Below are 56,565 nucleotides of genomic sequence, written 5' to 3'. Positions count from 1 at the left end.
GTGCGCGGCGCCGTCGCGGCCCCGGCCGCCCTGGTCGCCGTAGTAGCCGCCCTGGTCGTAGCCGCCGCGGTCGTCGTAGCCGCCCCGCTGGGTGGGCGGCTCCTGGCCGTACGCGCCGGGCTGGCCGTACCCGCCCTGGTCGTAACCGCCACGGTCGTCGTAGCCACCGCGCTGCGTCGGCGGCTCCTGGCCGTAGCCGCCGCGCTGCGTCGGGGGCTCCTGGCCGTACGCGCCGGGCTGGCCGTAGCCGCCCTGGTCGTAACCGCCGCGGTCGTCGTAGCCTCCCCGCCGGTCGTATCCGCCGGTCGGCTCCGCGTCCCTCCCGTACGGCGCCGGCTCGGCGTGGCCGTAGCCCTGCCCCTGGTCCTGCTCGTACAGCCCGGTGGCGTACGGGTCGGCCGGGGCGGGGTACTGGGTGCTCTCCCCGGTGTACCGGCCGGTCGGCTCGTCGTAGCGCTCTCCGTAGCCCGGGCCGTCCGGGGCCGGCGGGTATCCGGCCGCACCGGCCGGGCCGCCGTAGTCGCGGCTGCCGTATCCGCTGCCGGAGGAGGGAGCGGTGCCGTATCCGCCATCCGAGGACGGCGTGTTGCCGTACCCGCCGCCGGACGACGGGGCGTTGCCGTAGCCGCCGGCGGGCCCGCCGTAGCCACCGCCCGCACCCGGGGCGCCGCCATATCCGTCACCACCGGCTCCGTACCCGCCGCCGGAGGACGGGGCACCGCCGTAGCCGCCCGCGCCGTAGCCGTTGGGCTCGTCGCCGTAGCCGCCACCGGACCAGCCCGCCCCGCCGGCGCCGCCGCCGTACGGCTGCGTGGGCGGAACGCCGTACGGGTCCGGCGGCACGTCGTCGACCACCGGGCGGTGCATCATCGTCGGTGCGTCGCTCAGCGCCGTGCCACCGACCATCGTCGGGTCCGAGCCGACACCGGCGCGGTTCACCACCCGGGTCTGGTCGTCGGCACCGCGGAACGCGCCCCGGGCGGCCGGCACCGCGCCCGCAGCCCCGGCCGCGACCGGCGCGTCGTCGCCCGCGTCGTCCGGGTTCTCCTTGCGCTTCATCCAGAGCAGCACGATGGTGCCGACACCCGCGGCGACGAGCAGGCCGCCGAGCAGGATGATCAGGATCGAGCCGAAGCCGCCGCCCGAGTCCTCGTTCGAGGCGTTGGCCGCCGGGGCGTCCGTCGCCTCCTCGGCCTCGCCGGTCACTTCCTCGGTGGGCTCCTCCGACGGCTCCTCGGTCGGCTCGACGCTGGCCGACGGCGTGGGGCTCGGCGTCTTCTCCACCTTGATCGGCAGGCTGATCCGCTTGCCCGTGATGGCCTGGCCGGCGCTGGCGTTGAAGCTCGCGATCTCGCGTACGTCGTCGAAACTCGCGCCCACGTCGATCCGCCCGGGCGTGATCGGCTTGGAGCTGCTGCCGGTGAAGCGCCAGTTGCCGCTGCCGTCGGTGGTCGTGTCGTAGCGGTGGCCGCCCGAGTCCTGGAGGATCACGAAGGCGTTCGGCACCGGGTCACCGGAGTCCTTGACGACCACCTTCCCCGAGACCGACCGCACGGTCTGCGCCTGTTGCTCCGGGCCACGGACGGTGACATCTCGTTCCGCGCTCCCGGAGTCACCGTCGATGCTGGCGCTGACCTGCACCTTGCCGGACTTCGTCTCGCCGGCGGCCACGTTCCCCGCCACCAGCGTCACGGTGTACGACTTCGACTCGCCTCGGTTGATCTCTTCGGTGAAGTCACAGCGGCCATCGCAACTGAGTTCGCCGAAGGAGCTGGTGACCTTGACGGTCACCGAGTCGGAGTTCTGAGGCGGCAGCTTGACGTTGTTGTTCGTCACACGGAACGACAACGTCGCGCGCTGCCCGGACGTGAGGGTGCCGGACGAGAGGCCGGTGATCTGGACCGCAGGCTCGTCGGCAAGTGCCGGTGTGGCGGGGAGGGCGAGCAGGGCGCCGGCAACCAGCGCTACGACCACACCGGCCCGCTGCTTCCAGGCACGTCGGTGTGTTGACACGTCCACCGCCTTCCGGACTGACTTCCCGCACCGGCGGCCGCCGGGTCGGGGATCATCACGGTACGAATACACCGTCGGCAACTATGCCTTGTCGGGCTGCCCCGGCGCGACCCAGGGCCGGCGTCGGAAGCGGCCGGCACGGGTCGTATCGTCCCGTCGTGTCCTCTCCGCACATTAAGTCCGCCGCGGTCGCGACGGCGTTGTCGGCGCTCGACGAGGGGCGTGTCCCCGAACGGCCGGTCCTCCGGGAGGCGGTCCGGACGCTGCTGGCCGCCCTCGCGGAGCGCGCCCCCGGCCGATCGGTGGAGGTGCGTGTCCCACCATACGGCGCGATCCAGTGCCTACCCGGTCCCCGACACACCCGTGGCACGCCGCCGAACGTGGTGGAGATGGATCCGGAGACGTGGCTCCGGGTGGCCACCGGGCGGCTGGAGTGGGCGGACGCGGTCACCGAGGGTCGCGTACAGGTGAGTGGGGTCCGTGCGGACCTCTCCGCCCATCTGCCGCTCTAGCTGCGCGTCCGTCCGGATCGAAGGTAACTGCCCGGAGGCGAATCGTGACTTTCAGTATCGATGGCGATTCGCGTACACTGTCAGGCGAACCAGTGGTCCCGGCCGAGGAGCGGATCCGACACCCGTGATCCCGCGAGGCCCGTTACAGACCCATGCATGAGGGAGCGGCAGGTGCCCCGAGGCGACGGCCGGCTGAGCCACGACCTTGATCCCCAGCGACCAGGCCCCCAGGACGCGTGCGGCGTCTTCGGGGTGTGGGCCCCGGGGGAGGAGGTCGCCAACCTGACCTACTTCGGTCTCTACGCGCTGCAGCACCGGGGCCAGGAGGCCGCCGGTATCGCGGTGAGCGACGGCTCGGGTGTCGTCGTCTACAAGGATCTCGGCCTGGTCGCGCAGGTCTTCGACGAGCCGACGCTGGCGAGCCTGCGCGGGCACGTGGCCATCGGCCACACGCGCTACTCCACCACCGGCGGCTCGACCTGGGAGAACGCCCAGCCGACCCTCCGGTCGACCAGCGCCGGCACGACGATCGCCCTCGCTCACAACGGCAACCTGGTCAACACGGCGGATCTCCAGCGCGAGGTCGCCGACCGGGGGCTGTCGACCGACGGCGCGACCAACGACACGTCCCTCGTGACGATGCTGCTGGCCAGCCGCCCCGACCTCTCCGTCGAGGCGGCCGCGATGGAGGTGCTGCCGCGACTGCGCGGCGCGTTCAGCTTCGTCTTCATGGACGAGTCGACCCTCTACGCGGCCCGCGACGCGCACGGCGTACGCCCGCTGGTGCTCGGCCGGCTGGAGCGCGGCTGGGTGGTGGCCAGCGAGACGGCGGCGCTCGACATCGTCGGCGCGAGCGTGGTCCGCGAGGTCGAGCCGGGCGAGCTGATCGCGATCGACGAGGACGGCCTGCGCTCGTCCCGGTTCGCCGTGCCGGAGCCCAAGGGCTGCCTCTTCGAGTACGTCTACGTGGCCCGCCCGGACGCCACCATCGCCGGCCGGAACGTGCACGCCGCGCGGGTGCAGATCGGCCGCCAGCTGGCCAAGGAGCACCCGGTGGAGGCCGACCTGGTCATCCCGGTGCCCGAGTCCGGCACCCCGGCGGCGATCGGCTACGCCGAGGAGTCCGGCATCACCTACGGCCAGGGCCTCATGAAGAACCCGTACGTCGGGCGCACCTTCATCCAGCCGTCGCAGACCCTGCGCCAGCTCGGCATCCGGCTCAAGCTCAACCCGCTGCGGGAGAACGTGCGGGGCAAGCGGATCGTGGTGGTCGACGACTCGATCGTGCGCGGCAACACGCAGCGGGCGATCGTGCGCATGCTGCGCGAGGCGGGCGCCCTGGAGGTGCACGTACGGATCTCCTCGCCGCCGGTCAAGTGGCCGTGCTTCTACGGCATCGACTTCGCCACCCGTGCGGAGCTGCTGGCCAACGGGCTGGACACCGAGGGCATCCGGCGTTCGATCGGCGCCGACACGCTCGGCTACGTCTCGCTGTCCGGCCTGATCGCGGCGACCGAGCAGCCGAAGACCCGGCTCTGCCGGGCGTGCTTCGATGGGGAGTACCCCATCGAGCTGCCGGCGGGCAACCTGATCGGCAAGCACGTGCTCGAAGGGGTGGGCCGGCGGGTGGCCGCCAGCGCCCCGGAGCACACCACCCCTCCGCTCGTCGCCACTCCGGGCGGCGCGACCGTCCACCGCCCGTAGCACCACCGGGTGCGGCCCGGTCACCACCGGCGTCGTACCCGAGAAACACAAAGGGGAGAACCGTGACGCACGTGTCCGAGCGCAGCGGCGCAGGAACCAGCCCGACCGGAGCCGGCGGCGACCGCCAGCCCTGGACGGCCGGCACCGGCCGCCAGGCGCGCAAACGCTCGGTCTCGTACGCGGACGCCGGCGTGTCCATCGAGGCGGGCGACCGCGCGGTCGAACTGCTCAAGTCGAAGGTGCGGCAGACCCGGCGCCCGGAGGTGCTCGGCGATCTGGGCGGCTTCGCGGGCCTGTTCCGGCTGGACACGAAGAAGTACAAGAACCCGATCCTCGCCTCGTCGACCGACGGCGTGGGCACCAAGCTGGTCATCGCCCAGCAGATGGACATCCACGACACGGTCGGCATCGACCTGGTCGCCATGGTCGTCGACGACCTGGTCGCCTGCGGCGCGGAGCCGCTGTTCCTGCTGGACTACATCGCCACCGGCGAGGTCGTGCCGGACAAGGTCGCGGAGATCGGCGCCGGCATCGCCGACGGCTGCCGGTACGCCGGCTGCGCCCTGCTCGGTGGCGAGACGGCCGAGCACCCGGGCGTGCTGCGCCCGGACGAGTACGACATCTCCGCCACGGGTGTCGGCGTGGTCGAGGAGAGCGAGATCCTCAGCTCGGAGCGGGTCGAGGTGGGCGACGTGGTGATCGCCATGCGCTCCTCGGGCCTGCACTCCAACGGCTACTCGTTGGTCCGGCACGTCCTGCTCGGCGCGGGGCGGATGCGGCTCGACGTGGTGATCGACGACTTCGGCCGGCAGCGGACCCTCGGCGAGGAGCTGCTGACGCCCACGAAGATCTACGCGCAGGACTGCCTCAAGCTGATCGCCGAGGCCGAGGTGCGCGCCCTGGCCCACGTGACGGGCGGCGGGATCCCCGGCAACCTCGTGCGGATCCTGCCGGAGCACGTCGACGCCGTGGTCAACCGCTCCACCTGGCGGCCGCAGCCGGTCTTCGACCTCATCCAGTCGAAGGGCCGGATCGAGGACGCGGAGATGGAGGCGACGTTCAACATGGGCGTCGGCATGTTCGCCATCGTGTCGGCGGAGGACGCGGACCGCGCCCTGGCCACGCTGACCGGTCGGGGCGTCGAGGCGTGGCAGGCCGGCGAGATCATCGAGGGCTCCGGGAACGTTCAGATGGTCGGCCAGCACACTCGCGGCTGATCACTCTGCGCTGATCATACGAGCACCTGATCAGGGGTTCACCCGAGTAGCCATCGCCGCCTAGCCTGAGGGGCACCCTCAGGCGCACAAGGGAGGGCGATGGCTGCTCGGGGACAGTCGGTCGGTGGGATGCGCGGCGTGGCCGCCGTCCCGTCGTACGTCGTCATGCAGCCCACCACCCTCTGCAACCTGGACTGCGCGTACTGCTACCTGCCGCTGCGCGCCGCCGACCGGCGGATGCCGGTGCCGGTGGCCGAGGCGGTGGCGGCCTCGGTGAACCCCTGGGCCTCGGCCGGCCGGTTCTCGGTGGTGTGGCACGGCGGCGAGCCGCTGGCGGCCGGCCGGGAGCACCTGGCGGCCCTGATGGCGCCGTTCGCGCCCGAGGTCGAGCACCACGTGCAGACCAACGCCACGCTCATCGACGACGCCTGGTGCGACTTCTTCCAGGAGCACGGGGTGCGGGTGAGCGTGAGCGTGGACGGGCCACGGGAGCGCAACGACGACCGGGTCACCCGGGCCGGGCAGCCGGCGTACGACCGGATCATGCGCGGAGTGTCGGTGCTGCGTCGGCGCGGCCTGCCGTTCTCGGCGCTCGCCGTCGTCTCCCGGCCGCGGGCCGGGCTCGCCGCCGAGCTGTACGACTACTTCCTCGACCTCGGTTGTGACGTGCTCGGCATCAACATCGAGGAGACCGAGGGGGTCAACACGCGCGGCAACGCGCACGATCAGGCCGACGTGACCGCGTTCTGGGCCGAGCTGGTGGCCGCGTGGCGCCGGGAGCCCCGCATCCACCTGCGCGAGATCGAATGGTCCCTGCGGTACGCCGCGGCGGTCCTGGACGGCGTGGCGGACGACCTGCTGCCCCGCCAACTGGACCCGATCCCCACGATCGGGCACGACGGGTCGGTGACCGTGCTCTCCCCGGAGCTGGCCGGCTTCACCGACCCCCGGTACGGCGACTTCAGCAGCGGCAACGTGCTGGAGAGCCCGCTGGCCGAGATCCTGGCCGGCGCGGAGCGCACGCCGTGGGTCGGCGAGTTCCTCGCCGGCGTCGAGGCGTGCCGGGACACCTGCCCCTACTTCGGGTTCTGCGGCGGCGGTCACGCCGCGAACCGCTACTTCGAGCTGGGGCGCTTCGACGGCACGGAGACCGAGCACTGCCGCAACAGCAAGATCCGCCTACTGGAGGGAGTGTTGGAGCATGCCCGAGACCACCAGTGACCGGCAGCCTGAGCGCACGGCGGGTGCGAGCCCGGCCGGTGTCGCCGAGCGGGTGCGGGACGCCGCCCCGGGGCTCATCGCACTGCTGCGCGAGGCTGAGACCGCACGGCGGCTCCGGGCGGAGGTGGCGGGCGCGAGTGGTGGTGGCGCGGTCTGCGCCTGGAACCACTTCGAGAACATCCCGACGTTCTACAACTGGAACAACCGGCCCCGCTGAGGGTGCGGCACCGGGGTCAGGGGCCCGTCCGGCGCGTGGCGCCTGGCAGGCCCCTGACCGTCGGTCGGTACGCCGCTGCCGGCGAGCACATGCGTGAGCACGCGGGGCTCACCGCGTGCTCAGATGTGACCGGGGGTCAGCGGGTCGGACGGACCCAGGTGTCGGGGTCGTCGTCCGCGTGGTCCTCGTCATCGTCGTCGACATACTCGTTGTAGTCGTCGTCGAAGTCGCGGTTCGACTTGCCGCTGCCGCCGAGTTCTCGCTGCAAGGCGGCGAGGTCGGTGTTCGGGGAGTGGTACTTCAACTCCCGGGCCACCTTTGTCTGCTTGGCCTTAGCACGGCCGCGCCCCATGGCTCGACCCCCTCGCACAGAATGCGGGGCAGCCCGAAGGCGGGCCCCGATGACGTCAGGCATCTCTCGTGGCTCTTACGGTACATGGGGATGCCACCGTTCGGCACCTCGGGTTACCGTCAGCCGGCACTGCGCGTCGCGGTGGTCCGGCCGTCACCCAGTGTACCCGGTAAGGGGTGGAAGCGTGAGCGCCCATGACACCGGGCAAAACGGCACGAACTGATCCCAGAACCAGCTTAACGGCCGCGCCGGCCGCCCGTGGCCCCGGGAGCGAGACGGGCCGCCCGCCCCCGGGGGAAGGTCTTTCAGCGCAGGTGGATCGTGCGCAGTCGTCCCACCTCGGCCATCCGCCGCTCGGCGAGACGGTCCGCGGCGACCGCCGGCGGGACGCCCTCGGCGTCGGCGAGCCGCAGGATCTCCCGGGTGGTGTCGTAGATCCGGGTGGCCCGCAGCTTGGCCCGCTCGAAGTTGAAGCCCTCGATCTCGTCGGCGACCTGGATCACGCCGCCGGCGTTGACCACGTAGTCCGGCGCGTAGAGGATGCCCCGGTCGGCCAGCAGCTTCTCGATGCCGGGGTGGGCGAGCTGGTTGTTCGCGGCGCCGGCGACGACCTTCGCGCGCAGGGCGGGCACGGTCTCGTCGTTCAGCGCGCCGCCGAGGGCGCACGGCGCGTACACGTCGATGTCGGCGCCGACCAGCAGGGCGCTGTCGTCCACGAGGCTGACCTGCGGATGGGTGGTGCGGGCCCACTCCATCGCCCGGGGGTCGACGTCGGTGGCCACGACCTCGGCGCCGTCGTCGAGCAGGTGCCCCACGAGGTACTTGCCGACCTTGCCGAGACCGGCCACGCCGACCCGCCTGCCGTGCAGCGTCGGTACGCCCCAGACGTGCTCGGCCGCGGCGCGCATGCCCTGGAAGACGCCCCACGCGGTGAGGACCGAGGAGTCGCCGGCGCCCCCGTGCTCCACGCTGCGGCCGGTGACGTAGCGGGTCTCCCGGGCGATCACGTCCATGTCGGCGACGTAGGTGCCGACGTCGCAGGCGGTGTAGTAGCGCCCGGCGAGCGACTCCACGAAGCGGCCGTACGCCCGCAGCAGCGCCTCGGTCTTGATCTGCTCCGGGTCACCCCAGATGACCGCCTTGCCGCCGCCCAGGTCCAGGCCGGCCAGCGCGTTCTTGTACGCCATGCCGCGGGACAGGTCGAGCACGTCGGCGAGGGCGGCCTCCTCGCTGTCGTACGGGTAGAAGCGGGTGCCGCCGAGCGCGGGCCCCAGCGCGGTGGAGTAGATCCCGATGATCGCCTTGAGGCCGGTCTGCTTGTCCTGGCAGAACACGACCTGTTCGTGGCCCGTCGATCCCGGGTCGTCGGTGCTGGCGAATACGCCCATGACTGGCTCCTGGTGTCGGTGCGTCCTTGTGGGACGCGGACCTGCTGGACGCCGGCGGGGATGCTGCCGGTGGACCTGAGCCTAATATCGGCCGCCGCGGCCCCGCCGTCCACGGCACGCGTGGTGGGCGCTGGCGGCGTGGGGGCGGTGTTCGTGGGAGGATCGCGCCGTGCCGTCGCTCTTCGCTTCTTACCTGCGCGTGTACGAGCCTCTGACCGCCTTCGACCGGGACCGCCAGTCGTACTGGCGTCGCTACGTGTCGGAGGGGCGGGCGGTGGCCCCCGTGGAGGGGCCGGGCCGGCAACGGACGGCCGTGATCGAGGCGCTGGGGGCCGGCTGGACCCGCCTGCCGGACCTGCCCGAGGAGGCGTACGTCCTGGAGACGGACGACACGCTGCTCGTCTGCCCGTGGAACCTGCGGATCCGGGTGGCCGAGGCGGCGCTCAGCGCCCGCGACGGCGTGCCCTCGGTGCTCGCCGACGCCTTCGTGCCCCCGGTGCTCGCCGGGCAGGCCAAGGCGGTCGTGGACGACTGGCGCAGCGGCGCCCGGGTGCTGGAGCACGGGGTGCCACGGCTGCACGAACAGATCGCCACGTGGGGAGTGCCGCTGCGCTGGTTCGTCCTCTTCGACCCGGAGGAGCGGGACCTGGTCACCCGGCCGGGGCGACGGGCCCTGCGCTACCGCACGGAGATCTCCAAGGCGCGGCGGCGGTCGTCGCGGGCGCTCGCGGTGCTGCGCAAGTCGGTCGGCGAGGCGCCGATCACCGAGGCGGTCGAGGAGGCCGCCCGGTGGCTCGAGGAGTTCCACCCCCGTTCGGTGGTCGAACTCGACTACGGCGGCCTCGTGGACCTGCTGCCCGACGAGACGCTCGCGGCGGACGACTCGCCCGAGCTGGTGGCGGCCGGTCTCGCGGGGCTCTCCCGGGGTGAGGCCGAGGAGGCGTCGGCGGCGTACGACAAGCTGGTCGCGCGCTGGCGCGCGGTCCAACTGCTGGAGCGCTGCAACTAGGACATATGGCTCACGGAGCGCTCCCAAGGCGAGGAGCGCTCGTAGTCGATGCTTCACGAACCGTGATCATGAGTCCGAATAAGGTACTTTCTGCCGTGTAAAAGTCGTATAAATCGGGCATGGTTCATCCGTCCGTCTAGGGACGTTCGGCCGTTCGGCCCATGTCGGACATCGGGGACTAGCCGGACCATGGGAGACGCGTCGGCCGGCGGGACCCCGGCCGATGTCTATACATGTGGAGGAGTGACCGATGGCATCGCGAACGCACGAACCAGAGCCGCTACTCACGCCGGCCGAGGTGGCGTCGATGTTCCGTGTCGACCCGAAGACGGTGACCCGGTGGGCCAAGGCGGGGAAGCTCTCCGCCATCCGCACGCTCGGTGGCCACCGTCGCTACCGCGAGTCGGAGGTCAGGGCCCTGCTGCAGGGGCAGATCCCCCAGCAGCGACAGGGGGACTGAGCCGGCACCACGTCGTCAGGGCGGTGGACCTCGGTCCGCCGCCCTGCTTCATGCCCGCCCCTCGGTGAGCGTGATCCGGATGCCGACGGTGCCTCCCTCGCCCCGGCGCAGCCGGCTGCCGAGCAGGCTGAGCCGCCCCAGCAACCGGTACTTCTGCTTCAGCAGGCCGCGGATCCGGCGGCTGCCCGCCAGGTCGTAGAGCGTCGCGCGCGCCGGCACCGGCGCACCGTGGGGGCGGCCCCGTACGTCGCACGGCGCCACGGTCACCTCGCCGTTGTTGCGGATCCGCTTCACCTTCCCGGAGTCGGCGGCCGTCCACACCGCGAGCCCGTCACCGTCCCGGACCGACCACACCGGCGTCGGCACCGCCCGACCGTCCCGGCGGAAGGTCGTCAGCAGGATGTACTTCTCCGCCGACAGGCGGTCCAGCGTGTCCACGCCGCCAGGATACGACCGCTCGGCTGACTGACCGGCCGGATAGCGAGAACCGCGCCACCGGCGTGCCGCGTCCGGGTGGACGGCCCCTGACCTGCGACGCGGCAACCGGCGGTCGGCCGATGTGGACGCGCCGGGGACCGTCGGCCCGTCCGGCGACTCAGACCTGGACGGTCGGCGGCAGCGGCTCCGGCGGCAGCCCCCCGTCGCCGTCGATCACCTCGTCGGGCGTGCCGTCCTCATCGAGGTCCACCATCGTGACGTCCACCCTGCCGTCGTGGTCGGTGTCGAACTGGAACAGGTCGGCCTTGCCGTCACCGTCGGTGTCCACGACCCACACGTCCGTCCGGCCGTCGTTGTTGGTGTCCGCGCGCAGCAGGTCGACCCGCTCGTCGCCACGGGTCTCGATGGTCCCGGCGCTCTCCGTGCCCGTCACGTCCGGTGCCTCGCTCATCTCGTCCGGTCCTTCCCTCGATCGACGGTGGTCTCGTACCCCGTCCGCCGCGCCCCCACGCGTGGGGCCGCCGCCGGAGCTCTTAGGGTCGCAGCATGAGCGAGTGGAGCGGACCGCCGGTCGCGGGTGATCCCCGCGCCGCCGGACGCAGCGGGGAGGCGTGGTGAGCGAACGGTTCGTGGTGGTCGGAGCCGGCACGATGGGGCTCGGAATCGCGTACGTGGCGGCCGGCGCCGGGTACGCCGTCGAGCTGGTCGAGGTCGACGCACAGCGGGGCGCGGCGGCCGTCGCCCGGCTCGGCGAGCTGTGGGACCGGGCCGTGGAGCGGGGCAAGCTGACCGCCGACCAGGCGGCGGCCAACCGGGCACGCCTGACGCTCCGCGCCGGGCTGGCCGAGGTCGCCGAGGGGCCGGACGTGATCGTGGAGGCCGTGCCGGAGCGGCTCGACCTCAAGCGCACGGTCCTGGCCGAGGCGGAGTCGCTCGGTCCGGCACTGCTGGGCAGCAACACCTCCAGCATCTCCATCGGAGAGCTGGCCGCCGGTCTGGCGCGGCCGGAGCGCTTCCTCGGGCTGCACTTCTTCAACCCGGTCTGGGCCATGGCGCTGCTCGAGGTCGTGGTCGGCCCGGCCACCGCCGAGGAGACCGCCGCCGCGGCGGTCGCGCTCGCCGGCCGGCTGGGCAAGGACCCCGTCGTGGTACGCGACATGCCGGGCTTCGCCACCTCCCGGCTCGGCGTCACGCTCGGCCTCGAGGCGATCCGGATGGTCGCCGACGGGGTGGCCAGCCCCGCCGACATCGACAAGGCCATGGTGCTCGGCTACCGGCACCCCGTGGGGCCGCTGGAGCTGACCGACCTCGTCGGCCTGGACGTGCGCCTCGACATCGCCCGCACCCTCCAGGCCGCGTACGGCGACCGCTTCGCGCCCCCGCCGCTGCTGGAGGAGATGGTGGCCGCCGGCCGGCTGGGCAAGAAGTCTGGCCAGGGCTTCTACACGTGGGAAGACGGGGTGCGCCGGTGAACGCGAGGAGCGAGCTGGCGAGCCCCGCGGACGGAGGGTCGGCGCGATGAGCGGCCTGCGTGTCGAGGAGCAGCCGGACCGGCTGGTGGTCACCCTGGACCGGCCGGAGAAGCGCAACGCCATCGACGCCGACCTGATCGCCGAGCTGCACGCGGTCTGCGCCGAGCTGGAGGCCCGGCCGCGGCTGCTGCTGCTCACGGGCGGGACGGAGGGCATCTTCGCTGGCGGGGCGGACATCGGCCAGCTGCGTGAGCGGGGCCGGTTGGACGCGCTCGCGGCGATCAACTCCGCCGCGTTCGCCCGGATCCGCGCCCTGCCGATGCCCACCGTCGCGGCCGTCGACGGTCCGGCGCTGGGCGGGGGCGCCGAGCTGGCGTACGCCTGTGACCTGCGGGTGTGCACGGAGCGTGCGGTCTTCGGTCAGCCGGAGGTGCGGCTGGGCATCCTGGCCGGCGCCGGCGCCACGCACCGGCTCCCCGCGCTGATCGGTGAGGCCCGGGCCAAGGAGCTGCTGTTCACGGGCCGGCGGGTGGACGCCGCGGAGGCGCTGCGGATCGGGCTCGTCAACCGGGTGGTGGCCGAACCCGACGAGCTGCTCCCGGCGGCGCACGGCCTGCTCGACGAGATGGCCAAGGGGTCCGCGCTGGCCCTGCGACTGACCAAGCTCGCCGTGGACGCCCCGGCGGCCGCCCACCCCCAGCTCGACCTGGTCAGTCAGGCGGTGCTCTTCGAGGACGAGGAGAAGCGCCGCCGGATGACCGAGTTCCTGGAGCGGCGCCGCAGCCGCTGACGGTCGCGGGAACCCGGCGTCGCCGGGAACGCGTCCCTGGGCAGCCCGCCGGCACACGGAAACGGCCGCACCGATCGGTGCGGCCGTTTCGTCGCTGGTGGCGGGCGGTCAGTGCCGGATCTGCACGCCGGCGTCCGCCAGCGCCCGGATCACCTGGGCCGACTCGGCGAAGCCGATCACCAGCACGGCGTCCGCGCCGAAGTCCTTGACCTCCTTGGCGCCGGTGGCGAAGTCGACCGGCGGGGCCGACTCGCCCTCCGGCGGGTTGTAGGTCAGCAGCTTGATCCGGTCGGTCGTGATGCCGGCCTTCTCCAGCTCCGCCCTCACGACGGCCTGGAGGCCCTCGCCGTAGGAGTCCTTGCGGGCGACGATCGCGATCCGCTGCGAGCCGTCCCGGAGGATCACGTCGGCCAGGGCGCGGCCCTGGAGGCTGTCCGGCGGGGCCGTGCGGAAGTAGAGGCCCTTGTCGTCGGCCTTCGTGAGGCCGTCGTCGGTGTTGGACGGCGAGAAGAGGATCTTGCCGGCCTTCACCACGTCCGGCAGCACCGCCAGGCTGATGCCCGAGCCGCCGGCACCGATGATCACGTCGACGCCGGCCTCCACGTGCCGCGCCACGGTCGCCTTCGCCACCGCGGGGCTCGTGCCGTCGTCGCCGTCGATCCAGGTCACATCCTCGCCGAGCACGCCCCCGGCGGCGTTGATCTCCTTGATGGCCAGCTGGGCGGCGGCGGCCATCGGCGGGTACGCGAGGGCCAGCTCGCCGGTCTTGGGCAGCAGGCCACCGATGACCAGCGGGGCGCCGGTCCGGGCACCCTCACGCTGCTTGCGCGGCTTCGGCGGGGTCTTGGTGCTCGCGGCCGACTCGTCACCGGCACCGACGAACTCGGTCTTGGCGTCGTTGAGCTGCTGGCCGTCGAAGTGCAGGGTGGCGTAGCTCGCCGTGGACGGCTCGCCGGCGTCGGTGAAGCCGGCGCGGGTCAGCGAGACGCTGCGGTACTCGATGTCCTGCCCGCTCCGCGCGAGGCTCAGGCAGGTGGCCGCGTCCTCGCAGCGCTGACCGCCGTTGGTGACGCCCACGATCTGCTGGGCGATGGCCTCGGGCTGCGTGCTGCCCGCCAGCTGCGCCGCCAGCGCGCTGATCATGATCGCGTCGTACGTCTCCGCCGAGTAGAGGAAGTCGCTCAACTCTGGATCGACGGACCGTAGCCGGCTCTTGAAGTCCTCGGGCAGGGGCGTGAGGGGGGTCGTGCCCTTCATGCCGTCGACGAGGTCGGCGCGATCCTTCAACTCCGCCGGGAAGGAGTTGAGCATGTTGCCGTCGGTCCCGTAGAGACGCGCCTGTTGGGTCGTCGCCTCCTCGGGCTTGTCAGTCCCGCAGGCGCTGGTGGCGAGCAGGAACGTGGCGCAGGCAACCAGTGTGGCCGCCCGCGAGCCGCGCGATACGAGCATGGTCGTCCTTCCATCGGCGAAGGTCCGCTGCGCACATTAGCGTGCCGGTTCGCGGCGCGGGACCGTGGATGCTGCTCACTCCGCAGGTCGCCCGCGTTCGTCACGCACCGTAGCCATCCATGGACGTGACTCGGTGTCTTGACCGGGCCACCTACTGTGCGGTGCGTGACGGACCTGCCACAGCAGACGCTCGACGATGCGACCGCCGTGCTCCGCTCGGCGCTGGACGGGGACGGCGACGCCGTGGTGGGCACGTTCGACGACGTCGTCGACCGCTCCGGCCTCGCGGGCGCGTACGGGGTGGCCTGGTGCCTCGCCGCCGCCATGGTCGGTGACCCCGGCCCACCCGGGTCGTGCGCCCTGGACTTCCCCGGCATCGACGAGGCCGGCTACGACACGCGATGGGTGGCGCGGTTCGTCAGCGCGTACGCCAACCGCGACGTCGACACCGGGCAGGCCCTCTTCGGCGCGGCGGTCGCCGACGGCCTGCTCCCGGACTGCCTGCTCACCCTCGCGGGATCGACGGTCGCGACGCTGCGCAGCCGCACCCGCTGACGCCGGCGTCGAGCCGCCCGTCCCCGTCGTGTGATAGCTCTGGGGACATGTCGGAGGCCATGCTCAGCAAGGTCCGCAAGCTGCTGGCCCAGGCCGAGGACCCGGCCTGCACGCCCGCGGAGGCGGCGGCGTTCACCGCCAAGGCGACCGAGCTGATCGCCCGCTACGGTGTGGACCGCGCGCTGCTCGCGTCCCGCGACCCGGCCACCGACCCGGTCGGCGACCGGGTGGTCGAGGTGATCGCCCCGTACGCCAGGGACAAGGCCGGCCTGCTCGCCGCCGTCGCGGATCCGCTGCGCTGCCGGTGCGTACGCCGCCGGCACGGCAGCGGTTTCGCCATGCACCTGTTCGGCTTCGCGAGCGACCTGGAACGGGTCGACCTGCTCTTCACCTCGCTCCTCGTCCAGGCGGCGCACGGGCTGGCCGGCACGCCCGTCCCCGCGGGCGAACAGCCCGCCGCGTTCCGGCGTTCCTGGCTGGCCGGATTCGCCCAGTCGATCGGCGCCCGGCTGCGCGCCGCCGAGACGGCGGCCGCGACCGACCCGGGTACGCCGGGAGTGGCCCTCGTCCTGGCCGACCGCTCCGACCGGGTGCAGCGACGGCTCGCCGAGGTGTACCCGCGCCTGCGGACCGCGCCGCCACGGCGCCTCGCCGGCAGCGGCTTCGCCTCGGGCGCCGACGCCGGGCGGCGGGCCGACCTCGGCGGCCCCTCGATGGGCACGGGTCCGCGCGCCGGCCGGGTCCTCGGCCGCTGACCGGTCGGCGCAGCCTCGGGCCCAGGTCGGCCCAGCGGGTCAGCTCAGGGGCGGCAGGTGCCCGTCCACCGTCGCGACGTAACGGGAGAGCAGCTCGTGCCACCCGGCCGTGAGCGCCTGCCGGTAGCCCTCGGCCGATTCACCGTGCCGGTCGAAGTGGCGGTGCTCCAGCTCCACGCGGGTCTGCTCGGGCGCCTCGGCGAGGAAGACCACCTCCACCTCGCTCGCGCGGGCCGGATCCGGCACCGGAACGCGGTCCGGCCCGATCTGCCACGTGAAGACCAGCCGACGGGGTGGATCCCAGGTCAGCACCCGGCCCCAGTCGGCGCGGAAGCCGTAGGGGCCGATCTCGTAGAGCATGCCGCCCGCCCGGGGCTCCATGCCCAGTTCGGCCAGCGTCTCCGGCCCGGACCAGGTGTACTCGGTGACCCACCAGTCGGTCAGCGCCCCCGTGAAGGTGGCGAAGGCGCGCTCGGCCGGCGCGGAGACGAGGAAGCTGCACCGCAGGGAGAACTGGTCCACGTCCTGCCGGATGTCGGCCCGATCCACCATGTCCTGTCCCATAGGCCCGGACCATACCGGCTGATGCTCCGCTATGCAGCGGAGCGTACCTGCCCGGTTCCGGACAGAGATCGTCGGCGGGTCGGTGCGCTCCCGGTCGAACCGGGGGCGGCGGGTCGTATCGGCCGCGTTCCGGCCAGGGATGGGGTGCCACGAAGTGGGTATGCGCGGCCGGTCGGGGCCCGGTGCGCGCCGGGCCCGCCGAGCCGGGAGCGGGGCGGATGGGCAGCGGGAGCGAGTCGGGCGGGCGCGGGCAGGCGAGCCAGGGGCCGGGTGACCGGGGCCAGGGGCAGGCCCAGGGAGCGGAGGGCGCGGCCGCACACGGCGGCCAGGAGCGGCACGTACGCGAGGGCCGGTGGCCGGCCGAGGAGGAGCGGGGCCGCCCGGGGGAGCCGGACGTGCTGCTCGACGTGCCGGACCTGCGGGTCGGTGAACTCCGGCTGGCCGTGGACGGGTTGGACGCCGACCTCTCCCTGCGGGCACGGCTGGCGAACCTGCTCCAGCTGGACGCCGGCGTCCGCGTACGCCTCGACGCGGTCGAGCTGGACATCGACGACGTGAAGGCCGAGGTCCTCCTCAAGGTACGGCTGGAGCGGCTGGTCGAGATCCTCGACCGCGCGCTCACCACCCTCGACCGGAACCCGCAGATGATCGAGTCCCTGGCCAGTTCGGCGCAGGGCGCGATCCAGGACGCCGGCCGGGCGGCCCAGCAGGTGAGCGGCAGCAGCGAGCGCCTCGGCAGCATGGTGGACCGGCTCGGGCGGGAGATCGGCTCGATCAGCGCACGCGCGGAGTGGACCGGGGAGGGCCCGGTCGCCAAGGGCGAGGCGCCGCCGGGCAGGGGCGAGCAGCCGGCGCGGCAGCAGGGCCAGGGCGGGCCGCAGGCTCAGGCCGAGCAGCAGCGGGGCCAGGGCGCGCAGCCGGGTCAGGCCGGGCAGCGGGGCCAGGGTGGGCAGCCGGGCCAGGGTGGGCAGCAGGGCCAGGCCGAGCAGCGGGGTCGGACCGAGCAGCGTCAGGGTGGGCAGCAGGGCCAGCAGCCGGGCCAGCCGGCCCGGCCCGGTGGGACCGGGCAGCCGGGCGGCGGCGAGCAGCGGGGTGCGGGCCGGCCGGTGCCGGGCGCGGCCGACCTCGCCGGGCAGGCCGGGGAAGCGCTCCGGCAGGCCGGCCGGAGCGTGTGGGACGCCATCCGGGCCGGCATGGCCCAACAGGGGCAGCAGGACAAGCGCTGAGTCTGCCCGCACCCGGCGGTACCCGCACGGCCGACCGCACCGTGGGCGGGGGCGACGCGGCTCGATGCCGTACCCCAGCGGGCTTCGCCGGCGGGGTGGTCGCCGGGGTGCGGCGCCGGGTGGGCGGGGATGGGCCGGGAGCGACGTCGCACCGCGCGGCCTCACCGAGGTCGGGCGCGGACGCCGAACCCCAGCGAGGCCGCGTGGGTCAGGACGGTTCGGTGAACCGAACCTCGGGGTAGGCCGGGGACGGCCCGTCGAGCAGGGGCCGGGCCCGGTCGCGCAGGTGCGCGTCGAGGAACGCCACGACGTACTCGCGGGTGATCAGCAGTTGCCGCTCCGCCGGAATGGCACCGGGGTCCATGCCGAGCTGGGCACCGAGGACCGGCCGGTCGGTGAACGACATGTGCCCGCTTCCGCTGACCGTGAGCCAGCGCTTCCAGCCGGCGAGGCCGGGCCAGTCGCGTTGCCAGCTCGCGTCCGCCGGCCGGTCGGAACCGACCAGCAGGAACGGCTTCCGCACCGCACCGGCCGGGACGGGAACGAAGAGGGTGCCATCCAGGTCGGCGCCGGCGTCGAGCCGCCGGTCGGTGCGGAGCGCCTGGGCGGCGCTGGCGCCGCCGATCGAATGCCCCACCATGCCGATCCGGCTCGCGTCGACGAACCGGGCGCCGCGCCACGCGGGACGGGGCCCGGTCAGCCGGTCGAGCACGAACGACACGTCGGCGGCGCGTCCCTCGACCAGCCGCGCGGCCACGTCCGGCCACTCCCGTTCGCAGGCGAGGCAGTCGGCGACCCGGCCGTCCGGGAACTCCACACCCCACGCCTCGTACGGATGGTCGAGGCCGGCCACCACGTACCCCCGGCTGGCGAGTTCCTCGGCGAGCCCGGTCAACGACTCCCGGCTCAGGCTGAACCCGGGGGAGAGCACCACCAGCGGCCAGCCCCGGGCGGCCGGCCGGACCGGCGCGTCGCGGCGGGCGTTCGTGCGTACGGTCGTCAGCACGTCCGGAGGCAGGGGCAGGCCCTCGGCGGCGACGATCCGCGCGGAGACGGCCGCCGCGGTGTAGGGCGCCGGTGCGCCGGCTGCGCCCACCGACGGGTACCAGAGGGAGACCATCAGCTCCCGGCGCGACTCGGGCCGCCACGGGTCGGGCCGTGCCGGGTCGGTGAGGTGCAGCCAGGTGGTGCCGACCGCGTACTGACCGGTCGGGGTCGGCAGGCGCAGGACCGGGGTCGCCGGTGCCGCCGGAGTCCCGGCCGCCGCGGTGCCGCCGGCCAGCAGCGTCGCCAGCAGCGCCAGGGGTACGGCGAGAGCCCACCTGCCCCTGCGCCTCGTGTCGTGGTGTGCGGTCAATGTGCTTCCCTTCCGTAGGTGGGGAACCGACGGTAGGGATCGGGGCGGGGGCGGCGCCCTGCCCGAAGGGCGGCCGACCGTACCCACTTTCGTCAGGGTCCCCTGGCGGGTACGGGCTGGCGGCGGTGCTCGTGATCGGCGCCGGCGGGGCGCGCGCCGCCGTAGCCTGGGCACCGGCCCGGAGGTGGCGTCCGGAGGGGGCGGGCATGTGGAGCGAGTGGAGCGAGCCGGAGCCCGGCCTCGCGCCCGAGCACCCGCGGACGGTCCGGGACGAACCAGTCCTGCTGACCGTCGACGGGCACACCTTCCGCGTGGGCCAGCGCGCCGACCAGCCCGGCACGTACGACTTCGACTGGCTCACCGGGCCACACGACTACGGTTTCACGCTCGGCGGACCCGCCGTGCCCATGAGCCGGCGGGAGATGGAGGACGCCATCCGCGGCTTCCTCGCCGAGATCGACCCCGCCACCGGCTACCTGAGGGAGTAGCGGCGCGCCGGGTGAGGCTCACGCGCCCTCGGGTGCGGGCAGGTCGAGCAGCGCCCCGAGCTGGTGGAACGCCTCGGGCCGGACCCGGTACCAGACCCACGTGCCCCGCCGTTCGGAGTCGACCAGACCGGCCTCGCGCAGCACCTTGAGGTGGTGGGAGATGGTCGGCCCGGACAGGTCAAACGCCGGCGTGAGGTCGCACACGCACATCTCCGGCACCGAGGCGATCATCGACATCAACCGCAGCCGGACCGGGTCGCCGAGGGCCTTGAACATCGGCGCGACCGCCGCCGCCTGCTCGGCGTCCATCGGGCGGACCGCCAGCGGGGCACAGCACGCGACCGCTTGGAGATCCACGACCGGCAGAGACTGCTTCGACATGCGTCTAGCTTGACAGGCGTCAAAACAGGGTGCAACAGTGGGGCTTGCTTCGAAATCCGTCTAGACAGCGGGCGAGGTCGCGTGCTGGCCGCCGCGGTCCTCGTCCGCTGACGTCCACCACCAGGAGGTCCCCATGTCCCGTGTGCAGCTCGCCCTGCGCGTGTCCGACCTCGAAGGCTCGGTCGCCTTCTACTCGACGCTGTTCGGCGTCGAGCCGGCCAAGCGCCGCCCCGGCTACGCCAACTTCGCCGTGCCGAACCCACCCCTGAAGCTCGTGCTCATCGAGGGCGAGGCCGGCCAGCCCACCGTCATGGACCACCTCGGGGTCGAGGTGTTCAGCACCGACGACGTCGACGCCGCCGCGAAGCGGCTCGCCGACGAGGGCTTGATCACCCTGGCGGAGAACGACACCGAGTGCTGCTACGCCCTCCAGGACAAGGTCTGGGTACGCGGCCCCGGCGACGAGCCCTGGGAGGTCTACACCGTCAAGGCGGACGCCGACACCCTCGTCAAGGCGACCGGGGGCGAGTGCCGCTGCGGCGAACCGTCCGGGCAGCAGCCGGCGACCGCGGGAACCGCCACCACCTGCTGCTGACCGTCACGCTGCCGATCGCCACGGCCGCCGAGCGGGTCTGGTGCGACTGCGGCCGAGACGGCAAAAGCAAGATCCCCACCGGCGTCTCCGCTGGTGGGGATCTTGTAAGCCCGGCGAAAGGCTTTGTGGCCAGGGGCGGGGTCGAACCGCCGACCTTCCGATTTTCAGTCGGACGCTCGTACCAACTGAGCTACCTGGCCGGGTCGCTCGGACCATGCTACCCGGAGGGCGAGTGATCCGCCCGGAGGGCATCCGGTCCGATACGCAGAACGCCGCGCATGATGAGCGCGGCGTCAGCGCTGCGGTCCTGACGGGACTTGAACCCGCGACCTCCGCCTTGACAGGGCGGCGAGCACTCCGACTGCTCCACAGGACCTAGCTCTGTTGCTCCGGCTTGCGCCGGTCGTGCCCCCAACGGGATTCGAACCCGTGCTACCGCCTTGAAAGGGCGGCGTCCTGGGCCGCTAGACGATGAGGGCGGCCCCGCCATCATTGCACATCGGCAACGTCAAGCGGACTTGCTCCCATCCGGCCCCGCCGGAGGCTTGGAAAGCATACGTGATGCCCCGGCGGTCGACCAAACCGGTATGGCCTCATCCGTGGCGGCGCGCAAAACCGCAGCTCAGGAGGGCCTAGCGGAGCCGGGTGACGCCGAAGCGCCGTTTCAGCTCGGCGATCACCCCGGGGCAGGCGGCGAACGTGGCGGCCCGGTTTCCGCCCCCGTCGTGCAGCAGCACGATGGCGCCGGGGCGGACGGCGCTCAGGACCCGCTTGGTGATCGTCGCCGCCGGCGGCCTGCTCCAGTCCTGCGGATCGACGCTCCAGTGCAGGGAGCGCATGCCGAGCTGCTTGGCCACCGCCACCACCTCGGGCGTCCACCGTCCGCCGGGCTGCCGGTAGTAGGTGATCCGGGCCTTCGGGACGGCCGCCCGGATGGCCTCGTTCGTGCGCTCCAGGTCGGCCCGGATCTCGGCGACCGGCCGCCGGCCGAGGTCCACGTCGTGCCGCCAGCTGTGGTTGCAGAGCTGGTGCCCCTCGCGGACGATCCGGCGGACCAGCTCGGGGTGGCGCCGGACCTCCCGGCCGACGAGGCAGAACGTGGCCGTCACCTTGGCGGCGCGTAGCCGGTCCAGGATCTTCGGCGTCCACGCCGGGCTCGGCCCGTCGTCGAAGGTCAGCGCCACCGGGCGTACGCCGGTGCCACGGCGCAGCCCCGCCGGGAGGGTGGTCGGCAGGGGGCGGAGAGGCGGCTTGGTGGCCGTACGGGTCGGCTTCGGGGCGGCTGTGGGTGTCGGGCTCGGGGCCGGAGCGGTCGAGGCGGTCGAGGCGGTCGGCGTGGGGCCGTCGGCGGCCGGGGTTCCACCCTCGTTCGCGCAACCGGCGAGGACCAGCACCAGGCCCAGGACGCACGCGAGCACGGCACGGGCTCTCATGTGTTCGCTCCCGGAGGGGATCGGGGTTCGCGGAACACCCGACGCTAGTGGACGCCCTCGCCCGGTGACACCCCCCGGGTCAGGCCGAGGGCGGCTGCTCCAGCGAGTCCCGAGCGGCCACGACCAGCGCGAGCGCCTCGGCGAGGTGGGTGGGGCGTACGACCCCGGAGGGGAGCGCCGCGACGGGCCAGCCGGGGCCTGCGGCCAGCACCAGCAGGGGCCGCCGACGCGCGGCGACCAGCGCCTCCAGTTGCGTGGGGTCGGCGGTCGCCGGGGTGTGCGACCAGAGGACCACGGCGGCGGGCCCGGTCCGGTCGACCGCCCGCAGCAGCGCCGGACTGGGGACGCGGGCCCCGAGCATGCGGTGGCCCACGCCGGCCTCGGCGAGGGCGGCGGCGAGCGCCTCGAGCGGCAGCGTGTGCTGCTCCTCGTCGGCACAGGAGAGGAGGATCCGCGGCGGCCCGGCCGGCCTGGTCGCCCGGCTCAGCGCGGCGAACGCCTCGGAGACGCAACGGGACAGCAGGTGCTCCACCTCGATGAGCGCGTACGTGGCGGCGTGCCGCTCGCCGACGCCGGCCAGCACCGGCCGGATCAGCCGGTCCCAGGTGGCCACCACGCCCTCGTCGGCGAGGGAACGCGCGATCGTCTCGCCGATCGCCGTCGAGTCCAGGCGCATGGCGGCGCGGGCGAGGCCCCGTGCGGCGGGCCCGGCCCGGCCGACGGGGATGGTCGGCCCGCCGCCGTCCCGGACCCCGCGCGGACGCGACCGGGGCAGGTCCTCGACGCGTACGCCTGCGGGCGCCTGGCGGGCCCACCGCGCCGCCTCGGCGGGGCTGACCCCCTCGGCGGTGAGCCTCCGCATGATCTCCAGGCGGGCCAGGTCGTCCGCCGTGTAGCGGCGGTGCTGGCCCGGCTCGTGGCGGCTGGGCCCGAGGCCGTAACGCTGGTGCCAGGTGCGCAGCGTGGTCACGGCGACCCCGAGCCGACGGGCGACCGCGCCCGCGCTCAGCGCCTCATCGACCACCCGACCGCTCCGGCGCCTCGTCGGCGGGCGCGCCCGACGGGACCGCGGCGACGTCGGGGCCGGCCGGCCCAGGGTCGGCCGGCGTGCCGGCCACGGCGCCCACGCCGCCGGCGGGCGGGGTGGCCGGGGGAACGGTGACGGCGGCGGGCCGGGCGTCCGGGCCGCCGGGACGCAGCAGGCGGCCCACCACCCCACGGAGCCACGGTGCGTACGCCCGCGGGTCGGCGTCCAGGTCGGCCTCGAGCGCCGTCGGCTCCACCCAGCGCAGCTCGGCCACCTCGGCTGGATCGGGCCGCAGCGGCGCGCCGGGGAGGAAGTCACCCCGCAGGACGTGGTCGTACTCGAACTCGACCCGGCCGGTGGTCGGGTCCTCGGCGTAGTAGAGGTGGATGCCCATCTCGGTCAGCTCGACCGGGCCCGCACCCAGCTCCTCCCGCAACCGGCGGTTCGCGGCCTCGGCCAGCGACTCGCCGGGCAGGGGGTGACCGCAGCACGAGTTGGCCCAGCGCAGCGGGAAGCGGGTCTTCACGGCGGCCCGGCGCTGGAGCAGCACCTGGCCGTCCGGCGCCACCAGCATGACGGAGAACGCCCGGTGCAACTGGCCCGGTGGCCGGTGGGCGGCCGCCACCGTCGTCTCACCGTGGGCCTGCCCGGCCTCGTCGACGAGCTCGACGAGATGCCCCTCACGGTCACTCATGCCGATCCTCCACTGCTGTCGCTCATCGGTCATCTCCTGTGACGCGGCCGGCGGCGAGCTTGCCGGAGATCAGCACCATCGGCACGCCCACGCCGGGCTGGGTGCCCGAGCCGACGAAGACCACGTTGGAGAGCGCCCGGTGCAGGTTGGTCGGCCGGAACGGCCCGGTCTGGAGGAAGCTGTGCGCGGCCGCGAACGGCGTGCCCGCCGCCATGCCCTGGGCCGCCCAGTCGGCCGGCGTCACCGTCCGCAGCACCTCCACGCCCGCGCCGAAGCCGACGTAGCCGCGGTCCTCCAGCGTGGCGACGAGCCGGTCGGCGTAGCGGTCGGCGAGGCCGCCCCGCCAGTCGAGCGGCGCCCGGTCGAGGTTGGGCGTCGGGGCGAGCACGTAGTAGGTGTGCCGGCCCGGTGGCGCCACCGACGGGTCGGTGCGGCTCGGGTTGGTGACCAGCAGCGATGGGTCGGACATCAGCTCGCCCCGGCGGATGACCTCGTCGAACGTGCCCCGCCAGGACCGACCGAAGTGGATGTTGTGGTGGGCGATCCGCGAGTAGCCCTGGGTCGACCCGACGTGCAGGACCACGCAGGACGGTGAGTGGGTGAGCCGCCGGCGGGGCGCGGCGGGCAGCAGGTCGCGGTAGGCGACCGGCAGGTCGGGGTTGAGCACCACCACGTCGGCCGGCACGACCTCGCCGTCGGCGGTGAGCACCCCGGTGGCCCGGCCGTTCGCCGTCAGCACCCGGGTCACCGTGGTGCCGTACCGGATCTGCACCCCGTGCTTCTCCGCGGCGCCGGCCATGGCCCGGGCCACCGAGTGGACGCCGCCGCGGGGGAACCAGACCCCGGCCACCGCGTCGAGGTACGCGATGACGGCGTAGATGGCCAGCGCGTCGTGCGGGGCGAGCCCGGCGTACATGGCCTGGAACGAGAAGATCCGCTGGGTGCGCGGATCGCGGAAGAACTGCGCGATCTTGGTGTGCAGCCGGCGGAAGGCCCCGCCGGCCAGCAGCCGCAGCAGGTTGCCGGTGAGCAGGTCGACCGGCGTGTCCAGGTTGCGCTCGATGAAGTCGGCCCGTTCGAGCTGCCACAGCCGCCGGGCGTAGTCGACGAAGCGCAGGTAGCCGTCCGCCTCCCGCGGCCCGCAGACCCGGGAGATCTCGGCGGCCATCCGGGCGGTGTCGGTGATGACGTCGAGGGTCGAGCCGTCCGGGTAGTACGCCCGGTAGGCCGGGTCGAGCGGTGTCAGGTCGAGCCAGTCGCCCAGTTCCTCACCGACCGCGCCGAGCGCCTCGGCGATCAGTTCCGGCATGGTGAGCACCGTCGGCCCGGTGTCGAACTCGTAGCCGTCCACGCCGAGCCGACCCGCCCGGCCACCCGGCACCGGCTCGCGTTCGAGCACGGTCACCTGCCGACCGCGCCCGGCGAGGTGCAGCGCGCAGGCCAGGCCGCCCAGGCCGGCGCCGACGACCACCACACGGTCCGTTCGTCCGTCCACCGTCCGCACGCCACCACCTCCTCGCGCGAGCGCCCATCATGCCTGTCGATCCCGGTCGGCGGTGACCGACCGGGCGAAAGCGACGCGAGCGGGCGGGACGATCCCCCGGCCGGGGTGAACGTCGGCCGCGTCCGCATCTGTGGCCGTCCGGCCGAGCGTACCCTAGAGTGACGAGTTGCGTCGATTGATGCGTCGATGAGGAGGGTCGGGTGGAAGCGGAGTTGGCCGCTGCCTATGACCGGTGTCGTGAGCTGCACAGACGGCACGGCCGCACCTACTATCTCGCCACCCGGCTGCTCCCCGCGTGGAAACGGCGACACGTGCACGCCCTCTACGGCTTCACGCGCTACGCGGACGAGATCGTCGACCGCACCGACGCCCTGCCGCCGGCGGAGCGTGCCGCCCGGCTCGACGACTGGGCGGGCCGGTTCCTCGCCGGCCTGCACGGCGAGCCGGTCGACGACCCGCTGCTCCCCGCCGTCCTGCACACCATCGCCGTCTTCGACCTGGACCGGGACGACTTCGCCTCGTTCCTCAAGAGCATGGCGATGGACCTGAGCGTCACCTCGTACCCCAGCTACGCGCACCTGCTCGACTACATGGAGGGTTCGGCGGCGGCCATCGGCACGATGATGCTGCCCGTCCTGGAGAGCAGCGACCCGGCCGCGGCCCGGGAACCCGCCCGGCAGCTCGGCTTCGCCTTCCAGCTCACCAACTTCATCCGCGACGTGGGCGAGGACCTGGCCCGCGGCCGGACCTACCTCCCCGACGAGGACCTGGACCGGTTCGGAGTGAGCAGGGACGACCTTGCCGAGGCGTCCCGCCGTGGCCGCGCCACCCCGGCGATCCGGGCGTTGATCGCGTACGAGGTGCGGCGCGCGCAGGCGCACTACGCGGCGGCGGCGCCGGGGATCACCCTGCTCGCGCCGGCCTCGCAGGCCTGCATGCGCACGGCGTACGCCCTCTACGGCGGCATCCTCGACGAGGTGGCCGCCCAGGACTACGACGTCTTCGCGCGCCGGGCCGTGGTGCCACGGCGGCGCCGGCTCGCGGTGGCCGCCCGTGCGCTGCTCACGCCGACCGGCACGCCCGTCGTGGTGCCCGGGCCGCCGCTGCCCCGCGCCGTGCCGGCCGAACCGACGCTGCCGAGGACGGCGGCGTCCTGAGCCGCCACCCGGTGTGCCCCGCCGTGCCGGTGCGTCCCGCGCTGCTGGTCAGAGGCAGTCGTGCAGGGCGTCCCCCAGCGTCTCGACCCGGTCGAAGTCGGCGAGCCGGGCCGTCACGTACGCGAAGGCGTAGCCCCGGACCGGGTCGGCCCAGGCGCAGCTGCCCCCGAGGCCGCCCATGCCCCAGCTGCCGTCGTCCTCCCACTGCATGCCCAGCGTCCACCGGGTACGCCGCCCGAGCAGCAGGTCGTCGCCGTCGTACTGGACCCGGGTGGCCTCGGCGACCAGGTCGGGGCTGAACAGGCGGACGCCGTCCAGGGTGCCGCCGGCGAGCAGGCCGGCGTAGAGGCGTGCCAACCCGGTCGCGGTGGCGTGCAGGTTGACCGCGGGCACCTCGGCGCCGCGCCAGAGCGGGCTGTTGAGCACGGCCAGGTCCAGGCCGCCCGCGGGGTTGGTAACCGCCCGGTGGCGCAGGGAACCCGGCTCACCCGCCGTCCGGGTCGGCCAGCCCGGGTCGCCGTACGTCAGGTCGGCGCACCGGCGCTGGTCCGCCTCACCCAGGCCGAAGCCCAGGTCCAGCCCCCAGGGTCCGGCGATCTCCTCGGCCAGGAAGCGGCCCACCGGGCGGCCGTCGACGCGCCGGACCAGCTCACCCACCAGGTGCCCGTACGTCCAGGCGTGCTCGCCGGCGACGGTGCCCGGCTCCCACTCGGGCTCGGCGCCGGCCAGGTCTCCGCAGAGCAGGTCCCAGTCCCCGACGGCGGCAGCCGGCCTGGGCACCGGGAAGGCGGGCAGGCCGGCGGTGTGGTCGAGCACCTGCCGGACGGTGGCCGGGGCGCGGAAGCCGGGCCAGTGCGCGGCGACCGGGTCGTCCAGGCCCAGCCGACCGCGGTCGACGAGCAGCAGCAGGCAGAGCGCGGCCAGCGGCTTGCCGACCGAGTAGACGTTCACGAGGGTGTCGGCCCGCCACGGGTGTCCCGGGGTCCGCTCGCCGCCGACGATGTCGACCACGGGCTCGCCGTCGTACCAGATGGCGAGCCCGGCACCGGTCTCCCGTCCCTCGGCGAGCAGGTCGTGGAAGCGATCGCGGACAGCGGCGAACCGAGCGTGATGCACCCCGCCACGGTAGGCCCCGTGCCCGCCCCCGCGCCCGCCCTCGGGTCCAGGCGCGTCGATCATGGAGTTGTCGCCGCGACACGCCGTGCCGGACGGCGACAACTCCATGATCACCGGGGCCACGGGCGGGGGCGCGGGTGGGGGTGGGGGGTGGTGGTGGGGGGTTGGGATCTGGGGGATGCTGTGCGGGTGGCTGAGCCGGAGCAGGTGGACGTGGTCGTTGTCGGGCTGGGCGTCGGGGGCGAGGAGGTGGCCGGGCGGCTCGCCGAGGCCGGCCTGAGCGTCGTCGGCATCGAGCGGAACCTGGTGGGCGGCGAGTGCCCGTACTGGGGCTGCATCCCGAGCAAGATGATGATCCGGGCGGCGAACGCGCTCGCCGAGGCGCGCCGGGTCGACGGGCTGGCGGGCACCGCGCAGGTGCGGCCGGACTGGGCACCCGTGGCGAAGCGGATCCGCGAGGAGGCGACCGACACCTGGAACGACCGGGTGGCCGTCGAACGGTTCACGGGCCGGGGCGGCCGGTTCGTCCGGGGCAGCGGCCGGCTGGAGGGGCCCGGTCGGGTCCGCGTCGGTGACCAGTTCTTCCAGGCCCGGTACGGCGTAGTCCTGGGCACCGGTACGCGTCCAGCGGTGCCGCCGATCGACGGTCTGGCCGGCACGCCGTACTGGACGAACCGCGAGGCGATCGAGGTCGAGGAACTGCCGGAGTCGCTGCTCGTGCTCGGCGGCGGCGCGATCGGCCTGGAGTTGTCCCAGGTCTTCGCCCGGTTCGGCGTCCGGGTCACCGTCGTCGAGGCGATGGACCGGGTGCTCGCCGTGGAGGAGCCCGAGGCGTCCGAGGTGGCCGCCGCCGCGCTGCGCGCGGACGGCGTGGAGATCCACACCGGCGTACGCGCGGAGCGGGTCGACCACGACGGCGAGCGGTTCACCCTGCGCGGCGCCGGCGGGGTGGAGTTCACCGGGGAGCGGCTGCTGGTGGTCACCGGCCGCCGCGCGCACCTGGACGAGCTGGGGCTGGACACCGTCGGGGTGGACGCGAGCCAGCGGTATCTGCCGGTCGACGACCGCATGCAGGTCACCGACGGGCTCTGGGCGGTCGGTGACGTGACCGGCGAGGGCGCGTTCACCCACGTCGCCATGTACCAGGCGGCGATCGTCATCGCCGACCTGCTGGACCGGGCCCGGCACGCCCGGGCGGGAGCGGACCCGAGCGGCACGGCGAGCGTGGTCGGCGGCGCGATGGGTGCGGCGAGCGCGCTCAGCGCCAGCGGGTCGAGCGGGTCGGCGGGCACGGTGCCGCGTGCCGACTACCGGGCCCTGCCGCGGGTGACCTTCACCGACCCCGAGGTGGGCGCCGTGGGTCTGACCGAGGAGCAGGCGCGCGCCCGGGGGATCAACGTCCAGGTGGGCTTCAGCAAGCTCGCCGACTCGACCCGGGGCTGGATCCACCGGGTGGGCGACGAGGGTTTCATCAAGGTGGTGGCGGACGCCGACCAGGGCGTGCTGATCGGGGCGACCTCGGTCGGGCCGGCGGGCGGGGAGGTCCTGTCCGGGCTGGTGGTGGCCGTGCACGGGGCGGTGCCGGTCAGCCAGCTCCGGCACATGATCTACGCGTACCCGACCTTCCACCGGGCGATCGAGGCGGCGCTCGGAAACCTGCACTGACTGCCGGGATCTGACGAGCGAGGGCATGCGGCTGTTCGGTTCTTGCAGCGCTGTGACATAGGATTGCGGCCGTGACGAAGCGGTTGACCGAGGTGGCCCGGAAGGCGGGCGTCAGCGAGGCCACCGTGAGCCGGGTGCTCAACGGTCGCGGTGGCGTCTCCGAATCGACCCGTGCGGCGGTGCTCACCGCGCTCGACGTGCTCGGCTATGAGCGGCCGACGAAGCTGCGGGGTGAGCGGGCCCGGCTGGTGGGCCTCGTCCTCCCGGAACTGCAGAACCCGATCTTCCCGGCGCTCGCCGAGGTGGTCACCGGATCGCTGGCGCAGCGCGGGTTCACCCCGGCCCTGTGCGCGCGCACCATCGGTGGCGTCTCCGAGGCGGACTACGTCGAGATGCTGCTCGACCACCAGGTGTCCGGGGTGATCTTCGCGGGTGGGTCGTACGCGCTGGCCGACGCGCCGCACGACCACTACCGGCGGCTGACCGAGCGGGGGCTGCCGGTGGTGCTCGTGAACGCGGGCGTGGACGAGCTGGGCTTTCCCCGGGTCTCCACGGACGACGCGGTGGCCGTCGAGCAGGCGTACGGGCACCTGCGGTCGCTCGGGCACGAGCGGATCGGCATGGTGCTCGGGCCCGAGGGGCACGTGCCGTCACGACGCAAGCTCGCTGCGGTGGCCCGGATCGCCGGGTGGGCCGACCCGAGCGAGTGGGTCGAGCGGTCCAGCTTCTCGATGGAGGGCGCCCGGGTGGCGGCCACGAAGCTCGTGGACCGCGGCGTCACCGGGGTGATCTGTGCCAGCGACGTGCTCGCGCTGGGCGCGATCCGCGCGGTGCGCCGGCTCGGCCGCTCGGTGCCCGGTGACGTGTCGGTCGTGGGCTACGACGACTCGGCGTTCATGACCTGCACCGACCCGCCGTTGACGACGGTGCGGCAGCCGATCGAGACGATGGGCCAGGCCGCCGTCGACCTGCTGGTGACCCAGATCGAGGGTGCCGGCGTGCTGCACGACGAGTTGCTGTTCGAGCCCGAGCTGGTGGTGCGCGGCTCCACCGCACCCGCCCCCGGCCGCTGACGCCGGCCCGGCGCACCGCCGTCCCCACCGACTGATCGCTCCCTTCGGCCGTCGACCGCTGCCCGCGGTCGGCGGCCTTTCTCGTCGTGCCCCCAAGCGGGACAGAACTCCCGGATCGACCACTGCGGCCAGCGACAGTCGGGATCTCTCGTGATCCAGTCGTGTCCTTTCAAAACAGGATCGACATCTTGCCGGAACATGTCCACGTCGTTACAGTGACTCCACTCACAACTGGCCGCCGTGTCGCCACGGAGGGTCAGGTCGCATGACGGATACAGATCAGCAGCTGCGGTGACGTCCACCGCAGGTCCAGCGAGGTCATGGAGACACCCGTTCCCGAAGGGATGGACAGATGTCCGTACCGCAGTACCGGAAGACTGCGGCGTTGGCGCTCGTGGCCGGCCTGGGGCTCAGCCTCACGGCCTGCTCCACCAAGAGCGATGACGCGACGAGCGACGCAGGTGGCAAGGTCACCATCACCGTCGACTGCCAGCCGGTCGGCTCCCAGAAAGACCTGTTGCAGAACTGGAACGACGACGTCGCCGAGTTCCAGCGACAGAACCCGAACATCGTCGTCAAGAGCGTCAGCGTCGGCGAGCAGTGCAACAACCCGCCGGACTTCACGGCCCGGCTCGCCGGCGGCACGGTGACCGACCTCTTCTACGGGTACATGACCGATCTCCAGCAGGTGCTCGACTCCGGTCAGGCGATGGACATCACCGAGTTCGCCAACAAGGAGACGATCCCGACCTGGGACAGCGTCGACCCGGCGCTCAAGGAGGTCTTCACCGAGGACGGCAAGCTCTACGCCGTCCCGACGAAGAACTACTCGATGGGCCTGCTCTACAACAAGACCCTGTTCCAGCAGGCCGGGCTCGACCCGAACAACCCGCCCAAGACGTGGCCGGAGGTCCGGGAGGCCGCCAAGAAGATCTCGGCCCTCGGCAACGGCATCGCGGGGTACGCCGAGTACAGCGCCGGCAACACCGGCGGGTGGCACTTCACGGCGCTGCTCTACTCCCAGGGCGGCCAGGTGCTGACCGAGGACGGCAAGAAGGCCGACTTCAACAACGCGATGGGCCGGCAGGTCCTCCAGAACCTCAAGGACATGCGGTACGGCGACAACAGCATGGGCAGCCGCCAACTGCTGCAGTGGGCCGACCTGCTGACCAACGCGGCCGCCGGCAAGGTGGGCATGTTCATCGGCGCGCCCGACGCCACGACCGCGATCGTCACGCAGTTCCAGGGCAAGTACCAGGACTGGGCGATGGCCCCGATGCCCGGCCAGGACGGCCCGGCGAAGGGAACCCTCGGCGGTGGCGAGGGCTACTTCTTCAAGAAGGGCCTGTCCAAGGAGCAGGTCGAGGCCGGTCTGAAGTGGCTGGCGTACGAGAAGTTGACGCCCGGCAAGGGCCAGTTCGACTACGTCCGGGCCAAGCCGCAGAACCAGCCGGTCGGTCTCCCGCAGCCGACGCTGTTCTCCGTGGGCAGCGACGCGCAGAAGCAGGAGGTGGAGCTCCGCAAGGCGAACGCCAACCTGCCGGTGGAGAACTTCACCGCCTTCGAGGCGACGCCCGTGCCGATCAAGGGTGAGCCGCGCAACGCGCAGGCCATCTACGCGGTGCTGGACGCGGCGATGTCCGGCGTGCTCACCAACCCGAACGCCAACATCGACGAACTCCTCAAGACCGCCGAAGGCAAGGTCAACCAGCTCCTCGCCGCCGAGGGCTGACCCGGTGCCGTGGGGGCCGGCGCCCCGGCCCCCACGGCGTCCCCCGCACCCGTCCGGTCACCGACTTCCGCAGGAGTTGCCTTGGCGATCACCACCGTCCCGGGAACCACCAGACCGGGTCGCTCCGCCACGCCGTACGCGGCAGGGCCACGGCGTACGAGCCTCGGCCGCAAGGTACGGGACAACCTCACGGGGCACGCGTTCCTGATCGGCGCGGTGCTCTGCTTCGCGGTCTTCTCCTGGTACCCGATGATCCGCGGCGTCGTCATGAGCTTCCAGCGCACCCGCCGGGGCGAGACCACCTGGGTGGGCTGGGACAACTACGCCCGCATCCTCGACGACCCCAGCTTCTGGACCGCCTGGAAGAACACGCTCTACTTCACGGCGCTGGCGCTCGTCCTCGGCTACGCGGTGCCGTTCTTCGTGGCGATCCTGCTCAACGAGTTCCGGCAGGCCAAGGGCTACCTGCGGATCCTGGTCTACCTGCCGGTGATGCTGCCGCCGGCCTCGGCGCTGTTCCTCTTCAAGTACTACGCGTACGACCCGAGCGAGGCGGGCCTGTTCAACGCGGTCCTCGCGGCGCTGCACCTGCCGACGTCGGAGTGGATGCAGTCGCCCGGGATGACGATGCCCGCCATGGTGCTCGCGTCCACCTGGATGAACATGGGCAGCGCGGTGCTCATCTACCTGGCGGCGTTGCAGAACATCCCCGGCGAGCTGTACGAGGCGGCCGAGCTGGACGGCGCCGGGATCTGGCGGCGGATCGTCAACGTGACGATCCCGCAGACCCGGCTGATCCTCCTGCTCCTGGCGATGCTCCAGATCGTCGCCACGATGCAGCTGTTCATCGAACCCCTGATCCTCGCGAACGGCGCGGGCGCCGAGGACTCCGCCACCTCGGTGGCGTACCTCATCTACCAGCACGGGTTCTTCCAGAACGACCTCAACGGCGCGGCGGCGCTCGGCGTGATCATGCTCGTGGTGCTCGCCGGGTTCTCCGCCGTCTACGCGCGGCTGACCTCGAAACAGGACTAGGACGGGCGAGCAATGGCACACGACTCCGGGACCCGGACCCTCATCTCCCACGCCCAACTCCGGCGGGGACGCGGCAAGGTCGTCTACTGGACGCTGCTCACCGTCGTCGTCGTGGTGTTCACGCTCGTGTTCCTCGGGCCGCTCTACTGGATGGTCACCGGCGCGCTCAAGTCCGGCCAGGAGATCGCCCAGACCCCGCCGTCGCTGTTCCCGCGGGATCCCCAGCCGCAGAACTACGTCGACGCGTGGAACAACCTCGACCTGGCCAAGCTGCTCTTCAACACCTTCTACTACGCGGCCGGCGCGTTGTTCTTCCAGCTCGTCCTCGACACGGCGGCGGCGTACTCGCTGTCGAAGCTGCGGCCGGTGTTCGGCAACGCGATCCTCGGTCTGATGCTGGCCACGCTGATGATCCCCGCGATGGTCCTCATCGTCCCGCAGTACGTCACCGTCATCAACCTGCCGATCCTGCACCTCAACCTGCTCGACTCGCCGTTCGCCATCTGGCTGCCCCTCGTCGCGAACGCGTTCAACATCTTCCTGCTGAAGCGGTTCTTCGACTCGATCCCGGAGGACCTCATGGCGGCCGCCGTCGTGGACGGGGCGACACCGCTGCGCACGCTGTGGTCGATCATCCTGCCGATGTCGCGCCCCATCCTCGGCGTCGTCTCGATCTTCGCGGTGACGGCGGTGTGGAAGGACTTCCTGTGGCCGAAGCTGGTCATGCCGTCGCCCGAGACCCGGACGGTCAGCGTCGGCATCTACGCCTTCTCCGGCGGCACACCCATGAACGTCGTCGTCGCCGCGTCGGTCATCGCGGCGATCCCGACCGTCGTCATCTTCCTGCTCTTCCAGCGGAACATCATGTCCGGCCTGACCACGGGCAGCCTCAAGGGATGACCCGCGGCGGTCCACGACCACCCCACCGACCCCCCATCCAGGCCCGGCGAACCGCCGACGAACCGACGCAGAAAGCAGGTGCCCGTGTCCACAGCAGACGACCCCCGGTGGTGGCGCAGCGCGGTGATCTACCAGATCTACCCGCGCAGCTTCGCCGACGCCGACGGTGACGGGATCGGCGACCTCGCGGGTATCCGGCAGCGCCTCGCGTACCTCGCCGGCCTCGGCGTGGACGCCGTGTGGTTCAGCCCGTGGTACCCGTCACCGATGGCCGACGCCGGGTACGACGTCTCCGACTACCGCGACATCGACCCCGTCTTCGGCACGCTCGCCGAGGCGGAGGAGCTGATCGCCCAGGCGCACCGGCTCGGCCTACGGGTGATCATCGACCTGGTGCCGAACCACTGTTCGGAGGCCCACCCGTGGTTCCAGGCGGCGCTCGCCAGCCCGGACGCCCCCGAGCGGGAGCTGTTCTGGTTCCGCCCGGGTCGGGGCCCGGACGGTTCGCAGAAGCCGACCGACTGGGTCTCCCCGTTCGGCGGCGACACGTGGACGCGTACGACCAACCCGGACGGCACGCCGGGCGACTGGTACCTGCACCTCTTCGCCCCGCAGCAGCCCGACTTCAACTGGGACCACCCCCGCGTCCGCGCCGAGTTCGAGGACATCCTGCGGTTCTGGCTCGACCGGGGCATCGACGGCATCCGGATCGACTCGGCCGCGATGCTGGCCAAGGACCCGGCGCTGCCCGAGGCCACCCCGGACGGCCCGAGCCCCTTCATCGACCTGGACGCGGTGCACGAGATCTACCGGAGCTGGCGGCGCATCGTCGAGGAGTACCCGGGCGGGCGCGCCCTGATCGGCGAGGTGTGGCTACCCGACCAGCAGCGCTTCGCCAACTACCTGCGCCCGGACGAACTGCACGCGGCGTTCAACTTCGACTTCCTCGGCTGCGCCTGGGATCCGGTGGCGCTGCGCGCCTGTATCGACGCCACGCTGGCCGCGCACCTCCCGGTCGGCGCCCCCGCGACGTGGGTGCTCTCCAACCACGACGTGACCCGCCACGTCACCCGGTACGGGCGGGAGGACACGACGTTCAGCTTCGCGGCCAAGCGGGAGGGGATCCCGAGCGACCTGGAGCTGGGCACCCGCCGCGCCCGGGCCGCGGCGCTGCTGTCCCTCTCGCTGCCCGGCGCCGCGTACGTGTACCAGGGCGAGGAGCTGGGTCTCTGGGAGGTCGAGGACATCCCGCCGGAGCTGCGCCAGGACCCCATGTACTTCCGGTCCGGCGGGGTCGACCCCGGTCGGGACGGCTGTCGGGTGCCGCTGCCCTGGTCCGGCGAGACGCCGCCGTTCGGCTTCAGCCCGGACGGCGCGACCGCCCGGCCCTGGCTCCCGCAGCCGGCGGACTGGAAGGACCGCACCGCCGAGGCACAGGCCGGCGACGAGCGCTCGATGCTCGAGCTGTACCGGGCCGCGATCGCCATCCGCCGGGCCGAGCCGGCGCTCGGCGACGGGGAGCTGACCTGGCTGCCCGCACCGGACGGCGTGCTCGCCTACCAGCGGTCGCCCCGCTTCACCTGCGTGGTCAACCTCGCCGGCGCCCCGGTGCCGTTGCCGCCGCACACCGAGCGGCTGCTCGCCAGCGGGCCGCTCGACGACGACCTGCTGCCGCCGGACACCGCCGTCTGGCTGCGTACCACCGAAACGACCGCGACCTGACACCCCGCGGCGTCGGCGGCCCGTCCCGGCCGCCGACGCCGCACCGACCAGCCGGCGGCCCGTCCCGGCCGCCGGCGCCGCCCAGGGCCACCGCGCCGACCCGCCGGGCCGGCCGGCCGAGACGGACAGGAGGTATCCGCCGCACCACCAACTCGGGGGGACCGCAAGAGCAACTCGGGGGGACCGCACCGCACGGGGGATCTGGACCACCGACGAGAGGGAGAGCTTCGCTCATGCCCGACCACGCCACCGACACCCCACCCCGAAGAGCCCGCATCCGCACGGGCACGGCCGCCCTCGCGGCGGCCGCCCTCACCGCGACCTCGCTCACGGTCGTCGCGCTGACCGGCACCGCCACCCCGGCCCAGGCGGCCGGGCTCTCCCCGTTCGACATCCCGGGGCGCGGCGCCACCGTCCCGTTCGTCGAGCACGAGGCCGAGGAGGCCGCGCACACCGGCACGAGGATCGGCCCGGACCGGCGCTACGGCACGCTGCCGTCCGAGGCGTCCGGCCGCGAGGCCGTCACGCTCGACGCGGTCGGCGAGTACGTCGAGTTCACGCTGACCGCACCCGCGAACGCGGTCACGTTCCGGTACAGCATCCCGGACAACGCCGCCGGCACGGGCCGGGACGCGAGCATCGACCTGCGCGCCAACGGCGCCCTCGTGAAGTCCGTTCCCGTGACGTCCCGGTATGGCTGGTACTACGGCGGCTACCCGTTCAACAACAACCCGGGCGACGTCAACCCGCACCACTTCTACGACGAGACCCGGACCATGTTCGGCACCACCTACCCGGCCGGCACGACGATCCGCCTCCAGGTCTCCTCGACCGCCCAGTCACCCAGCTTCACCATCGACCTGGCCGACTTCGAGCTGGTCGGGCCGGAGATCCCGAAGCCCGCCGGCGCGCTCGACGTGGTCGCCGACTTCGGCGCCGACCCGACGGGCGCCACCGACTCGACCGCCAAGTTCCAGGCCGCGGTGGACGCCGGCAGGGCGCAGGGGCGGACCGTGTGGATCCCGCGGGGCACGTTCACCCTCTGGGACCACGTGGTGGTCGACGGGGTGACCCTGCGCGGCGCCGGGCCGTGGTACTCGGTGCTCGGCGGTCGCCACCCCACCGACCGCAAACGTGCCGCCGGCATCTACGGCAAGTACGTCCCGGGCGGCGGCTACGGCGGCGAGATCCGCCCGCACGAGGCCGGTGGCCCGAGCCGCAACGTGACCCTGCGCGACTTCGCGATCATCGGTGACATCCGGGAACGCGTCGACGAGCACCAGGTCAACGCGATCGGCGGGGCCATGTCCGACTCGGTGGTCGACAACGTCTGGCTCCAGCACACCAAGGTCGGCGCCTGGATGGACGGGCCGATGAACAACTTCACGATCCGCAACAGCCGGATCCTGGACCAGACCGCCGACGGGGTGAACTTCCACTGGGGAGTCACGAACTCCACGGTGACCAACACGTTCGTCCGCAACACGGGCGACGACGCGCTGGCCATGTGGGCGCAGAACGTGCCGAACGTCAACAACTCGTTCACCTTCAACACGATCGGCGTGACGATCCTCGCCAACCACCTGGTCACGTACGGCGGGCGGGACATCAGGATCACCGACAACGTGACCGCCGACTCGGTCACCAACGGCGGCGGCATCCACGTGGCGAACCGCTACCCGGGGGTGAACGGCCCGACCGCCGTCTCCGGGACGATCACCGTCGCCCGGAACACGCTGATCCGCAACGGCAACTCCGACTACAACTGGCGGTTCGGCGTGGGCGCGATCTGGTTCTCCGCGCTCAACGAACCGATCCAGAACGCGACGATCGCGGTCACCGACACCGACATCCTCGACAGCTCGTACGCGGCCCTGCACTGGATCGAGGGCGCCACCAGCGGGATCAGCTTCAGCAACGTCCGCATCGACGGCGCCGGGACGTACGCCCTCCAGGTGCAGGCACCCAGCCAGGTGTCGTTCACGAACGTGCGGGCCACCGGCATCGCGCAGGCCAACCCGATCCACAACTGCGTGGGCAGCGGCTTCCAGATCACCCAGGGCCCCGGCAACTCCGGCTGGTACACGCCCACGCCGTACTGCGGCCCCTGGCCCGAGCCGCAGTGGGGCGGCGGTCCCACCGACCCGCCGCCGACCGACCCCCCGCCGACCGACCCGCCACCCGCGGGCGGCAACCTGGCCCTCGGCCGGCCCGTCACCGCCACCAGCTCCACGCAGACCTACGTGGCGGCCAACGCCGTGGACGGCAACACCGCCAGCTACTGGGAGAGCGCGAACAACGCCTTCCCCCAGTCGCTGACCGTCGACCTGGGCGCGGTGCGCGCCGTCGACCGGGTGGTGCTGAAGCTGCCGCCGCCGTCGGCCTGGCAGGCGCGTACGCAGACGCTGGCCGTGCTCGGTTCGACAGACGGGTCGTCGTTCGGCACGCTCAAGGGGTCGGCCGGTTACACGTTCGATCCGGCGTCCGGCAACAGTGTGACGATCGCCCTCCCGGCCGGTGACCGGCGGTTCGTGCGGCTGACCTTCACCGGCAACACCGGCTGGCCGGCCGGCCAGCTCGCCGAGTTCGAGGTGTACGGCGACGGCACCCCGCCCACCACACCACCGCCCACCACCCCGCCACCCAGCGGAAACCTGGCGGCCGGGCGGCCGGTCTCGGCGACCAGCCACACCGACGTGTACGTGCCCGCGAACACCGTCGACGGCAACCCGAACACCTACTGGGAGAGCGCCAACAACGCCTTCCCCCAGTCGGTGACCGTCGACCTGGGCAGCGCCCGCCCGGTGTCCCGGCTCGTGCTGAAGCTCCCGCCCGCGGCGGCCTGGCAGACGCGTACGCAGACGCTGGCCGTGCTCGGTTCCACGGACGGGTCGTCGTTCGGCACGCTGAAGGGGTCGGCCGGTTACACGTTCGATCCGGCGTCCGGCAACAGCGTGACGATCGCCCTGCCGGCCGGTGACCGGCGGTTCGTGCGGCTGACCTTCACCGGCAACACCGGCTGGCCCGCCGGCCAGCTCGCCGAGTTCGAGGTCCACGCCACCTGACGTGCGCCGGTGGGGCCCTGCCGCCGATCGGGGCCCCACCGGCGCGCCCGCAACACCCCGCACCACCACCGCACACGCCTCTCCACGTCCCCCGGGAAGAAGGTGTCCGCAACCATGTCCAGATTCCGCACCCGACTCATCGCGGTGCTCACCGCGGTCGGCCTGGCCGTCACCGCGGCTCCGGCGCCGCCGGCCGCCGCCGCGGGCGGCCCGAACCTCGCCGCCGGGCGCAGCACCTCCGCCAGCAGCGCCAACGGACCGTACGTCGCCGCCAACCTCACCGACGGCAACCAGGGCAGCTACTGGGAGAGCAGCGGCGCCCTCCCACAGTGGGCCCAGGTCGACCTCGGGTCCAGCCAGTCGATCGACCAGGTGACGCTCAAGTTGCCGGGCGGCTGGGAGGCCCGCACCCAGACGCTCTCCGTGCAGGGCAGCGCGGACGGCAGCGGCTTCAGCACCATCGTCTCCTCCGCCGGCCGGTCGTTCAGCCCGGCCAGCGGAAACACCGTGACCCTCACCTTCCCGGCCACCAGCACCCGGTTCGTGCGGATCGCCGTCACGGCGAACACCGGCTGGCCGGCCGCCCAGCTCGCCGAGCTGGAGGTGTACGGCGCCGCCACCTCCTCGACCAACCTGGCGCTCGGCAAGGCGATGGCCGAGAGCGGGCACGCCGACGTGTACGGCGCCGCCAACGCCAACGACGGCAACGCGGCCACCTACTGGGAGAGCGTCAACAACGCCTTCCCGCAGTGGATCCAGGTCGACCTGGCCGCCACCGTGAACGTCGACCGGCTGGTGCTCAAACTGCCGGCCGGCTGGCCGGCGCGCAGCCAGACGCTGACCGTGCAGGGCAGCACCAACGGGTCGACCTTCAACACCCTGGTCGCCTCGGCGGCGTACGCCTTCAACCCGGGCTCCGGCAACACGGTCACCGTGACCGTGCCGACGGCGTCCACCCGGTACGTCCGGCTGCTGTTCACCGCGAACACCGGCTGGCCCGCCGGGCAGCTCTCCGAGCTGGAGGTGTACGGCCCGGCCACCGGCGACACGCAGCCGCCCTCGGCACCCGGCAACCTCGCCTTCACCGAGCCGGCGCCCGACCAGATCCGGCTCACCTGGACGGCGTCGACCGACAACGTGGGCGTGACCGGCTACGACATCTACGCCAACGGTGTGCTGCGCACCAGCGTCGGCGGCTCGACGCTCACGTACACCGACACCCAGCCGGCCGGCGCCACGGTCACCTACCACGTCCGGGCCCGGGACGCCGCCGGCAACCAGTCGCCGAACAGCAACACGGTCACCCGCACGGGCAACACCGGTGACACGGTGGCACCCACGGCGCCGGGCAACCTGGCGTACACCGAGCCGGCGAGCGGCCAGATCCGGTTGACCTGGACGGCGTCCACCGACAACGTCGGCGTGACCGGCTACGACGTGTACGCCAACGGCGCCCTGCGCGGCAGCGTCAACGGCACGACCCTCACGTACACCGACACCCAGCCGGCGTCGGCCACCGTCTCCTACGTCGTGCGTGCCCGCGACGCGGCGGGGAACGTGTCGGCGAACAGCAACACGGTGACCCGCCCCGGCAGCACGCCGGGCGGCACCAACCTGGCGGTCGGCAAGCCGATCACGGCCTCGTCGGTGGTGCACATCTTCAACGCGGTCAACGCCAACGACGACGACGTCACCACCTACTGGGAGGGCGCGCCGGGGGCGTACCCGAGCACCCTGACCGTCGCGCTGGGCGCGAACGCGACCATCAGCTCGCTGGTGGTCAAGCTCAACCCCGACCCGGTCTGGGGGTCGCGTACGCAGACGTTCCAGGTGCTCGGCCGGGAGCAGTCGGCGTCGGGGTTCACGACGCTGGTCGGCTCGGCCACGTACTCGTTCAACCCGGCGAGCGGCAACACCGTGACCATCCCGGTCTCGGCGACCGCCGCCGACGTGCGGCTCCAGTTCACGGCCAACTCCGGCTCGTCCAACGGGCAGGTCGCCGAACTCCAGGTGATCGGCGTGCCGGCGCCGAACCCCGACCTGACCGTCACCGGCATCACCGCGTCACCGGCCACGCCCGTCGAGACCGACGCGATCACGCTGAGCGCCACGGTCCGCAACGCCGGCACGGCGGCCTCGGCCGCCACCGCCGTCGGCCTCTACCTGGGTACGACGAAGGTCGGCACGGCGAACGTCGGTGCGCTGGCCGCCGGGGCGTCCACCACCGTCTCGGCGAACGTCGGGCCGCGCAACGCGGGCAGCTACGAGCTGGTCGCGAAGGTCGACGAGGCGAACACGGTCATCGAGCAGAACGAGGCCAACAACACCTACACCCGCCCGACCCCGCTCACCGTCAGCCCGGTGGCCAGTTCCGACCTGGTCGCGTCCGCGGTCACCTGGTCGCCCGGCACGCCGAGCGCGGGCGCCACGGTGAGCTTCGCGGTGACCATCCGCAACCAGGGCACGATCGCGTCGGCGAGCGGCGCCCACGGCGTCGCGCTGACCGTGCTGAACGACTCGGGCGCCGTCGTGCGGACGCTGACCGGCTCGTACAGCGGCACCATCGGCGCGGGCGCGACGGCCGGCCCGGTCGACCTCGGCACCTGGACGGCGGCCAACGGCCGGTACACCGTGCGGGTGGTGCTCGCCGACGACGCCAACGAGTTGCCGGTGAAGCGGCAGAACAACACGAGCGAGCGGGCGCTCTTCGTCGGTCGCGGTGCGAACCTGCCGTACGACATGTACGAGGCGGAGGACGGCTCGGTCGGCGGCGGCGCGCAGGTGGTCGGGCCGAACCGGACCATCGGCGACCTGGCCGGCGAGGCGTCCGGCCGCCGGGCGGTCACCCTCAACACGACCGGCGCGTACGTCGAGTGGACCACCAAGGCGCCCGCCAACGCCCTGGTGACCCGCTTCTCCATCCCGGACGCGCCGGGCGGCGGCGGGATCACCTCGACGCTGAACATCTACGTCAACGGTGTCCTGCACAAGCCGATCAGCCTCACCTCGAAGCACATCTGGCTGTACGGCGCCGAGGCCGGACCGAGCGACTCGCCGAGCGCCGGCCCGCCCCGGCACATCTACGACGAGGCGAACGTCCTGCTGGACTCGACCATCCCGGCGGGCAGCCGGATCCGGCTCCAGAAGGACCCGGCGAACAGCACCACGTACGCCATCGACTTCGTCAACCTGGAGCAGGTGGCGCCGCGCGCCAACCCGGACCCGGCCCGGTACAAGGTGCCGAACGGCTTCAGCCACTCCGACGTGCAGAACGCGCTGGACGCCGTCCGGATGGACACCACGGGCACCCTCGTCGGCGTCTACCTGCCGGCCGGCACGTACGAGACCTCCCAGAAGTTCCAGGTCTACGGCAAGCCGGTCAAGGTGGTCGGCGCGGGCATGTGGTACACCCGCTTCCAGACGCCGACGGGGCAGCAGAACACCGACGCCGGCTTCCGCGTGGAGCCCTCGGCCAGCGGGTCGTCCTTCGAGCACCTCGCCTTCTTCGGCAACTACACAAACCGGATCGACGGGCCGGGCAAGGTCTGGGGTGAGCTGAAGGACGTGGACAACCTGACCCTCGACAACGTCTGGGTCGAGCACACGGTCTGCGCGTACTGGGGTGTCAGCGTGAGCGGCCTCAAGATCACGAACAGCCGCTTCCGGAACACGTTCGCCGACGCGGTGAACATGACCAACGGCAGCACGGGCAACCTGGTCGCCAACTCGGAGGGGCGCTCCAACGGCGACGACGCGTTCGCCCTCTTCTCCGCCACGGACCAGGGCGCGTCCACCGGCAACCACGGGAACGTCTTCGAGAACCTGACCGCCACGCTGACCTGGCGGGCGGCCGGCATCGCGGTGTACGGCGGCTACGACAACGTGTTCCGCAACCTCTACATCGCGGACCAGTTGACGTACTCCGGCATCACGATCAGCTCGCTGGACTTCGGCTACCCGTTCATCGGGTTCGGGGCCAGCCCGCCCACCCGGTTCGAGAACATCTCCCTGATCCGGTCGGGCGGCCACTTCTGGGGAGCGCAGACCTTCCCCGCGATCTGGATCTTCTCGGCGTCGAAGGAGTTCCGCGGCATCCGGGTGTCCGACGTGGACATCGTGGACCCGACGTACTCCGGGATCATGTTCCAGACCAAGTACACCGGCAGCCAGCCGGAGAACCCGGTCACCGACACCGTCTTCACCAACGTCTCGATCTCCGGGGCGCGGCGCAGCGGTGACGCCTTCGACCACAAGTCGGGCTTCGGCATCTGGGTCAACGAGATGCCCGAGCAGGGCCAGGGCCCGGCGGTCGGCTCCGCGACCTTCAACAACCTCCGCCTGACCGACAACGACGTCGACATCAGGAACACGACCTCGACGTTCACGATCATCCGCAACTGACCACCCCGACCGCGGGCGTCGCCGGGAGGATCGACCCTCCCGGCGGCGTCCGCGCTTCATCCGCACCCGCGCGGCCGCTGTGGGGCTGCTGACGACAGCGCTGGCCGAGGTCCGGGTCAGGTGGCGGGTGCGCCGTGCCGGCCGGCGCCGGCGGCGAACCGGGCCGCCCCGGCCGCCGCGTCCGTGGCCAGCGACTCCATCCCGTACGCCAGCTCGGCCGCCATCGCCTCCGGCTCGGGCAGCCCGGCGCCCGCGAGCACCGCGGCCCGGTCGTTGCGCAGGCAGGTCTGCGGGAACCGGGCCAGCTCCGCCGCCAGCTCCTCGGCCGCCGCCCGCGCCGTTCCCGGCGCGACCAGGCGGTTGACCAGCCCCATGGCGTACGCCTCCTCGGCGGGCACCGGGCGGCCCGTGAGGATCAGGTCCATGGCCCGGCTCTCGCCGATGAGGCGGGGCAGCCGTACCGTGCCGCCGTCGACGAGCGGCACCCCCCAGCGCCGGCAGAACACCCCGAGCACCGCGTCGGACTCGGCCACCCGCAGGTCGCACCAGAGCGCCAGCTCCAGGCCACCGGCGACGGCGTGACCGGAGATCGCCGCGATCACCGGCTTGCCGAGGGCCATCCGCGTCGGGCCCATCGGCCCGTCCCCGTCCGGCTCGACCCGGTTGCCGCGCGGTGTGCCGATCGCCTTCAGGTCGGCGCCCGCGCAGAAGGTGCCGCCGGCACCCCAGAGCACGGCCACCGACGCGTCGGAGTCGGCGTCGAAGGCGCGGAACGCGTCCGCGAGCGCCCGCGCGGTCGGCCCGTCGACGGCGTTGCGCGCCTCCGGTCGGTCCAGGATCACGGTGGTCACCGGCCCGTCGCGTTCGACCCGTACGCCCATCGGCACAGCATGCCCGGCGTGCGGCCGGCGTACCAGGCCCGACTTGGGCGGTTTGCCGTCGTCTCTGGCGGGAAGTGGGTAGCCGTGCGAGCACTCCTGACGAAGATCGAGCAGAACACCCGGCTGGACGGGGTGGGTGACCGGTTGCAGCGCGCCGTCCAGGCGACCCTGCGACCGCAGTGGCTGCGGGACTTGTTGCACGGCGTCCCGCTGGGCCATCCGCTGCATCCGGCGATGGTGCAGGTGCCGGTGGGTTCGTGGATCAGCGCGGCGATCCTCGACCTGATGCCCGGTCAGCGCCGGGCGGCCACCACGCTGACCGCGGTCGGCACCGTGAGCGCCGTGCCGGCGGCCGTGGCCGGCCTCAACGACTGGGCGGCGCTCGCCCCCGACCAGCGGCGGGTCGGCCTGGTCCACGCCGCGGCCAACAGCATCGGCCTGGCGTGCTACGCCGGTTCGCTGGCGGCCCGCTTCTCCGGCCGGCACAGCCTCGGGCGGATGCTCAGCTTCGCGGGCCTCGGCGCCGCGAGCATGGGCGCCTACATCGGCGGGCACCTCGCGTACAAGCAGGGCGCGCAGGTCAACCAGAGCATCTCCGAGATGCACCTCATCAGCCAGGGGTGGCACCCGCTCGGCGACATGGCGAGCCTGCCGCAACGGCAGCTGATCACCCGGGAGATCGACGACGTGTCGGTCATCCTCTACCGGCACGGTGACGACGTCACCGTGATGCTGGAGCGCTGCCCGCACCAGAGCGGCCCGCTCGGCCAGGGCGAGGTGCAGGAGATCGACGGGCACGCCTGCGTGGTCTGCCCCTGGCACGGCAGCACGTTCCGCCTCAACGGTGGCGAGGTCGTGCACGGCCCGTCCGGCAACGACCAGCAGGTCCTGCCGACGCGGATCCGCGACGGCGTGCTGGAGGCCCGGCTGCCCTGACAGCTCAGGGCCGGTCCTTCCGGTGCCGCCCGGCTGGCAGCTCGCCCGTCGCGCGTGCGTGGGCGCCCGCCTGCCCGCTCGGCAGCGCCCGGCCGGCTCTGCGGCCCGCGACGGCATCCGTCCGGTCGGCGCCCCGAGCGGTCGACGCCCCGGCGGCGCCCCGAGCGGCCCTCGCCCCGACGGTGCCCCGACCGGTTCGCGCGCCGCTGGTGGCCGGGCGGCGGCGCAGCCCGAGTACCGCGCCCACCTGGGCGCCGACGATGCTCGCCACGGCGAGCACGGCCGAGATCGCCAGGGGGCGGTTCAACCGGTCCGGCTCGGTGGCCCGGGCCGCGCCCACGGTCATCGCCGGCGACCCGGCCTCGGACGAACCGGTGCCCGTCCGGTGCCCACCCGGCTGGCCAGACACCACCTCCGCCTGCCGGCCGCCATCGCCCACCCCGGCTCGCTCGCCGGCGCCCGGCGACGGTGCCGCCTCCCGGTCACCGTGTGCCGGGGCCACCCGCTCGGGAACGGGACGGGCGACGAGACGGCCCGTGGCGTGCGGCCGTACGCCCTGGTCGGTCGCGCGTTCCGGGAGCCTGATCAACTGACCCGGGCGGATCCGGTCCGGATCGGCCAGCCGGTTGAGCCGGGCCAGCTCGCGGTAGTCGGCGAACTCGTCCAGGTAGCGCTCGGCCACCGCGCCGAGGTAGTCGCCCTTCGCGACTCGGTAGACGGGTGCGCCGCCGTACGGCGCGTCCCGCGTGATCGGGCTCGCGACCGTGGCCGGACCGGACGACGCGGAATCGGCCCGCGCGACGACGGTCGGCCCGGCGTACGCCTGGGTGCCGGCGACGGCGGTCGGCCCGGCGTACGCCTGGGTGCCGGTGACCGCGGCGGCGCTGGCGGCGGCCGGTGCGGCGGCGACGATCAGCGCGACCGAGCCGACCAGCGCGGCGGCGGCCCGCTGCTGGCGGCTCATGCCGGGCAGCCGGGGCGCCGGGCGGCGCAGCGCCTGGGCGCCGAGTTCGACGAGCACCGAGAGGGTGAACGTGGCCCAGCCGAACCAGCCGGCCACGGCCAGCGCGCGCAGGAACAGCTGCCCGTCGTCGCGGCTGGTCAGCGTGGCGCCGACCTCGGCGAGCGACGGTACGTGGTCGGGGAGCGGGTTGCCGGCGAAGGCGAGCAGCGCCACGGGCGCGCCCACCACCACCGCGCAGAGCACGACGAGCGCGCCGAGCCCGGTGAGGACGCGCCCGGTGCGGCGTACGGCCGAACGAACCATGCTGCCTCCCTACGGTTCCCCGGTGAGGGCCCGCGCGGTGGCCTCACCGGTCACGGTGACGGTGTCGCCGAAGCCGAAGAGGCCGAGCATCGACCGCCGGTACGTGACCTCGACCCGGACCCTGACCAGCGTCTCGCCCCCGACGACGGGGAAGCTGACTGTGTGGCGGCGGACGCCGCCGGCGGCGGCGAGGTAGTCGGCCACGGCGGCGCGTGCCTGCCGTTCGTCGATGCGCTTCGGCCCGCCGGCGATCGCGGTGGCCCGGTCGATCGCCTGCCCGCCGGTGCGGGCGGCCTCGGCGGCGAGGTTGTCGGCGCGTTGCAGGCTCCGCAACTGGCCGGCGCCGTCGTACGAGAGCCCGATGAGGGCGAGCACCCCGACCATTGCCACGGCGAGGAAGATGCTCACCCGTCCCGCGTCCCGATTCATCCTCGGCTCCGGTAGCGGTCCAGCGGCGAGGTGAAGCTCGCCGCGACCCGGTTGCCCGCCGGCATCCCGGGCAGCACGGAGAGGTGGATGTCCTCGAAGGACACGGTGCAGCTGACCTGGACGGTGACCGTCGCCTCCTGCCCCGCGCGGCTGCGGAAGGCCGCCGCGAAGCTCGTCGTCCGGCCTCCGACCGAGCCGCTGAAGGTGAGTTCGGGCGGCTCGGTGCAGGCCAGGCCGCGCCAGCCGAGCTGCCGGACGGCCGCGGCGCGGGCCGCCGCGCGGGCCGTGGAGGCGTCCCGGGAGATCGAGGCGGCGCGGGCCGCGTCGTGCGCCGCCGCGTCGATCGCCTCGGCCGCCACCGCCGTACGCCCGGTGGCCCCGGCCAGCACGATCAGCGCGATGAACGCCGGGGCGAGCACCGCCACCTCGATGGAGACGGAGCCCCGTCCGCCGTCGCGGGTCACGGCGTGGTCCACCGTTCCACCGTCCCGTGCGCGGTCTGCGTCACCGGGAATCTCACCAGGGGGATCACCGAGAGGGACCGGCCCCGCACCGTGCAGGTCACCTCGGTGGCGGTGGTCTCGCACACCGGCCCCGGCCGGTCCCATCCCACGAGCCAGTCACCGGAGGCGCGGAGGAACCGGGTGGCGCGCTGCGGCCCCGCGTCCGCGGGGGCCTGGTACACCCGCTGCGCGTTGACCGCGCTCTGCGCGGCGTTCAGCGCGGTCGACCGGGCCACGAACCAGACGGCGACCTGCACCGACGCGAAGAGCAGCACCAGGATCACGGGCATCACCACCGCCAGTTCGACGGGGTTGGCGCCCCGGTCCGCACCGCCGGCCACCAGCCGCCGCGCCACGGGAGCGGCCAGGCGGCGGGCCACGAGGGGAGCGGCTCGGCGGCGAGCCGCGACGCGGGAGGCGTCCCGCTCCGCGCGCCGGCCGCCGTGGGCGCGGGGGCCCGTCCCGCGTACGGCGACGGCCGGGCGGGTGCGCCGGACGGCGCGTGCCGCCCGGCGCACCCGGCCGGAAGCGACTCGGTGCATGGCCCTTACTTCGGGTCCTGGTGCTTCGGGATGTTGTCCATCCAGTCGTTGGCGCTGGCCAGGGCCGCCGCGGTGACCGCCATGGCGACCGCCACGAGACCAAAGATGATCACCGCGGTCGGCACCGGGCTGTCGCCGCGCTCGCCGTGGCGGCGCAGTTCGGCCAGGCGCGCGGTCAGCGCGGCGTGCAGGTAGGTGATGAGCGGCATGGCGTACTCCTTCTCGGTGCGGGGTCAGAGGCGGGCGATGAACGGGTAGATGGCGAAGCCGAGCAGGACGAAGACGAGCAGGGCGCCCGGGATGTCGAGGCGGCTGGTCACCCCCTCGGCGCGGGCCAGGTTGTCGGTCCGGATCTGGTCGCGCAGCGAGTCGGCCCGGCTGCGCAGGGTCTCGTGCACCTGCGCTCCCTCGCTGCCGGAGGAGCGCATGATCGCGCCCACGTCGCCCAGCTCGGGGATGCCGATCCGGTCGGCGAGGTCGCGCAGCTCGTCCCAGGGCGAGTGCATCTGCATCTGGGCGATCCGCAGCGCCTCGGCGATCCGGTCGAACACCCAGCCCTCGCAGACCGCCGCGGCCCGCTCCAGCGACTGCACCGGGCCGTGCGCGGCGGAGAGCTGCAACGCCACCAGGTCCAGGTAGGTGCAGACCGCCTGGCGGAACTCGTCCCGTGCCTTGGCGGCCCGGCTGAGCACCGCGCGGTGCGCGAGCAGCGCGGCCACCAGGGCCAGGCCGAGGCTGCCCAGCACCGGCACGGCCAGCGGCAGGTGGATGCCGAGCAGGAAGCCGGCCACGCCGATCAGGGTGGGCGCGGCCAGCCCGATGAGCGCGGAGAGCAGCACCGACAGGGCGTACTGCTCGGGCGTCTGGTCGATGAGCGCGAGCTGCCGGTGCGGCGGCCGCAGCCACCGCGAGAAGCCGCTGAGCCACTCCAGCCTCCGGCTGGCCGGTGCCCCGAGCGTCCCGGCGGCCGGCTGGTGCAGCCGGCGCAGCGCCGGGCCGAGCGCCGGCGCCGCCGGCACCAGCTCGCGGACCACGAGGAACAGGCCGAGCCCGACGGCCGCGCCGGCGCCGACGGCGATGGCCAACGGCCAGTCGGGGTACGCGCCGAAGGGGCTCACGGTGCCAGTCCTTCGTTCGCGACTGCGGGGCTCGCAAGCTCACTCCTCGCGCTCACGCGATCGCCTCCTCGGGGTCGGGCGGCGGCAGGAACCGGGCCGGCCGCTGCGGCTGGCTCATCGACCGCACCCAGGCCAGCAGGCCGACGAACGCCGCGCCGAGCGCCGCCATCACGAGCTGGCCGGCCGGTGTGCCGTACGGGCGGATGTACTCGGTGTTGAGCAGCCCGTACGCCACGGTGGCGAGGGTCATCCCGGTGAGGAAGCGCACCGCGAACCGGGGCTGCGTACGCTTCGCCTCCACCTCGCGGCGGGTGGCGACCTCGGCCGCCGCGGCGGCGGCGATCGAGCCGAGCACGTCGCCGAGGCGCTCGCCCCGGTCGGTGAGGTGCAGGATCAGCGCGGCCACCACCTGGTCACAGACCGGGTCACCGATCTCGTCGGCGAAGGCGAGCAGGGCGGAACGGGTCAGCCAGCCGGCCTGGAGGCGGGCGGCCAGCAGGCGTACCTCCTCCTCGATCTCCTCGGGCGCGGTGCCGACGGTGTGGATGATCGACTGTTGCAGCCCCTGGCCGGTGGCGGTGACGTCCTTGAGCCGGCGGGTCCACTCGCCGACCGCCTCGATCCGGGCGATCGCCCGCTGCTCGGCCCGGCCCACGCTGAACAGCCATGGCGTGCCGGGCACCGCCACGGCGACCAGCAGCCCCACGACGGGCAGGCCGGTGAGCAGGAAGGCGGCCGCCCCGGCCACCAGCGCGCCGACCAGCAGGGCCTGGTGGTTGCGCCGCTCCCGAGGCGTGCTGCCCGGGCCCTCCCACAGCCGGCGCAGGCCGTGGCCGGCCCCAGGGCGTGGACCGGGTGGCCGCCGGGTGCCGACCAGGGCGACGACCGCCAGCACCAGGCCGGCCACGCACGCGGCACCGGAGACCACCGCGATCAGCTCGATGTCGTCGCGCACGCCCGTCACCTCCGGGCCAGTCGGGTCTGCCGGGGTCGCCGCCACGCGCCGGTGCCGGCCTCGATCCACCGGGTCAGCAGCCGGGCGTCGTAGCCGACGCGCAGCAACTGGTCGCGGACACGTTCCGGCAGGTGCAACGGGACCGCCCGGCCGTCCGGCCCGGGACCGAAGACCGTCGTCGTGGTGATCCGCCCGGTGTCCCCGGCGCCGATCACCTCCTCGACGTGGGAGACGAAGCGGTGCTTGCGCCCGCCGATGGCGGTCTCGTCCTCGACCGTCACGTACACGATCAGGTCGAGCGCGTTGCCGGCCATGCGGCGCGCCTGGTCGACGGTCATCTCCCGGCCGTGGGCGAGCGCCAGCTCCACGATCCGCTCGCCCACCCCCGCCGGCGTACGGGCGTGGATCGTGCACATCGAGCCCCGGCTGGTCGTCATGGCCTGGAGCATCGGGACGATCTCCCGCGACCGGACCTCGCCCACGATGATCCGCAGTACGCCCATCCGCAGCGACACCGGGATCAGGTCGGCGATAGTCACCTCGCCGGCGGGGCGGCCGTCCAGCCCCCGCTCACCGTGCCCCTCGCGGGCCTCGAAGCTCATCACCGCCCGGTGTCGGTGGTTACGGCGCGCGGGCAGCAGTTCCCGGCTCTCCTCCAGCAGCACGTACGGCTCGTCCGGCGGGATCTCGTTCATCAGCGCGCGGATGATCGTGGTCTTACCGGCGCCGGCGAGCCCGGCCACCATGATGTTCAGACCGGCCCGCATGGACGCGCGGAGGAAGTCACGCAGCAGCGGGTCGATCATCTCGTCCAGGTCGGGCCGCGAGCCGGCGATGTCGTCGAGGCTCACGTCGAGCGTGTTGTGCTTGCGGATCACCGCGTAGGGGCGGTGGCTGACGAGGAACACGGCGGCGAGCCGGCTGCCGTCGGGCAGTTGCAGGTCGAGGGTGGGCTTCGAGGTGGAGAGGGAGCGTTCGGTGGCCCCGGCCCGGCGGGCCGCCGCCTGGAGGATCTCCACCAGTTCGTCGTCGCTGTCGGCGATGGGTTCGGCCCAGTCGACCCCGCCGCCGTGCCGGGTGATGCGCACCTGGTCGCACCCCAGGATGTGCACCTCCTCGATGGTGTCGTCGACCAGCAGGGTCTGCAGCCGGCCGAGCCCCACCAGCTCGGCGGTCACCTGGTCGAGCAGGAGCCGCTCCTCCTCGGCCGGCATCGGCGTGCCGGCCCGGCGGACCGAGTCGGCGTACTCGGCCACCACCGCCACGGCGAGCCGGGCCCGCTCGGTCTCCTCCTCGTCGGGGGTGAACTCCCGACCGCGCTGCCAGCGGGTGAGGCGCTCGCTGAGCTGCCGGCGCAGCTCCCGCACCACCGCGAAGTCCACCCGGTGGCGGGGCAGCTGCGGGGCCGGCGCGGCGACGGGCACGGGGAGCGGCGGTCCGTGGTGCCCGTTCGCGAGCGGCGGCGCGGTCGAGGTGGCGGCCGGCGGGTGCTGGCGCGGGTCGGCCGAGACCGGCTCAAAACGCATCCGGCACCCCCTGCTGGACGGGCCAGGACAGCCGTGCCCGGCGCCGGTCGAGCAGCGCGCCGACGGGCACCTCGAGGGCGGACGCCGCGCGCATCAACGGCCGTCCGGCCCGCACGTTCCCGCCGACGGTGAGCACCCGGGCGGTACGCGGATCGTGCGGCAGCCGCGCGATCACCGGCAGCCGCAGCGCGCGGCTGACCTCCGTACGCCCGTGCCCGTCGCCGACCAGCAGCAGCCGCAGGGTGCCCGGTGGCACCCGGTGCTCGGAGAAGTCCCGTTCGATCGCCCGGACCATGGCCCGCGTGCCGGAGAGGTCGGGCAGCTCGGCCCGGGTCACCACGAGCACCACCGCGGCGGCGCGCAGCAGCGGCCAGGGCGGGTGGGGGACGTGCAGCCGGCCGCAGTCGACCAGCACGTCGTACGACGGCGTGCCGTGTTCCAGACCGGCGAAGTAGTCGGCGAACCGCTGCCACAGCGGGGCCACGCTGCCGGACTGGGCGGGATCGACCACGCCCGGCAGGAGCAGTCGTTCCCGTCGTGGCGCGTCCAGGTCGACCAGTTGCGACCAGAACGCCGTCTCCAGGTTGCCGTCGCGCAGCTCGGCGACGGCCAGCTCCCCGATGCCGCGCGGTCCGTCGAGTGCTCCGCCGAGGAAACCGGCGAGGATCGACCCGCCGGCCGGGTCGCACTCGGCGAGGACCAGCCGCCGGTGCCAGGTCAGCGCGGCGGCCAGCGCCGAGGTGGTGACGCCCGGCGAGCCCTTGGCGGAGACCAGCGCGATGATCGCCATGCTCAGGCCACCCTGGTGAGCACGACGGCGATCCGGTCCTGCGCGTTCAACGCCACCACCGCCGGTACGTCCCGGACGGCGAGCGCGAGGTAGACGACCACCTCGTCGTCGGTCTCCGAGGCGCGGGTGTCGATGACGGTGGCCGGGAAGCGCGTCCCGGGCGCGGTGGGGCCGGTGGCCTCGTCGTCCGGGGTGCTGACGAGCAGCACCTTGTCGCCCGGGTGCAACTGCCGGGCGGGCACCTCGGCGGGCTCGAGCCCGAGCGCCAGTTGCTGCTCGCCGGGGCCGAGCAGCGGGTCGTCCGTCACCTGCGCCAGGGTGAGCAGCGTGCCCGGGGCCAGCGAGACGGCGGCCCGCTTGCCGACCACCTCGTCGATCCGGTCGGCCGGTACGGGAGCCAGGCCCTGACCACCGGCCACCTGCACCGGCCGCAGGTCGTCGGCGGTGAGCTGGCGACCCACCTCCACCGGCCGCGCGACCGCCAGGTAGCTGCCGGTGGCGCGTACCGAGGTGACCGCGAACGCGGCGCCCAGCCCGCCGAGGGCGATCAGCAGCACAGCCAGGCCGAGCAGCCCCGGACGCACCCGGCGCTGCCGGACCACCCTCGGCGGGTTGACCGGCGTCTCGGTCGGGGCCGTCGCGTTCCGCGTCGCCAGACTCATCGGGCCACCGCCGTCCGCTCGTCGGTCGCGCTCATCGCGTCACCACCTGAAGTTCGTCGATCTGGATGGGCACCGTCCCGGTCGTCCGGGTCACCGGGATCTCCCCGCTCTCGCCGCCGCCCCGCCAGGTCACCGTCCAGTGGGTGCTGGCGCGCACCACGTAGTCGCCGGCCTTCGCGTACCCGCGGTGGTATCCGCAGGTCGGTGAGCGTTGGCCGGCGTGCCGTCCGGTGACCTTGTACTCGGTGCCGGGGCCGGTGCAGGTGACCGTCCGGCCGTCGCCCATGTCCCAGACGATCCGGTCGAAGACCGCCGTGATCTCGACGGTCAGGCCCCGCTCGGTCGCCGTCCTGGAGATCTCCGGGCCGAACGTCTCCAGGGCGTTCTCCGCCCACATCCAGACGGGCAGCCCGACCAGGCCGGGGCCGGTGTCGCGGCGGGGAGCGACGGCGATCCGGGGCGGCCGGATGGTGATCCGGGCCAGCGCCCGGCGGGCCAGCTCCTCGGGGTCGGGCGGGGCGCCGAAGCCGGGCGGCGGGGCGTCGAGCAGGACCGAGTGCTGGTCACCGAGGTCGCCGCCGTTGCAGGTGGCCAGGTACCACTGCTTGCCCTCGGGCGTCTCGCCCGAGCGTGGCTCATCCAGCTTGTAGTAGCAGCCGTCCCCGTTGTTGAACCAGCCGAGCACGTCGTCGTAGCACGGCAGGGTGCGGCCGTTCCACTGGCAGGTGCCACCGCCGCCGCCCCCGCCGGAGTCGCCGTCACCGCCGTCGTTCCCGCCGTCCCCGCCACCGCCGGGCGTGCCCGGGTCGTCGTCCCAGACGCTGCAGTCGTGCTGCTCCGGCGGGCACTCGGCGCCCGGGCCCGCCCGCCGGGCGGCCGTCGCCGGTCCCATGGCGGCGGCCACCAGCGTGACCGCCAGGCCGAGACCCGCGAGGCGACCGACGCACCGGCGGGCTGCCCCGCCCCACGGGGTCCGGGGCGGGGCAGCCCTTCCCCCCCAGGTCAGCACGGCTGGTCCTGGTGTGCCGCGCCGGCGCTGATCAGCCAGCGGCCGTCGGGGTACCGGGTGGCGGTGGCGGTGGCCAGGTAGCGTTTCCCGCCGCTGCCGGGAACCGCCCGCCCGTCCGTCGTGTAGACGAGGCGGTAGCCGGTCGCGTCGAGACAGTCCTGGATCTCCACGGTCGGCGGATCGGAGTCGAGACTGACCGCGGTGACCGTCGGGGCGGACCTCAACGTTCCGGTACGCATCGCGCCGTGCTCCTTCGCGTCACGAATTGCCATTCGGACTCGGGTCAACAGCGGATCCGCGAGGAACCGGGACAGTTCCGGCGCGTGCGGATCTCCCCGTCGACTCGCCGTACGGGACGCCGCGAGATAGCCGGAATAGGCATCGAGCGCAGCCTTTCCCGCGGCCTGCTCGTCGGCCTCCCGGTGGGCCGTGACGTCGCCGGTCGTCGGTGGCCGCGGCGGTGCCACCGCCGCCTCCCGTCCGGCGCCGCACGCCGTGACGGATGCCGTCACCCCGACCGTCATCAGGCAGATTGCCGCTCGGCCGAGCTGCCTTCCTCGCACCGCCCTGCCTCCTCGGTGGCCCGCCCGGCGGCCACCTCGTTGACACCGCCGGGCATGCGGAAGCGCACCCGAATGGTCACATCCGGGGTCGTGGATTGCGCTGTCGCATTTACCGCTACGGATTCCTTACAAAAGTGAAGTTCGATGCCGTCCTGTCGTCTCGTGAGGCTTGCGTCACACCCAAGGGGCGAGCATAGGCTGACGTCCGCCGATGCAACAGAGGAAATTCATGTGACTACTGGGTGTGATGACGGGTGGTGGCGGCCGGTGCCGGCGCCGGGGTGCCGTGTGGCCGGGTCGCGGCGATGCCCGGCGCCTCCGGACGGCCGGCCGGGGTCGTCGCCGGATGGCGGTCGCGGTGGCCGGACGACGGAGGCGAGTCGACCCCCTCGTGGCGTCTCGCCCGATCCGTCCCCCGTCCGTGCGGTCGCACGCGGTGGCTCATGGCGGGATTCCCGCAGATGGGCACACCCGCCCGGGTGGCCGGAGCGGGTCGTCCCTTTCCGCGCCATCCGCCACACCCGAGCGATCGTTAAGTTACGCTCCGTGTCCGCATCTTCCGGCCTGCGTGACGCCCACGGCATGCGCGCACCGGACGCGGCCGGGCATCCCGTACGGAGGTCGTCATGGCGCTGACCGGGCCACCCGCCACCCCGGCGGAGGCCGGACGGGGGCCGCGCACCCACCCGCACGCGGCCTCCGGGTCCGGGCGCCTGGCCGCGGTGGTCGCGGCGCTGGCGCTCACCCCGATCCTGCGGCGGGCGGTGCTGCGCCACGCGGTACCGGCGGGCGCCGAGCCTCGCGCCGGCTGCCCGGCCTGCGGCACGCCCGTCGACCTGCGGCACCCGTGGCCGGCGCTCGGTCCGCCGGGCCGCTGCGCGGTGTGCCGCGCCCGGGTCGGGCCGCCACCGGCCACGGTCGAGCTGGCCGCCCTCGCGGCGGTGGCGGTGCTGGCGGTGCTCGGCCCGCCCGCCGCCGAGCTGGCGGCGGTGGCCTGGTGGCTCGGCTGGGCGCTGCCGCTGTGCTTCGTCGACGTGGCCGTGCACCGGCTGCCCGACCGGTTCACCTGGCCCGCGGCGGCCGGTGTCGGCGTCCTGCTCGGCCTCGCCGCGCTGACCGGCGCCGGCGCGGGACCGTGGCTGCGGGCGGTGCTGGGCGGCGTCGGGCTGGCGATCTTCTTCGTCGCCACCACCCTGCTCCTCGGCGCGCGAGGCTTCGGGCTGGGCGACGCCAAACTGTCGCTCGGCGTCGGCGCGCTGCTCGCCTGGCACGGCTGGGCGGTGCTGGTGGCCGGGCTGATGTCCGCCCTCGGGCTGGCCGCGCTGGCGAGCGTCGGACTGCTGCTGGCCGGACGGGTCCGGTGGACCGGGCACGTCCCGTTCGGGCCGTTCCTGGTGCTCGGGACGGTCGCCGCCCTGCTCCTGGCCGGCTGACCGCGCCGAGCGCCCCCGGCCGCGACGGCGCGCCCCGGCCGCGACGGCGCGCCCGGCCGAGGCGGCCCGGCGACGCTCCGGCCGAGGCGGCCCGGCGACGCTCCGGCCGGGGCGATCCGGCGACGCCCCGGCCGAGGCGGTGATGCGGCGGCGCGGGCTAGCGGCGGGTGGAGCCGCCCACCGGATCGGCGACCGGGCGCTCGGCGCGGGACCGGCGCCGTAGCAGCGCGGCGGCCGGACGGGCGAGCAGCGGCACGAGCAGCAGGACCACGATGGCGCCGAGCAGCATGCCGGCCACCACGTCGTGCGGGTAGTGCACGCCCACGAAGACGCGGGAGAACGCCGCGAGCGCCGCGAGCGGCAACGCGACCAGCCCGATCCGCCGGGAGAGCAGCAGCGTGGCCACCGCCAGCGCACCGGCGACCGTGGCGTGGTTGCTCGGGAAGGACCAGTCACCCGGCGCGGGGCAGGTGCCGGCGATGATCGCCCGGGTGGCCGCCCGGCAGGGCCGGTCCTCGTCCACCACGGTCTTGAGCCACTCGCTGCACACGTACGCGAGGACCACGGGAACCGGCGCGACCAGGGCGAGTGCGCGGTCGCGCGGGCCGCCGCCGAGGCGGGTGAGCGCCGCGACCAGCAGCAGCAGGCCGAGCAGCAGGATGGCCCCCTCGGTGAAGTGCCCGGCGAACCACTGCACGGGTTCCGGGCTCCCGTCGGCCACGTCGACGATGTCGTGGTACCAGTCGACGCTGATGTCCGGTACGCCCGTCGCGCCGGTCTCCACCATGTCTCACCTCACTGTTCGTTCATACTCCGTTCACCTGGAAGAAGGGTGCCAATCACCGGGAACCCGGCGGCAGGCCCGAAGGCCAGGAGATCCGTACGACCTTTGTCGTAGGGAGGGGCCCGCCGGGGTACGACCGGAGGACGTCGACACCACGGGAGGTCGCGTGCACATCGTCGCCACGGCCGGCCAGCCGGCAGCCGCCACGTCGGGTCAGCCGCCGGCGGGGACGTCGCCTGAGGACGAGAGCTGGCGGATCCGGCGTACCGGGGCCGACCTGGACCGGCTCGCCGAGACAGAATCGATCTTCGCGCTGGCCAACGGCTGGGTCGGCTGGCGCGGCACGCTCGACGAGGGCGAGCCGTACGGGATGCCGGGCAGCTACCTCAACGGCTTCCACGAGCGGCGCAAGCTCGACTACCCCGAGGGCGGGTACGCGTTCCCGGAGGCCAGCGACACGGTGGTGAGCGCGCCGAACGC

General features: G+C 73.5%; 53 protein-coding genes, 3 tRNA genes and 1 pseudogene (2 of these 57 only partly in view). 26 read left to right on the top strand and 31 right to left on the bottom strand.

Translation table 11 applies throughout. The features are described 5' to 3' along the window. A protein-coding gene (locus OG994_RS23815) for a carboxypeptidase-like regulatory domain-containing protein (protein ID WP_328851034.1) crosses the window boundary here: on the bottom strand, positions 1-2,013 show its 5' portion. The gene continues 42 nt to the left of window position 1, outside the view; the window shows 2,013 of its 2,055 coding nt (coding positions 1-2,013); it begins with the start codon at positions 2,011-2,013; its stop codon lies beyond the left edge, outside the window. Between the two features lie 158 nt (positions 2,014-2,171). Between OG994_RS23815 and OG994_RS23810 the strand changes: the two genes are divergently transcribed. The 5 genes from OG994_RS23810 (at position 2,172) to amcA (ending at position 6,884) form a co-directional block, all read left to right on the top strand. Beyond that, positions 2,172-2,525 (top strand): sterol carrier family protein, encoded by a 354-nt coding sequence (locus OG994_RS23810; RefSeq protein ID WP_120328157.1) that lies wholly within the window; start codon positions 2,172-2,174, stop codon positions 2,523-2,525. 171 nt (positions 2,526-2,696) lie between these two features. After that, positions 2,697-4,229, top strand: a complete 1,533-nt coding sequence (gene purF, locus OG994_RS23805; RefSeq protein ID WP_120328156.1) for an amidophosphoribosyltransferase — start codon at positions 2,697-2,699, stop codon at positions 4,227-4,229. A gap of 62 nt (positions 4,230-4,291) precedes the next feature. Further along, positions 4,292-5,446 (top strand): phosphoribosylformylglycinamidine cyclo-ligase, encoded by a 1,155-nt coding sequence (gene purM, locus OG994_RS23800; protein WP_120328155.1) that lies wholly within the window; start codon positions 4,292-4,294, stop codon positions 5,444-5,446. A 129-nt stretch (positions 5,447-5,575) separates the two neighbouring features. Beyond that, positions 5,576-6,667: a cyclophane-forming radical SAM peptide maturase AmcB gene (gene amcB, locus OG994_RS23795; RefSeq protein ID WP_328853778.1), complete on the top strand. Its 1,092-nt coding sequence runs from the start codon at positions 5,576-5,578 to the stop codon at positions 6,665-6,667. Beyond that, on the top strand, positions 6,648-6,884 hold the full coding sequence (gene amcA, locus OG994_RS23790) for a multiple cyclophane-containing RiPP AmcA (RefSeq protein WP_328851033.1): 237 nt from the start codon (positions 6,648-6,650) through the stop codon (positions 6,882-6,884). Before amcB ends, amcA begins: the two co-directional genes overlap by 20 nt. A gap of 136 nt (positions 6,885-7,020) precedes the next feature. Here the strand turns inward: amcA and OG994_RS23785 are convergent, their stop codons facing one another. Then, entirely contained in the window at positions 7,021-7,236 is a 216-nt protein-coding gene (locus OG994_RS23785; protein WP_120328152.1) for a DUF3073 domain-containing protein, read from the bottom strand. A gap of 305 nt (positions 7,237-7,541) precedes the next feature. Further along, positions 7,542-8,624, bottom strand: a complete 1,083-nt coding sequence (locus tag OG994_RS23780; protein WP_120328151.1) for a Glu/Leu/Phe/Val family dehydrogenase — start codon at positions 8,622-8,624, stop codon at positions 7,542-7,544. Positions 8,625-8,793: 169 nt separating this feature from the next. Here OG994_RS23780 and OG994_RS23775 point away from each other — a divergent pair, with 169 nt between their 5' ends. Further along, the gene (locus OG994_RS23775; protein WP_120328150.1) at positions 8,794-9,633 is read left to right on the top strand and encodes a hypothetical protein; all 840 of its coding nucleotides are present in this window, start codon (positions 8,794-8,796) and stop codon (positions 9,631-9,633) included. Between the two features lie 250 nt (positions 9,634-9,883). Beyond that, entirely contained in the window at positions 9,884-10,093 is a 210-nt protein-coding gene (locus OG994_RS23770) for a BldC family transcriptional regulator (RefSeq protein WP_007073996.1), read from the top strand. Positions 10,094-10,141: 48 nt separating this feature from the next. On the opposite strand, the gene OG994_RS23765 is transcribed toward OG994_RS23770, so the two are convergent. Together OG994_RS23765 and OG994_RS23760 are read right to left on the bottom strand one after the other, a co-directional pair. After that, positions 10,142-10,531 carry a PPOX class F420-dependent oxidoreductase gene (locus tag OG994_RS23765; protein ID WP_120328149.1) on the bottom strand — a complete coding sequence of 130 codons (390 nt, stop codon included), beginning with the start codon at positions 10,529-10,531 and terminating at the stop codon, positions 10,142-10,144. A 157-nt stretch (positions 10,532-10,688) separates the two neighbouring features. After that, positions 10,689-10,982: a hypothetical protein gene (locus OG994_RS23760; protein WP_120328148.1), complete on the bottom strand. Its 294-nt coding sequence runs from the start codon at positions 10,980-10,982 to the stop codon at positions 10,689-10,691. Positions 10,983-11,145: 163 nt separating this feature from the next. On the opposite strand from OG994_RS23760, the gene OG994_RS23755 reads away from it, so the two are divergent. Further along, positions 11,146-12,003, top strand: coding sequence for a 3-hydroxyacyl-CoA dehydrogenase family protein (locus OG994_RS23755; RefSeq protein ID WP_328851032.1), 858 nt, complete (start codon positions 11,146-11,148; stop codon positions 12,001-12,003). 46 nt (positions 12,004-12,049) lie between these two features. Beyond that, entirely contained in the window at positions 12,050-12,793 is a 744-nt protein-coding gene (locus OG994_RS23750; RefSeq protein ID WP_328851031.1) for an enoyl-CoA hydratase/isomerase family protein, read from the top strand. 108 nt (positions 12,794-12,901) lie between these two features. On the opposite strand, the gene OG994_RS23745 is transcribed toward OG994_RS23750, so the two are convergent. Then, positions 12,902-14,242 (bottom strand): ABC transporter substrate-binding protein, encoded by a 1,341-nt coding sequence (locus tag OG994_RS23745; RefSeq protein ID WP_120328146.1) that lies wholly within the window; start codon positions 14,240-14,242, stop codon positions 12,902-12,904. A gap of 165 nt (positions 14,243-14,407) precedes the next feature. On the opposite strand from OG994_RS23745, the gene OG994_RS23740 reads away from it, so the two are divergent. Both OG994_RS23740 and OG994_RS23735 read left to right on the top strand, forming a co-directional pair. After that, positions 14,408-14,797 (top strand): hypothetical protein, encoded by a 390-nt coding sequence (locus tag OG994_RS23740; RefSeq protein ID WP_328851030.1) that lies wholly within the window; start codon positions 14,408-14,410, stop codon positions 14,795-14,797. 47 nt (positions 14,798-14,844) lie between these two features. Beyond that, positions 14,845-15,552 carry a DUF2786 domain-containing protein gene (locus OG994_RS23735; RefSeq protein ID WP_120328145.1) on the top strand — a complete coding sequence of 236 codons (708 nt, stop codon included), beginning with the start codon at positions 14,845-14,847 and terminating at the stop codon, positions 15,550-15,552. A 39-nt stretch (positions 15,553-15,591) separates the two neighbouring features. Here OG994_RS23735 and OG994_RS23730 read toward each other — a convergent pair whose 3' ends face one another. Then, a complete protein-coding gene (locus OG994_RS23730) occupies positions 15,592-16,116 on the bottom strand; it encodes an SRPBCC family protein (RefSeq protein WP_120328144.1) in 525 nt (174 codons plus the stop codon). Positions 16,117-16,334: 218 nt separating this feature from the next. Here OG994_RS23730 and OG994_RS23725 point away from each other — a divergent pair, with 218 nt between their 5' ends. Next, complete coding sequence (locus tag OG994_RS23725) at positions 16,335-17,342, top strand: hypothetical protein (protein WP_328851029.1); 1,008 nt, start codon at positions 16,335-16,337, stop codon at positions 17,340-17,342. A gap of 208 nt (positions 17,343-17,550) precedes the next feature. On the opposite strand, the gene OG994_RS23720 is transcribed toward OG994_RS23725, so the two are convergent. Then, a complete protein-coding gene (locus OG994_RS23720) occupies positions 17,551-18,699 on the bottom strand; it encodes an alpha/beta hydrolase family protein (protein ID WP_328851028.1) in 1,149 nt (382 codons plus the stop codon). A gap of 206 nt (positions 18,700-18,905) precedes the next feature. On the opposite strand from OG994_RS23720, the gene OG994_RS23715 reads away from it, so the two are divergent. Further along, entirely contained in the window at positions 18,906-19,187 is a 282-nt protein-coding gene (locus tag OG994_RS23715) for a hypothetical protein (RefSeq protein WP_204985180.1), read from the top strand. An 18-nt stretch (positions 19,188-19,205) separates the two neighbouring features. On the opposite strand, the gene OG994_RS23710 is transcribed toward OG994_RS23715, so the two are convergent. Next, positions 19,206-19,568, bottom strand: a complete 363-nt coding sequence (locus tag OG994_RS23710; RefSeq protein ID WP_328851027.1) for an ArsR/SmtB family transcription factor — start codon at positions 19,566-19,568, stop codon at positions 19,206-19,208. Positions 19,569-19,701: 133 nt separating this feature from the next. On the opposite strand from OG994_RS23710, the gene OG994_RS23705 reads away from it, so the two are divergent. Further along, entirely contained in the window at positions 19,702-20,163 is a 462-nt protein-coding gene (locus OG994_RS23705) for an ArsI/CadI family heavy metal resistance metalloenzyme (protein WP_328851026.1), read from the top strand. Positions 20,164-20,289: 126 nt separating this feature from the next. Here the strand turns inward: OG994_RS23705 and OG994_RS23700 are convergent. The 7 genes and pseudogenes from OG994_RS23700 to crtI all read right to left on the bottom strand — a co-directional run bounded on the left by OG994_RS23700 (position 20,290) and on the right by crtI (position 24,821). Continuing rightward, positions 20,290-20,363 (bottom strand) — tRNA-Phe (locus OG994_RS23700). A 102-nt stretch (positions 20,364-20,465) separates the two neighbouring features. Further along, positions 20,466-20,539, bottom strand: a tRNA-Asp gene (locus tag OG994_RS23695). A 30-nt stretch (positions 20,540-20,569) separates the two neighbouring features. After that, positions 20,570-20,642, bottom strand: a tRNA-Glu gene (locus OG994_RS23690). Positions 20,643-20,795: 153 nt separating this feature from the next. Continuing rightward, positions 20,796-21,596, bottom strand: coding sequence for a polysaccharide deacetylase family protein (locus tag OG994_RS23685; protein ID WP_328851025.1), 801 nt, complete (start codon positions 21,594-21,596; stop codon positions 20,796-20,798). Between the two features lie 79 nt (positions 21,597-21,675). After that, on the bottom strand, positions 21,676-22,620 hold the full coding sequence (locus tag OG994_RS23680) for a MerR family transcriptional regulator (protein WP_328851024.1): 945 nt from the start codon (positions 22,618-22,620) through the stop codon (positions 21,676-21,678). A 127-nt stretch (positions 22,621-22,747) separates the two neighbouring features. Further along, positions 22,748-23,317: pseudogene (gene idi / locus OG994_RS23675) on the bottom strand (isopentenyl-diphosphate Delta-isomerase); the annotation flags it as partial. A gap of 22 nt (positions 23,318-23,339) precedes the next feature. Further along, a complete protein-coding gene (gene crtI / locus OG994_RS23670; protein WP_120328136.1) occupies positions 23,340-24,821 on the bottom strand; it encodes a phytoene desaturase family protein in 1,482 nt (493 codons plus the stop codon). Between the two features lie 200 nt (positions 24,822-25,021). On the opposite strand from crtI, the gene OG994_RS23665 reads away from it, so the two are divergent. Next, positions 25,022-25,978 carry a phytoene/squalene synthase family protein gene (locus OG994_RS23665; RefSeq protein ID WP_328851023.1) on the top strand — a complete coding sequence of 319 codons (957 nt, stop codon included), beginning with the start codon at positions 25,022-25,024 and terminating at the stop codon, positions 25,976-25,978. Positions 25,979-26,026: 48 nt separating this feature from the next. On the opposite strand, the gene OG994_RS23660 is transcribed toward OG994_RS23665, so the two are convergent. Beyond that, the gene (locus tag OG994_RS23660) at positions 26,027-27,094 is read right to left on the bottom strand and encodes a serine hydrolase domain-containing protein (RefSeq protein ID WP_328851022.1); all 1,068 of its coding nucleotides are present in this window, start codon (positions 27,092-27,094) and stop codon (positions 26,027-26,029) included. 189 nt (positions 27,095-27,283) lie between these two features. Here OG994_RS23660 and OG994_RS23655 point away from each other — a divergent pair, with 189 nt between their 5' ends. The 8 genes from OG994_RS23655 to OG994_RS23620 all read left to right on the top strand — a co-directional run bounded on the left by OG994_RS23655 (position 27,284) and on the right by OG994_RS23620 (position 42,687). Then, entirely contained in the window at positions 27,284-28,759 is a 1,476-nt protein-coding gene (locus OG994_RS23655; RefSeq protein ID WP_328851021.1) for a dihydrolipoyl dehydrogenase family protein, read from the top strand. A 71-nt stretch (positions 28,760-28,830) separates the two neighbouring features. Continuing rightward, a complete protein-coding gene (locus OG994_RS23650; RefSeq protein ID WP_120328134.1) occupies positions 28,831-29,832 on the top strand; it encodes a LacI family DNA-binding transcriptional regulator in 1,002 nt (333 codons plus the stop codon). Positions 29,833-30,184: 352 nt separating this feature from the next. Further along, on the top strand, positions 30,185-31,564 hold the full coding sequence (locus OG994_RS23645; protein ID WP_120328133.1) for an ABC transporter substrate-binding protein: 1,380 nt from the start codon (positions 30,185-30,187) through the stop codon (positions 31,562-31,564). A gap of 81 nt (positions 31,565-31,645) precedes the next feature. Beyond that, the gene (locus tag OG994_RS23640) at positions 31,646-32,599 is read left to right on the top strand and encodes a carbohydrate ABC transporter permease (protein ID WP_328851020.1); all 954 of its coding nucleotides are present in this window, start codon (positions 31,646-31,648) and stop codon (positions 32,597-32,599) included. A gap of 12 nt (positions 32,600-32,611) precedes the next feature. After that, the gene (locus tag OG994_RS23635) at positions 32,612-33,499 is read left to right on the top strand and encodes a carbohydrate ABC transporter permease (RefSeq protein ID WP_328851019.1); all 888 of its coding nucleotides are present in this window, start codon (positions 32,612-32,614) and stop codon (positions 33,497-33,499) included. An 84-nt stretch (positions 33,500-33,583) separates the two neighbouring features. Continuing rightward, positions 33,584-35,221 (top strand): glycoside hydrolase family 13 protein, encoded by a 1,638-nt coding sequence (locus tag OG994_RS23630; protein ID WP_328851018.1) that lies wholly within the window; start codon positions 33,584-33,586, stop codon positions 35,219-35,221. 233 nt (positions 35,222-35,454) lie between these two features. Continuing rightward, positions 35,455-38,286: a discoidin domain-containing protein gene (locus OG994_RS23625; protein WP_328851017.1), complete on the top strand. Its 2,832-nt coding sequence runs from the start codon at positions 35,455-35,457 to the stop codon at positions 38,284-38,286. 114 nt (positions 38,287-38,400) lie between these two features. Then, a complete protein-coding gene (locus OG994_RS23620; protein WP_328851016.1) occupies positions 38,401-42,687 on the top strand; it encodes a discoidin domain-containing protein in 4,287 nt (1,428 codons plus the stop codon). A 116-nt stretch (positions 42,688-42,803) separates the two neighbouring features. On the opposite strand, the gene OG994_RS23615 is transcribed toward OG994_RS23620, so the two are convergent. Beyond that, the gene (locus OG994_RS23615) at positions 42,804-43,568 is read right to left on the bottom strand and encodes a crotonase/enoyl-CoA hydratase family protein (protein ID WP_328851015.1); all 765 of its coding nucleotides are present in this window, start codon (positions 43,566-43,568) and stop codon (positions 42,804-42,806) included. A gap of 84 nt (positions 43,569-43,652) precedes the next feature. Between OG994_RS23615 and OG994_RS23610 the strand changes: the two genes are divergently transcribed. Further along, complete coding sequence (locus OG994_RS23610; RefSeq protein ID WP_120328127.1) at positions 43,653-44,504, top strand: Rieske 2Fe-2S domain-containing protein; 852 nt, start codon at positions 43,653-43,655, stop codon at positions 44,502-44,504. A gap of 4 nt (positions 44,505-44,508) precedes the next feature. On the opposite strand, the gene OG994_RS23605 is transcribed toward OG994_RS23610, so the two are convergent. From OG994_RS23605 to OG994_RS23550, 12 genes are all read right to left on the bottom strand, one after another. Continuing rightward, a complete protein-coding gene (locus OG994_RS23605; protein ID WP_328851014.1) occupies positions 44,509-45,771 on the bottom strand; it encodes a LysM peptidoglycan-binding domain-containing protein in 1,263 nt (420 codons plus the stop codon). 9 nt (positions 45,772-45,780) lie between these two features. Next, entirely contained in the window at positions 45,781-46,200 is a 420-nt protein-coding gene (locus OG994_RS23600) for a hypothetical protein (RefSeq protein WP_120328125.1), read from the bottom strand. After that, complete coding sequence (locus OG994_RS23595) at positions 46,197-46,676, bottom strand: TadE/TadG family type IV pilus assembly protein (RefSeq protein ID WP_120328124.1); 480 nt, start codon at positions 46,674-46,676, stop codon at positions 46,197-46,199. Before OG994_RS23595 ends, OG994_RS23600 begins: the two co-directional genes overlap by 4 nt. Further along, complete coding sequence (locus OG994_RS23590; RefSeq protein WP_328853777.1) at positions 46,661-47,083, bottom strand: TadE/TadG family type IV pilus assembly protein; 423 nt, start codon at positions 47,081-47,083, stop codon at positions 46,661-46,663. Before OG994_RS23590 ends, OG994_RS23595 begins: the two co-directional genes overlap by 16 nt. A 167-nt stretch (positions 47,084-47,250) precedes the next feature. After that, positions 47,251-47,454, bottom strand: a complete 204-nt coding sequence (locus OG994_RS23585) for a hypothetical protein (protein ID WP_120328122.1) — start codon at positions 47,452-47,454, stop codon at positions 47,251-47,253. 24 nt (positions 47,455-47,478) lie between these two features. After that, positions 47,479-48,363, bottom strand: a complete 885-nt coding sequence (locus OG994_RS23580; RefSeq protein WP_328851013.1) for a type II secretion system F family protein — start codon at positions 48,361-48,363, stop codon at positions 47,479-47,481. A gap of 52 nt (positions 48,364-48,415) precedes the next feature. Continuing rightward, the gene (locus OG994_RS23575; protein WP_328851011.1) at positions 48,416-49,363 is read right to left on the bottom strand and encodes a type II secretion system F family protein; all 948 of its coding nucleotides are present in this window, start codon (positions 49,361-49,363) and stop codon (positions 48,416-48,418) included. After that, entirely contained in the window at positions 49,324-50,844 is a 1,521-nt protein-coding gene (locus tag OG994_RS23570; protein WP_328851010.1) for a CpaF family protein, read from the bottom strand. Before OG994_RS23570 ends, OG994_RS23575 begins: the two co-directional genes overlap by 40 nt. Beyond that, positions 50,834-51,634 carry a ParA family protein gene (locus OG994_RS23565; RefSeq protein WP_120328118.1) on the bottom strand — a complete coding sequence of 267 codons (801 nt, stop codon included), beginning with the start codon at positions 51,632-51,634 and terminating at the stop codon, positions 50,834-50,836. The genes OG994_RS23570 and OG994_RS23565 overlap by 11 nt, the downstream gene beginning before the upstream one ends. A gap of 2 nt (positions 51,635-51,636) precedes the next feature. After that, positions 51,637-52,296 carry an SAF domain-containing protein gene (locus OG994_RS23560; protein WP_328851009.1) on the bottom strand — a complete coding sequence of 220 codons (660 nt, stop codon included), beginning with the start codon at positions 52,294-52,296 and terminating at the stop codon, positions 51,637-51,639. Positions 52,297-52,327: 31 nt separating this feature from the next. Continuing rightward, entirely contained in the window at positions 52,328-53,188 is an 861-nt protein-coding gene (locus tag OG994_RS23555; RefSeq protein WP_240032884.1) for a hypothetical protein, read from the bottom strand. 110 nt (positions 53,189-53,298) lie between these two features. Beyond that, positions 53,299-53,829 carry a hypothetical protein gene (locus tag OG994_RS23550; RefSeq protein ID WP_407942616.1) on the bottom strand — a complete coding sequence of 177 codons (531 nt, stop codon included), beginning with the start codon at positions 53,827-53,829 and terminating at the stop codon, positions 53,299-53,301. 665 nt (positions 53,830-54,494) lie between these two features. On the opposite strand from OG994_RS23550, the gene OG994_RS23545 reads away from it, so the two are divergent. Further along, positions 54,495-55,301, top strand: a complete 807-nt coding sequence (locus OG994_RS23545) for a prepilin peptidase (protein WP_328851006.1) — start codon at positions 54,495-54,497, stop codon at positions 55,299-55,301. A gap of 157 nt (positions 55,302-55,458) precedes the next feature. On the opposite strand, the gene OG994_RS23540 is transcribed toward OG994_RS23545, so the two are convergent. Next, positions 55,459-56,088: a phosphatase PAP2 family protein gene (locus tag OG994_RS23540; RefSeq protein ID WP_120328113.1), complete on the bottom strand. Its 630-nt coding sequence runs from the start codon at positions 56,086-56,088 to the stop codon at positions 55,459-55,461. A gap of 253 nt (positions 56,089-56,341) precedes the next feature. On the opposite strand from OG994_RS23540, the gene OG994_RS23535 reads away from it, so the two are divergent. Next, on the top strand, positions 56,342-56,565 hold the 5' end (the start) of the coding sequence (locus OG994_RS23535) for a glycoside hydrolase family 65 protein (protein ID WP_328853776.1). The gene runs 2,098 nt beyond the window's last position; 224 of the gene's 2,322 nt are visible here — the first part of the coding sequence; its start codon is at positions 56,342-56,344; its stop codon lies beyond the right edge, outside the window.

The organism is Micromonospora globbae, from assembly GCF_036184225.1.
Lineage (GTDB): Bacteria > Actinomycetota > Actinomycetes > Mycobacteriales > Micromonosporaceae > Micromonospora > Micromonospora globbae.
The sequence above is the reverse complement of the archived record's forward strand: the minus strand, read 5'-3'. Positions and strand labels throughout refer to the sequence as shown.

What these genes read in the sequence shown, in the direction of transcription:
- amcB (WP_328853778.1), top strand. Translation starts at nt 5,576, where the DNA reads ATGCGCGGCGTGGCCGCCGTCCCGTCGTACGTCGTCATGCAGCCCACC.
- amcA (WP_328851033.1), top strand. Translation starts at nt 6,648, where the DNA reads ATGCCCGAGACCACCAGTGACCGGCAGCCTGAGCGCACGGCGGGTGCG.
- OG994_RS23785 (WP_120328152.1), bottom strand. Translation starts at nt 7,236, where the DNA reads ATGGGGCGCGGCCGTGCTAAGGCCAAGCAGACAAAGGTGGCCCGGGAG.
- OG994_RS23780 (WP_120328151.1), bottom strand. Translation starts at nt 8,624, where the DNA reads ATGGGCGTATTCGCCAGCACCGACGACCCGGGATCGACGGGCCACGAA.
- OG994_RS23770 (WP_007073996.1), top strand. Translation starts at nt 9,884, where the DNA reads ATGGCATCGCGAACGCACGAACCAGAGCCGCTACTCACGCCGGCCGAG.
- OG994_RS23760 (WP_120328148.1), bottom strand. Translation starts at nt 10,982, where the DNA reads ATGAGCGAGGCACCGGACGTGACGGGCACGGAGAGCGCCGGGACCATC.
- OG994_RS23750 (WP_328851031.1), top strand. Translation starts at nt 12,050, where the DNA reads ATGAGCGGCCTGCGTGTCGAGGAGCAGCCGGACCGGCTGGTGGTCACC.
- OG994_RS23745 (WP_120328146.1), bottom strand. Translation starts at nt 14,242, where the DNA reads ATGCTCGTATCGCGCGGCTCGCGGGCGGCCACACTGGTTGCCTGCGCC.
- OG994_RS23735 (WP_120328145.1), top strand. Translation starts at nt 14,845, where the DNA reads ATGTCGGAGGCCATGCTCAGCAAGGTCCGCAAGCTGCTGGCCCAGGCC.
- OG994_RS23730 (WP_120328144.1), bottom strand. Translation starts at nt 16,116, where the DNA reads ATGGGACAGGACATGGTGGATCGGGCCGACATCCGGCAGGACGTGGAC.
- OG994_RS23725 (WP_328851029.1), top strand. Translation starts at nt 16,335, where the DNA reads ATGGGCAGCGGGAGCGAGTCGGGCGGGCGCGGGCAGGCGAGCCAGGGG.
- OG994_RS23715 (WP_204985180.1), top strand. Translation starts at nt 18,906, where the DNA reads ATGTGGAGCGAGTGGAGCGAGCCGGAGCCCGGCCTCGCGCCCGAGCAC.
- OG994_RS23710 (WP_328851027.1), bottom strand. Translation starts at nt 19,568, where the DNA reads ATGTCGAAGCAGTCTCTGCCGGTCGTGGATCTCCAAGCGGTCGCGTGC.
- OG994_RS23705 (WP_328851026.1), top strand. Translation starts at nt 19,702, where the DNA reads ATGTCCCGTGTGCAGCTCGCCCTGCGCGTGTCCGACCTCGAAGGCTCG.
- OG994_RS23685 (WP_328851025.1), bottom strand. Translation starts at nt 21,596, where the DNA reads ATGAGAGCCCGTGCCGTGCTCGCGTGCGTCCTGGGCCTGGTGCTGGTC.
- OG994_RS23645 (WP_120328133.1), top strand. Translation starts at nt 30,185, where the DNA reads ATGTCCGTACCGCAGTACCGGAAGACTGCGGCGTTGGCGCTCGTGGCC.
- OG994_RS23635 (WP_328851019.1), top strand. Translation starts at nt 32,612, where the DNA reads ATGGCACACGACTCCGGGACCCGGACCCTCATCTCCCACGCCCAACTC.
- OG994_RS23625 (WP_328851017.1), top strand. Translation starts at nt 35,455, where the DNA reads ATGCCCGACCACGCCACCGACACCCCACCCCGAAGAGCCCGCATCCGC.
- OG994_RS23620 (WP_328851016.1), top strand. Translation starts at nt 38,401, where the DNA reads ATGTCCAGATTCCGCACCCGACTCATCGCGGTGCTCACCGCGGTCGGC.
- OG994_RS23615 (WP_328851015.1), bottom strand. Translation starts at nt 43,568, where the DNA reads ATGGGCGTACGGGTCGAACGCGACGGGCCGGTGACCACCGTGATCCTG.
- OG994_RS23605 (WP_328851014.1), bottom strand. Translation starts at nt 45,771, where the DNA reads ATGGTTCGTTCGGCCGTACGCCGCACCGGGCGCGTCCTCACCGGGCTC.
- OG994_RS23600 (WP_120328125.1), bottom strand. Translation starts at nt 46,200, where the DNA reads ATGAATCGGGACGCGGGACGGGTGAGCATCTTCCTCGCCGTGGCAATG.
- OG994_RS23585 (WP_120328122.1), bottom strand. Translation starts at nt 47,454, where the DNA reads ATGCCGCTCATCACCTACCTGCACGCCGCGCTGACCGCGCGCCTGGCC.
- OG994_RS23570 (WP_328851010.1), bottom strand. Translation starts at nt 50,844, where the DNA reads ATGCGTTTTGAGCCGGTCTCGGCCGACCCGCGCCAGCACCCGCCGGCC.
- OG994_RS23565 (WP_120328118.1), bottom strand. Translation starts at nt 51,634, where the DNA reads ATGGCGATCATCGCGCTGGTCTCCGCCAAGGGCTCGCCGGGCGTCACC.
- OG994_RS23560 (WP_328851009.1), bottom strand. Translation starts at nt 52,296, where the DNA reads ATGAGTCTGGCGACGCGGAACGCGACGGCCCCGACCGAGACGCCGGTC.
- OG994_RS23555 (WP_240032884.1), bottom strand. Translation starts at nt 53,188, where the DNA reads ATGGGACCGGCGACGGCCGCCCGGCGGGCGGGCCCGGGCGCCGAGTGC.
- OG994_RS23550 (WP_407942616.1), bottom strand. Translation starts at nt 53,829, where the DNA reads ATGACGGTCGGGGTGACGGCATCCGTCACGGCGTGCGGCGCCGGACGG.
- OG994_RS23545 (WP_328851006.1), top strand. Translation starts at nt 54,495, where the DNA reads ATGGCGCTGACCGGGCCACCCGCCACCCCGGCGGAGGCCGGACGGGGG.
- OG994_RS23540 (WP_120328113.1), bottom strand. Translation starts at nt 56,088, where the DNA reads ATGGTGGAGACCGGCGCGACGGGCGTACCGGACATCAGCGTCGACTGG.